At 44.0% G+C, this 57671-nt stretch carries 50 protein-coding genes and 1 pseudogene (1 of these 51 running past the window's edge); 30 read left to right on the top strand and 21 right to left on the bottom strand.

The window, feature by feature from the left end:
* Positions 1-453: the 3' end of an RNA polymerase sigma factor RpoS gene (gene rpoS / locus ACGF7G_RS03920; RefSeq protein WP_387463665.1), read on the top strand. Its footprint begins 546 nt before the window's first position; 453 of the gene's 999 nt are visible here — the last part of the coding sequence; its start codon lies beyond the left edge, outside the window; its stop codon occupies positions 451-453.
* 149 nt (positions 454-602) lie between these two features.
* Here rpoS and miaE read toward each other — a convergent pair whose 3' ends face one another.
* Entirely contained in the window at positions 603-1364 is a 762-nt protein-coding gene (gene miaE / locus ACGF7G_RS03915) for a tRNA isopentenyl-2-thiomethyl-A-37 hydroxylase MiaE (protein WP_133813439.1), read from the bottom strand.
* A 4-nt stretch (positions 1365-1368) separates the two neighbouring features.
* On the bottom strand, positions 1369-3924 hold the full coding sequence (mutS, locus tag ACGF7G_RS03910; RefSeq protein WP_387463664.1) for a DNA mismatch repair protein MutS: 2556 nt from the start codon (positions 3922-3924) through the stop codon (positions 1369-1371).
* A gap of 272 nt (positions 3925-4196) precedes the next feature.
* On the opposite strand from mutS, the pseudogene ACGF7G_RS03905 reads away from it, so the two are divergent.
* A pseudogene (locus ACGF7G_RS03905) lies at positions 4197-4316 on the top strand (AbiEi antitoxin N-terminal domain-containing protein); the annotation flags it as partial.
* Between the two features lie 153 nt (positions 4317-4469).
* Here the strand turns inward: ACGF7G_RS03905 and ACGF7G_RS03900 are convergent.
* The gene (locus tag ACGF7G_RS03900) at positions 4470-5384 is read right to left on the bottom strand and encodes a Fic family protein (RefSeq protein ID WP_387463662.1); all 915 of its coding nucleotides are present in this window, start codon (positions 5382-5384) and stop codon (positions 4470-4472) included.
* Positions 5359-5712: an antitoxin VbhA family protein gene (locus tag ACGF7G_RS03895; RefSeq protein WP_207627307.1), complete on the bottom strand. Its 354-nt coding sequence runs from the start codon at positions 5710-5712 to the stop codon at positions 5359-5361. The genes ACGF7G_RS03900 and ACGF7G_RS03895 overlap by 26 nt, the downstream gene beginning before the upstream one ends.
* A 202-nt stretch (positions 5713-5914) precedes the next feature.
* Here ACGF7G_RS03895 and ACGF7G_RS03890 point away from each other — a divergent pair, with 202 nt between their 5' ends.
* A complete protein-coding gene (locus tag ACGF7G_RS03890; RefSeq protein ID WP_387463660.1) occupies positions 5915-6448 on the top strand; it encodes a recombinase family protein in 534 nt (177 codons plus the stop codon).
* On the opposite strand, the gene ACGF7G_RS03885 is transcribed toward ACGF7G_RS03890, so the two are convergent.
* The 5 genes from ACGF7G_RS03885 to ACGF7G_RS03865 form a co-directional block, all read right to left on the bottom strand.
* The gene (locus tag ACGF7G_RS03885) at positions 6434-7552 is read right to left on the bottom strand and encodes a hypothetical protein (protein WP_387463658.1); all 1119 of its coding nucleotides are present in this window, start codon (positions 7550-7552) and stop codon (positions 6434-6436) included. The two genes, ACGF7G_RS03890 and ACGF7G_RS03885, sit on opposite strands and share 15 nt — an antisense overlap.
* Positions 7553-8148: 596 nt before the next feature.
* Complete coding sequence (locus ACGF7G_RS03880) at positions 8149-9234, bottom strand: hypothetical protein (RefSeq protein ID WP_387463657.1); 1086 nt, start codon at positions 9232-9234, stop codon at positions 8149-8151.
* A 748-nt stretch (positions 9235-9982) separates the two neighbouring features.
* Positions 9983-12565 carry a TonB-dependent receptor domain-containing protein gene (locus ACGF7G_RS03875; RefSeq protein ID WP_387463656.1) on the bottom strand — a complete coding sequence of 861 codons (2583 nt, stop codon included), beginning with the start codon at positions 12563-12565 and terminating at the stop codon, positions 9983-9985.
* 87 nt (positions 12566-12652) lie between these two features.
* Positions 12653-13630 carry a FecR domain-containing protein gene (locus tag ACGF7G_RS03870; RefSeq protein ID WP_387463655.1) on the bottom strand — a complete coding sequence of 326 codons (978 nt, stop codon included), beginning with the start codon at positions 13628-13630 and terminating at the stop codon, positions 12653-12655.
* A 12-nt stretch (positions 13631-13642) separates the two neighbouring features.
* Positions 13643-14146 (bottom strand): sigma-70 family RNA polymerase sigma factor, encoded by a 504-nt coding sequence (locus tag ACGF7G_RS03865; protein ID WP_387463653.1) that lies wholly within the window; start codon positions 14144-14146, stop codon positions 13643-13645.
* A 626-nt stretch (positions 14147-14772) separates the two neighbouring features.
* Between ACGF7G_RS03865 and ACGF7G_RS03860 the strand changes: the two genes are divergently transcribed.
* The 8 genes from ACGF7G_RS03860 to cas6e all read left to right on the top strand — a co-directional run bounded on the left by ACGF7G_RS03860 (position 14773) and on the right by cas6e (position 23230).
* Positions 14773-15033: a Fic family protein gene (locus ACGF7G_RS03860; RefSeq protein ID WP_387463651.1), complete on the top strand. Its 261-nt coding sequence runs from the start codon at positions 14773-14775 to the stop codon at positions 15031-15033.
* 27 nt (positions 15034-15060) lie between these two features.
* Complete coding sequence (locus ACGF7G_RS03855) at positions 15061-15333, top strand: hypothetical protein (RefSeq protein WP_387463650.1); 273 nt, start codon at positions 15061-15063, stop codon at positions 15331-15333.
* 506 nt (positions 15334-15839) lie between these two features.
* Entirely contained in the window at positions 15840-18557 is a 2718-nt protein-coding gene (cas3, locus tag ACGF7G_RS03850; protein ID WP_387463649.1) for a CRISPR-associated helicase Cas3', read from the top strand.
* 14 nt (positions 18558-18571) lie between these two features.
* Complete coding sequence (casA, locus tag ACGF7G_RS03845; protein WP_387463648.1) at positions 18572-20176, top strand: type I-E CRISPR-associated protein Cse1/CasA; 1605 nt, start codon at positions 18572-18574, stop codon at positions 20174-20176.
* A complete protein-coding gene (casB, locus tag ACGF7G_RS03840) occupies positions 20176-20757 on the top strand; it encodes a type I-E CRISPR-associated protein Cse2/CasB (protein ID WP_387463646.1) in 582 nt (193 codons plus the stop codon). The genes casA and casB overlap by 1 nt, the downstream gene beginning before the upstream one ends.
* A gap of 20 nt (positions 20758-20777) precedes the next feature.
* A complete protein-coding gene (gene cas7e / locus ACGF7G_RS03835; RefSeq protein ID WP_387463645.1) occupies positions 20778-21812 on the top strand; it encodes a type I-E CRISPR-associated protein Cas7/Cse4/CasC in 1035 nt (344 codons plus the stop codon).
* A gap of 10 nt (positions 21813-21822) precedes the next feature.
* On the top strand, positions 21823-22569 hold the full coding sequence (gene cas5e, locus ACGF7G_RS03830) for a type I-E CRISPR-associated protein Cas5/CasD (RefSeq protein ID WP_387463643.1): 747 nt from the start codon (positions 21823-21825) through the stop codon (positions 22567-22569).
* Positions 22556-23230 carry a type I-E CRISPR-associated protein Cas6/Cse3/CasE gene (gene cas6e, locus ACGF7G_RS03825; RefSeq protein ID WP_387463641.1) on the top strand — a complete coding sequence of 225 codons (675 nt, stop codon included), beginning with the start codon at positions 22556-22558 and terminating at the stop codon, positions 23228-23230. Before cas5e ends, cas6e begins: the two co-directional genes overlap by 14 nt.
* 1016 nt (positions 23231-24246) lie before the next feature.
* Here the strand turns inward: cas6e and ACGF7G_RS03820 are convergent.
* The 5 genes from ACGF7G_RS03820 to ACGF7G_RS03800 all read right to left on the bottom strand — a co-directional run bounded on the left by ACGF7G_RS03820 (position 24247) and on the right by ACGF7G_RS03800 (position 29811).
* Entirely contained in the window at positions 24247-25032 is a 786-nt protein-coding gene (locus tag ACGF7G_RS03820; RefSeq protein ID WP_387463639.1) for a DUF4123 domain-containing protein, read from the bottom strand.
* Positions 25029-27008 (bottom strand): type VI secretion system Vgr family protein, encoded by a 1980-nt coding sequence (locus ACGF7G_RS03815; protein WP_387463637.1) that lies wholly within the window; start codon positions 27006-27008, stop codon positions 25029-25031. The genes ACGF7G_RS03820 and ACGF7G_RS03815 overlap by 4 nt, the downstream gene beginning before the upstream one ends.
* Before the next feature lie 60 nt (positions 27009-27068).
* Positions 27069-27818: a hypothetical protein gene (locus tag ACGF7G_RS03810; protein WP_387463635.1), complete on the bottom strand. Its 750-nt coding sequence runs from the start codon at positions 27816-27818 to the stop codon at positions 27069-27071.
* 101 nt (positions 27819-27919) lie between these two features.
* Entirely contained in the window at positions 27920-28693 is a 774-nt protein-coding gene (locus ACGF7G_RS03805; RefSeq protein WP_387463633.1) for a hypothetical protein, read from the bottom strand.
* Positions 28690-29811, bottom strand: coding sequence for a PAAR domain-containing protein (locus ACGF7G_RS03800; RefSeq protein ID WP_387463632.1), 1122 nt, complete (start codon positions 29809-29811; stop codon positions 28690-28692). Before ACGF7G_RS03800 ends, ACGF7G_RS03805 begins: the two co-directional genes overlap by 4 nt.
* A 1096-nt stretch (positions 29812-30907) precedes the next feature.
* On the opposite strand from ACGF7G_RS03800, the gene ACGF7G_RS03795 reads away from it, so the two are divergent.
* Positions 30908-31507 (top strand): CDP-alcohol phosphatidyltransferase family protein, encoded by a 600-nt coding sequence (locus tag ACGF7G_RS03795; protein ID WP_387463631.1) that lies wholly within the window; start codon positions 30908-30910, stop codon positions 31505-31507.
* Between the two features lie 242 nt (positions 31508-31749).
* Here ACGF7G_RS03795 and ACGF7G_RS03790 read toward each other — a convergent pair whose 3' ends face one another.
* Positions 31750-32364: a plasmid pRiA4b ORF-3 family protein gene (locus ACGF7G_RS03790; RefSeq protein WP_387463629.1), complete on the bottom strand. Its 615-nt coding sequence runs from the start codon at positions 32362-32364 to the stop codon at positions 31750-31752.
* 501 nt (positions 32365-32865) lie between these two features.
* Between ACGF7G_RS03790 and ACGF7G_RS03785 the strand changes: the two genes are divergently transcribed.
* On the top strand, positions 32866-34446 hold the full coding sequence (locus ACGF7G_RS03785; RefSeq protein WP_387463628.1) for a phosphoethanolamine transferase: 1581 nt from the start codon (positions 32866-32868) through the stop codon (positions 34444-34446).
* Between the two features lie 537 nt (positions 34447-34983).
* On the opposite strand, the gene ACGF7G_RS03780 is transcribed toward ACGF7G_RS03785, so the two are convergent.
* The gene (locus ACGF7G_RS03780; protein ID WP_387463627.1) at positions 34984-35556 is read right to left on the bottom strand and encodes a tyrosine-type DNA invertase; all 573 of its coding nucleotides are present in this window, start codon (positions 35554-35556) and stop codon (positions 34984-34986) included.
* Positions 35557-36240: 684 nt separating this feature from the next.
* Between ACGF7G_RS03780 and ACGF7G_RS03775 the strand changes: the two genes are divergently transcribed.
* The 17 genes from ACGF7G_RS03775 (at position 36241) to ACGF7G_RS03695 (ending at position 52366) form a co-directional block, all read left to right on the top strand.
* Positions 36241-36780: a fimbrial protein gene (locus ACGF7G_RS03775; protein WP_133813412.1), complete on the top strand. Its 540-nt coding sequence runs from the start codon at positions 36241-36243 to the stop codon at positions 36778-36780.
* A gap of 82 nt (positions 36781-36862) precedes the next feature.
* Positions 36863-37414 carry a fimbrial protein gene (locus ACGF7G_RS03770; RefSeq protein ID WP_387463626.1) on the top strand — a complete coding sequence of 184 codons (552 nt, stop codon included), beginning with the start codon at positions 36863-36865 and terminating at the stop codon, positions 37412-37414.
* A gap of 19 nt (positions 37415-37433) precedes the next feature.
* Complete coding sequence (locus tag ACGF7G_RS03765) at positions 37434-39998, top strand: outer membrane usher protein (protein WP_387463625.1); 2565 nt, start codon at positions 37434-37436, stop codon at positions 39996-39998.
* A gap of 96 nt (positions 39999-40094) precedes the next feature.
* Positions 40095-40844, top strand: a complete 750-nt coding sequence (locus ACGF7G_RS03760) for a fimbria/pilus periplasmic chaperone (RefSeq protein WP_387463624.1) — start codon at positions 40095-40097, stop codon at positions 40842-40844.
* 24 nt (positions 40845-40868) lie between these two features.
* A complete protein-coding gene (locus tag ACGF7G_RS03755) occupies positions 40869-41387 on the top strand; it encodes a fimbrial protein (protein WP_387463623.1) in 519 nt (172 codons plus the stop codon).
* On the top strand, positions 41380-41946 hold the full coding sequence (locus tag ACGF7G_RS03750) for a fimbrial protein (protein ID WP_387463622.1): 567 nt from the start codon (positions 41380-41382) through the stop codon (positions 41944-41946). Before ACGF7G_RS03755 ends, ACGF7G_RS03750 begins: the two co-directional genes overlap by 8 nt.
* Before the next feature lie 13 nt (positions 41947-41959).
* Entirely contained in the window at positions 41960-42451 is a 492-nt protein-coding gene (locus ACGF7G_RS03745) for a fimbrial protein (RefSeq protein ID WP_387463621.1), read from the top strand.
* Positions 42452-42462: 11 nt separating this feature from the next.
* The gene (locus ACGF7G_RS03740) at positions 42463-43008 is read left to right on the top strand and encodes a fimbrial protein (protein ID WP_387463620.1); all 546 of its coding nucleotides are present in this window, start codon (positions 42463-42465) and stop codon (positions 43006-43008) included.
* Between the two features lie 36 nt (positions 43009-43044).
* A complete protein-coding gene (locus ACGF7G_RS03735) occupies positions 43045-43860 on the top strand; it encodes an adhesin (RefSeq protein WP_387463619.1) in 816 nt (271 codons plus the stop codon).
* Positions 43861-43891: 31 nt separating this feature from the next.
* Positions 43892-44197 (top strand): helix-turn-helix domain-containing protein, encoded by a 306-nt coding sequence (locus ACGF7G_RS03730; protein ID WP_133813403.1) that lies wholly within the window; start codon positions 43892-43894, stop codon positions 44195-44197.
* 649 nt (positions 44198-44846) lie between these two features.
* On the top strand, positions 44847-45407 hold the full coding sequence (locus ACGF7G_RS03725) for a fimbrial protein (protein ID WP_387463617.1): 561 nt from the start codon (positions 44847-44849) through the stop codon (positions 45405-45407).
* A gap of 101 nt (positions 45408-45508) precedes the next feature.
* Complete coding sequence (locus ACGF7G_RS03720; RefSeq protein ID WP_387463615.1) at positions 45509-46225, top strand: molecular chaperone; 717 nt, start codon at positions 45509-45511, stop codon at positions 46223-46225.
* Complete coding sequence (locus ACGF7G_RS03715) at positions 46225-46797, top strand: fimbrial protein (protein ID WP_387463613.1); 573 nt, start codon at positions 46225-46227, stop codon at positions 46795-46797. Before ACGF7G_RS03720 ends, ACGF7G_RS03715 begins: the two co-directional genes overlap by 1 nt.
* Before the next feature lie 33 nt (positions 46798-46830).
* The gene (locus ACGF7G_RS03710; RefSeq protein WP_387463611.1) at positions 46831-47565 is read left to right on the top strand and encodes a molecular chaperone; all 735 of its coding nucleotides are present in this window, start codon (positions 46831-46833) and stop codon (positions 47563-47565) included.
* A gap of 30 nt (positions 47566-47595) precedes the next feature.
* Entirely contained in the window at positions 47596-48402 is an 807-nt protein-coding gene (locus ACGF7G_RS03705; RefSeq protein ID WP_387463609.1) for a molecular chaperone, read from the top strand.
* 82 nt (positions 48403-48484) lie between these two features.
* The gene (locus tag ACGF7G_RS03700; protein WP_387463607.1) at positions 48485-51115 is read left to right on the top strand and encodes a fimbria/pilus outer membrane usher protein; all 2631 of its coding nucleotides are present in this window, start codon (positions 48485-48487) and stop codon (positions 51113-51115) included.
* A 90-nt stretch (positions 51116-51205) separates the two neighbouring features.
* Complete coding sequence (locus tag ACGF7G_RS03695; RefSeq protein ID WP_387463606.1) at positions 51206-52366, top strand: hypothetical protein; 1161 nt, start codon at positions 51206-51208, stop codon at positions 52364-52366.
* 116 nt (positions 52367-52482) lie between these two features.
* Here ACGF7G_RS03695 and ACGF7G_RS03690 read toward each other — a convergent pair whose 3' ends face one another.
* The 5 genes from ACGF7G_RS03690 to ACGF7G_RS03670 all read right to left on the bottom strand — a co-directional run bounded on the left by ACGF7G_RS03690 (position 52483) and on the right by ACGF7G_RS03670 (position 57050).
* Positions 52483-52911 (bottom strand): NUDIX domain-containing protein, encoded by a 429-nt coding sequence (locus ACGF7G_RS03690; protein WP_387463605.1) that lies wholly within the window; start codon positions 52909-52911, stop codon positions 52483-52485.
* A gap of 17 nt (positions 52912-52928) precedes the next feature.
* Positions 52929-54188, bottom strand: a complete 1260-nt coding sequence (locus ACGF7G_RS03685; RefSeq protein WP_387463603.1) for an adenylosuccinate synthase — start codon at positions 54186-54188, stop codon at positions 52929-52931.
* 209 nt (positions 54189-54397) lie between these two features.
* Positions 54398-55060, bottom strand: coding sequence for an HAD family hydrolase (locus ACGF7G_RS03680; RefSeq protein WP_387463601.1), 663 nt, complete (start codon positions 55058-55060; stop codon positions 54398-54400).
* A gap of 2 nt (positions 55061-55062) precedes the next feature.
* Positions 55063-56271, bottom strand: a complete 1209-nt coding sequence (locus tag ACGF7G_RS03675) for a phosphoribosyltransferase (protein ID WP_387463599.1) — start codon at positions 56269-56271, stop codon at positions 55063-55065.
* A gap of 2 nt (positions 56272-56273) precedes the next feature.
* Positions 56274-57050: a HisA/HisF-related TIM barrel protein gene (locus ACGF7G_RS03670; protein WP_387463597.1), complete on the bottom strand. Its 777-nt coding sequence runs from the start codon at positions 57048-57050 to the stop codon at positions 56274-56276.
* Positions 57051-57671: the final 621 nt, after the last annotated feature.

Raw genomic sequence — 57671 nt, 5'->3', positions numbered from 1 at the left:
ACAGCAAGGGAACTCGCCCATAAATTAGACCATGAACCTAGCCCGGAAGAGATAGCAGAACAACTGGATAAATCGGTTGATGATGTAAGCCGTATGTTGCGGTTAAATGAACGTATCATTTCGGTCGATACACCTATTAGCAGCGATTCCGATAAAGCATTATTGGACGTTCTATCTGATGAGAATGAAACAGGACCGGAGGGAACAACGCAGGAAGATGATATGAAGAAGAGTATCGTCAAGTGGTTGTTTGAGTTGAATTCGAAGCAACGTGAAGTATTAGCCCGTCGCTTTGGTCTTTTGGGGTATGAGGCTGAAACGCTGGAAGATGTAGGAAAAGAGATCGGTTTAACAAGGGAAAGAGTGCGTCAGATCCAAGTCGAAGGTTTGCGGCGTTTGAAAGATATTATGCAAACCCAGGGTTTGAATATTGAAGCGTTATTTCGTACTTAATCCTATTTTGATTAAATGATTTGCACTATAAACAGGGATATCAGCAGAACCACGCCATGAAAGGGGCTGTATGAAGCCCCAACAGTATGATTCTGCTGATGTCATATCTTTATCAAGCTGATAAGTTTACCTTTTTAATTTTCACCTGTTCAATCAACTGGAATGCCGCTATGGAATTTAAAATCGCTATCTGGATTTTGAATCAGTTCGGCTTCAACACGACCAAAATAGTTAACCCGCTCGGTAATATCTTCATTCGCAATAGATTGAGCCAGTACAAGATAATCCTGGTAATGGCGTGCTTCAGAGCGAAGTAGCGAGATATAAAATTTACTCAATTCTTCATCAAGATGAGGTGCCAGTTTGGCAAAACGCTCACAGGAGCGTGCCTCAATATAGGCACCGATAATCAATTTATCCACCAGTGTATAAGGTTCGTGGTTGATGATATGGCTAAACATTCCTTTGGCATAACGGCTGGCGCTGATACTTTCATAGCGAATATTACGTGCATCCATGATCTCCAGCACCTGATAGAAATGATGTAACTCTTCTTTGATCAGCAATACCATCTTATCAATCAGATCTTGACTGTATGGTGAATCAGCTTTGGCGGTGATCTGCTTGGTAGCCTGGTTTTGACTTCTTAATGAATGGAGATCGCCAATTTTTTTATAGGCAAAATCTTCATAGGGTTTAAACCATGCCAGCAGTGTATCCGCGCTTTGCTGATCCACAGCATACTTGCGGATCAAGTACATAGCGCTCTGTGCTGCTTTCAATTCACACAATAAATGATCGCGCAGAAGCACAGGTAAATTTTCCAGTTGTTTTGCTTTATCCACCCACAAATCAGGGGTTTCACATTGCAAAAAACGGGAGATCGGTTGTAAAAGGTTTTTGTCGAACACTTTCTTACACCATATCTTTCAACCGATAAATCCATTCCAATGCTTGGCGAGGCGTCAGGGAGTCTGGATTGAGATTTTCCAATGCTTCAACCGCCGGTGAGGTTTCTTCTGTTAACAGCGCAAGTTGCGGTGTATCCACATGACTTGCAGTTGCATTGTTGGACAGCGATTCGAGCTCTTTAAGTTTCTGGCGCGCCCGTTTAATCACTTCGCGTGGCACGCCTGCGAGAGAAGCCACTGCTAGCCCATAACTCTTACTGGCTGCGCCATCTTGTACGCTGTGCATAAATGCGATGGTATCCCCATGTTCCACCGCATCCAGATGAATATTAACCACACCCTCGAGTTTTTCCGGCAACGTGGTCAACTCAAAATAGTGAGTGGCAAACAGAGTCATTGCTTTAATGCGGTTTGCCAGATTTTCTGCACATGCCCATGCCAGAGAAAGACCATCGTAAGTTGATGTCCCTCTGCCAATTTCATCCATCAACACCAGGCTTTGTTCTGTTGCATTGTGCAGGATATTGGCAGTTTCTGTCATTTCCACCATAAAAGTTGAACGGCCCGATGCCAGATCATCGGAAGCACCCACACGGGTAAATATGCGGTCAACTGGGCCGATTACCGCTTTCTCGGCAGGCACAAAGCTGCCGATATAAGCCAGAAGTGTAATAAGGGCTGCCTGACGCATATAGGTACTTTTACCGCCCATATTTGGACCGGTAATAATTAGCAGACGTCGCTGTGAGGATAACGAGAGTGGGTTGGAGATAAATGGTTCACGCAGAACTTGCTCAACAACGGGATGACGACCGCCGGTGATTTGAATTCCCGGTTTATCGTTCAGTGTTGGGCAGACATAACTCAAGGTTTCTGCTCGTTCAGCCAGGTTTGCCAATACATCAAGTTCAGCCAGTGCTTCGGCGCTGGCTTGTAATTTGGCTAAGTGAGGCAGTAATAGATCGAATAATTCCTCGTACAGGGCTTTCTCTATTGCCAAAGACTTCCCTTTAGAAGTCAGAACCTTATCTTCATATTCTTTTAGTTCAGGAATGATATAGCGTTCAGCATTTTTCAGTGTCTGGCGGCGGACATAATGAATGGGCACCTGATGGCTCTGTCCACGACTGACTTGAATATAGTAGCCATGAACACCATTAAAGCCGACTTTCAGAGTATCAATGCCCAGTTTTTCACGTTCGCGGATTTCCAGTTGTTCCAAATAGTTACTGGCACCATCAGCCAATGCACGCCACTCATCCAACTCGCTGTTATAGCCGGGCGCGATCACGCCACCATCCCGAACCAATACCGGTGGTGTTTCTACAATCGCGTTTTCAAGCAATTCCTGTAGCTCATCAAATTGACCAATGTTTTTCTGTAATTGTTTGATATACGGTGAATCCGAAGAGTCCATAATCTGATGGATATCAGGCAATTGCTGGAATGCATGGCGCATTCTTGCCAGATCCCGTGGCCGGGCAGAGCGTAGAGCCAGGCGGGCCAACACACGTTCCAAATCACCGACTTGCAGTAAAAATGGCTGCAACTCCAACCCAATTTCCTGCAAGGTAGCAATGGCCTGCTGACGATTCGCCAATATCTGGCGATCCCTGACAGGAGCATGCAACCAGCGCTTCAACATTCGACTACCCATTGGAGTTACACACAGATCAAGAACGGAAGCGAGAGTATTATCTGTACTACCAGACAAATTTTGTGTCAGCTCCAGATTACGGCGGGTTGCTGCATCCATAATGACCGTATCTTGCTGACGTTCCACCGTGATGCCACGGATGTGAGGCAAAGCTGTGCGCTGAGTATCTTTGACGTATTGCAACAGGCAACCTGCGGCACGCAGAGCGAGAGTTGCTTTTTCCACACCAAAACCGACCAGATCACGGGTACCAAATTGCAGATTAAGTTGCTGCTTTGCTGTATCCAGTTCAAATTCCCATAAAGGACGGCGGCGCAGGCCATGATAATTTTCAATCAAAGCCATATGCTCAAAACTTTCAGGATAGAGCAATTCAACAGGACGGCTACGTTGCAATTCAGCTGACATTGTTTCCTGTTCTGCCGTTTCGGATATTTGGAAGCGACCAGATGTTAAATCCAGCGTGGCATAGCCAAATCCCTGATTATCGTGCCAGATGGCTGCGAGCAGGTTATCTTGCCGTTCCTGTAATAAAGCTTCATCTGTTACGGTACCGGGGGTAACGATGCGAACGACTTTACGCTCAACCGGGCCTTTGCTGGTGGCGGGATCACCAACTTGCTCACAGATAGCGACTGACTCGCCTAATTGAACCAGTTTAGCTAAATAGTTTTCTACTGCATGATGTGGCACACCCGCCATCGGAATAGGATTCCCGGCAGATTGACCTCGTTTGGTCAGCGAAATATCCAGCAATTTTGCGGCTTTTTTAGCATCGTCATAAAAGAGTTCATAGAAATCCCCCATTCTATAAAACAGCAGGATATCGGGATGCTGTGCTTTAAGACGGAGATATTGCTGCATCATGGGCGTGTGGGTGTCGAAAGTTTCTGTGTTAATCATGCAGTTGTCTTACGTTAAATTTGTGAATTAATTCTTTTGTTATGGTATCGCACCAAGCCTTAAACTTACACAAGTAAAATCTGGAAGTAATTCGCAAATTTAATTGTGATTGATCTGGCTAAATTGTAAGGATCTGAATGAATCGGAAAAAAGGGCAGATATTTTGCTACAGCGCAATAAAATTAAAAGCAAAAAATAACAGCTCAAAAAATTGACACTTCAGCAACCCAATAGTTTACTATTTGTCATATTGTTATCCCCAGGGTGAATCTATGTCATCAAAGTTAAACTGGCTTTTGCAAAATACTACGCCGGGCTCCTTGGTGTTGCAATCATGGTTGACAAAGCACAACATCAGCCCCTCTTTAGCGAATAAATACATGAATAAGGGTTGTAAGCCGGAATCGCCGAATATGTAGAGCACAGCATATTGGACGGTTCCGGCTTGGAACACCCATCTGCTGGCTTTTTTCTTTTCTGCGTCATCGCTCACGCTCCGGCCCTGCCTCGGGTCGCTGCTGCGAGGTCTGGCGCTCCTGCTTTTCCTACTCTCGGCCACGACTGAAATCGGCCGTCTCCCCGTCGTTCAAGCGGTTCTGAACATGGTTCATGACCGACTGAATGCCGGCCTCTTGCTCCTCGGGCTTGCCCGGCATCTTCGATGCGAAGTAGGCTGCTGCCGTGTGCATCGTCTTGTATGCCTCTTGCAACTCGGGATGCTCTTTCAACGCTTCGTGCTCAGTCATCTGCTCGAAGGCCACGGCGCGGCTTGGCCATACTGCATCGCGCAGCAAGTCGGGCAAGGCCCGATTGCCTTCTAGCCTGTCCTGCGTGTGTAGGATTTTCCGCATAGTGTTTTCATGCTGGACGTTCGGCTTCGCCAGCTCGTTCACGCTGCGGTCGCGGGCGATGTAAAGCAGATCGCGCCCGACATCGCTACGGCCGAATCGCTCCCAATCGACTTCATAGCCGGCTTCCTTGACAAGCTGCTTAATGAAGGTGCGAAGCGTGCGGCTGTTGCCGTCGCTGAACGGGTGTACATAGTCCAGCTCTGCGTAAATCTTGGCGAACCGTGCCGTGAATTCGGGCGTCTTCAAGCCGCGCAGCTCGTCGGGGTTGGCTGCTTCAAGCGCCTTGTCCAGTCGGGCCGTGGCGGCATCGTCCATCCGCGAATAGGCGACATAAAACAGGCCGTCCACGGTCGATAGGCCGCGCTGCTTCATCCAGTCCAAGCCATCGGGTACCGGCTTGCGGAATTCGCCCGGCGTCACGTCATCGAAGCCAGCCCCCAGCAAGTCCTGAAAGATGCGCCAGTTGACTTCCTTCAAGTGCGCGGCGTCGAAGTTGCCGCGCACCGGGTCTAGCTCAAGCTCTACAACCCGCTTGAACGTGTAATCGGCTTCGAGCCGCTGCCGCAGCTCGGCCGTCAACGCATTAGCGGCTGTGGGCTTGTTCTGCATCGGGCTTCACCTGGACGAAATCGGCAAGCTGGATGTCACCCTTGATGAACTGGCGTGCGCCCGTCTCGGCGGCCTTGGACGGCTTGAAGCCTTCCAGCCCTACGGACGAACGGGCGAAATTCACGGCGGCTTCGCGGCGGCGGCTCTCAGCCGGGGAAATGGCATCGTTGGCCGGGCTGTGGCCGCGCTCGCGCGACTGCTTGACATAGGCCCGCATGAATTCGCGCAGCACCTGAGCGGCCGGGCGATCTTCCAGCAAAGCGGCGTCGGCAAACTCGGCACGCAATTCCGGCTCAACCCGGAACGTCATTTGCACTTCTTTGGACATGGCGTGTACCTCTTTCAAAAAATGGCAATTTGGCGTATAAGCCAGTCTCTATTTTAATGTATGTACATTGCACAGTCAATGTACATACATGGCTATTTAGGGTGGCTAACAACAGGGTGGCCGATTTAGATCGGGCTTTGAATTCTTGGCCGGTCCACTTACAATTGGTCAAAATAGCTTTACTTATTTTAGCCACCTCCAAATGAAAATTGCTCGTATCTATGAAAGAGTCAGTACATCAGAACAGGATCTAACCCGCCAAGCTGATATCGAAAAGATGGCAGTAGCTAACGGTTTCTACATTGCAGGAATTTACCGGGAAAAAGCACCGGGTGCCCGGCCAGACAGGCCTGAGCTACTCCGAATGATCGCTGAAAAGATTGACCGCATCAGTCGTCTTCCTCTTCCTGAAGCAGAAAAACTTATCGCATCTATCAGGGGGAAAGGTGCCAGACTGACCATTCCCGGCATCGTGGACTTATCAGAACTGGCGGCTGAAAACGACGGTGTATCCCGCATAGTCCTAGAGTCTATACAGGAACTGTTGTTAAAAGTAGCTTTTCAGGTGGCTCGCGATGATTATGAACTTCGCCGTGAAAGGCAACGACAGGATGTACAACTTGCCAAAGCAGCCGGTAAGTATTCTGGCCCGATGCAGCGCATCCTTGTGCATCAGGCCAGAAGATTACATTCGTCTTGTGCGAAGCTGGTTTCCTCCAGATTATTTGATCACTGAAGCGTCGATCAAGGTAGTGCCGCCGATAAGAGCCCAAGTGGTCCACGATGAAGTGGTTTGCCAGAGATGCCAGAGTGCCTTATCAAGGCCAAGTACAAAGACTTCAATCCGGCCGTCTGAATTCTTCGCTACAGTTGGGGCACTGGCGATAATGCCTGTGAATGAGGTCCAGTTAGACCACGGGCCGTTATGGGAAGTTTGCCAGGTGCGCCAGAGTGTGTTATCAGCGCCGCGTGCAAAGACCTCAAGCCGACCAGAGATATTCTTCACCACCGCTGGGGCGCTAGTGATCACACCATCCAGGCACTGCCAGTTTGACCATGAAACGGAATCGGAGCTTATCTGTGAGATGTGCCGGAGTGTGCTATCGGCACCACGCGCAAAGACTTCGAGCCGACCATCGCAGGTGTCGATGACCACTGGGTCGCTAGTAATTACACCGTTTAGTGACTGCCAACTTGACCACTGATCAGTGTGTGGAACCGTTTGCCAAATGTGCCAAAGGGCATTATCGGCACCGCGCACAAAGACCTCAAGCCGGCCATCGGCGTTGATATGTGCTGCTGGGTTACTTGTGAGCGTACCACCCAGAGATTTCCAGCTTGACCACGAATTGGTATGGGCTACGGTTTGCCAGATGTGCCATAACGCGTTATCAGCACCGCGAGCAAAAACCTCAAGTCGACCGTCGGAGTTGATATATACCACCGGGTTGCTGGTGATCCCACCATACAGTGGTTGCCAACTCGACCAAGTATTGGTATCAGCGGCGGTCTGCCAGTTGTGCCATAGTGCATTATCTGTGCCGCGCACGAACACTTCTAATCGACCGTCCGAATTACGATGAACGGCGGGTTTGCTGGTCACTACTCCGTTAAATTTATTCCAGCCGAACCAAGAGGAGTTTGGGAGCGGTATTGTTTGCCAATTGTGCCACACTGAGCTGTCAGTGCTTACACCGAAAACCTCAAGTCGACTATCGGCATTGCTTTCCACTGAGACAATTCCAGATAACGCTATCGCAGAATTTTCAATTTCTATCTCACCTGCAACATATGATTCGATATTATCTGGATTTAATGTTTTAATAGATTCTTGTTTCATTACATATCCTCTTTAAAAATAACTTTTCAGATTAACCAAATGATAATTTAATAAGAGAGATACTTTATTTCGTATATTAGCGCTTTCACTGACCTCCTATTCTTTAAAAAATAAATAACAATATTTTTATTTTATGATGATTTTTTACCCATATAAGATCAAGGTAAATATGGTTTTACATTATGTCATTTCACGTAATCATTTAAAGCTGATTAATTGCATATAAATTATTTTAAAGTCTCTTGGGGTTTTTATTTTTAAAATATCTGATTTACCATTATTAAAGCACATAATTCATAGCCTGGCTATTGAGAAACACAGTTCCTGATTTAATTGTGTTCCCTAAAACGGTTATTCTGTTTAAAGTTGCTTTCCAAGCATATCCAACCAAAAGCCTATTTGGGATAGGCAAAAATATATCCTTGCTATCAATAATAATATGCGAGTTCGAACTTATGCTGGATTTATGTATTGCACGTTGGGCTAACGTTAGCAAATTAGGTACTATTAGCCCGATGCAGCACAGTAAATATTTTCCTTAAATGCATCGGGCTAGAAGATTACATGCGTATGGCGCGAAGCTGGTTCCTTCCAGATTATTTGATCGCGGAAGCGTCGATCAAGGTGCCGCCGAGGGATGCCCAAGCGGACCACGATGATGTGGCTTGTTTAATATGCCAGAGTGCGTTATCACCGCCGCGTGCAAAGACTTCAAGCCGGCCGTCAGCGTTTTTCGCCACCACTGGGGCGCTGGTAATCACGCCTTTTAATGAATCCCAGTTTGACCACGGGCCAGCATGGGAAACCGTTTGCCAGATATGCCAGAGTGCATTATCGGCACCACGTGCAAAGACCTCAAGCCGACCATCAGAGTTGATATGTACTGTAGGGTTGCTGGTGATCACGCCTTTTAATGACTCCCAGCTCGACCACGGACCTGCATGGGGAACCGTTTGCCAGATATGCCAGAGTGCGTTATCGGTGCCGCGTGCAAAAACCTCAAGCCGACCATCGGAGTTGCCGAATACCACTGGATCGCTCGTGATCACGCCTTTTAATGACTCCCAGTTTGACCACGGGCCAGCATGGGAAACTGTTTGCCAGATATGCCAGAGTGCATTATCGGCACCACGTGCAAAGACCTCAAGCCGACCATCGGAGTTAATGCAGACCGCAGGATTGCTCGTGATCACGCCACCTAGCGAATCCCAGCTCGACCACGGACCTGCATGGGGAACCGTTTGCCAGATGTGCCAAAGTGCGTTATCGGTGCCGCGTGCAAAGACCTCAAGCCGCCCATCGGAATTAATATATATCTCCGGGTTACTGGTAATACTGCCACCTAAAGATTGCCAGCCTGACCAACCTGAATTGGGAGCGGTTTGCCAGTTATGCCATAGTGCATTATCTGTGCCACGTACAAATACTTCCAATCGGCCGTCCGAATTGATGTAAACGGCGGGTTTGCTGGTGACTCCTCCACTGAGTGATCTCCAGCCAGACCAGGAAGAGCTGGTGTTTGGTATTGTTTGCCAATCGTGCCACACTGCGTTGTCAGTACCCACACCGAAAGCTTCGAGCCGACCATCGGCGTTATTTGTCACCGAGACAATTCCAGATAACGCGGTGATAGAATTCTGGGTATTATCTAAATTTAATATTTCAACAGAATCTTTTTGCATATGTATTTTCCTATTTTAAAAAATCTTTATGACTTACCAAATAGTAATTTAGTAAGCAAGATATTTAATTTCTTACATTCATATTACCACTTATCCCCTTTCTTACTTTCTTAAGAAGAGAAATAATAAATATTTTACTTGAAGCTAACCTCTGATTTATTAAGCATTAAACAAACGTGATTCTATTTTATAAAACCCCATGTGTTAATATGTATTTTTGCATACGAGCACCTAAGAATTATTAATTACACACAAACTATTTATTATTTAAAAATCACCCTGTATTTCTATTAAAAATAGATTTATACCATGGCTACCCTATTTTTATTAGAAATAAAACCCGTCAGGTACAGTAAATTGTTAATGGCGCAACGGAATGATTTAGTGAGTTTATTTGAAACTATGTTTACTAGTAATTAAATCATAACAACTTAAATAAACCAATTGCTTGTGCATTCTATAAACTTATATGGGTAGAATCTAGCATTAATTTGTAAGTTTGGTTTTGATTTTCAAATTTATTACTATTTAGTCCTTTAAAAACTGAGTAAAACCTTTATTCTATTAAAATACTTAAAAATAAATTAACCACTTTGTGTGTGTTTTCCGTATTTTCGGGAATGAACCTTATCTTTTATGTATTAAAGACAGAATCAAAAAGCGTTCCCTGTGTTCACGGGGATAAATGGCGTGCTGTCAAAAAAAGGCATATCAGCTCAGTGATATGCCTTTAGTTTAATTAATTGATTTAAAAGTAAGTCGTGATCCCGGCACGGAATGTCCTTCCCGGCGATGGAAGATAACCCAGGCTGAGAGGCTGGATATAATATTTGTCGAAGACATTATCCACACCAAACTCAAACTCGACATGTTTATTCGCCCTTGCGGTCAGGGAGACATCTGCCACTGTAGCGGGTCGCCAAATAATGGGTGACAGCAGGAGAGCGGAACCTTGCCCCGGTTTTGCTGCAGGGACAGATCTTTGACCATAATGTGAAACTCTTGCATTGATGGACATTTTGTCATCAAAGAATTTTCGTGTCAGATCGAGTGATACAGCATATTTAGGAGGAATATGATTAGTGGCGTAATCTGAAGGGAGACTGCGTGCGACACAGCCTTCATTTTCAGTACAGAATCTGACTTTCGTGTAGTAATTCATAGATAAACGAGCATCAAAATGATCACTGTGGTAAACACTCGCCAATTCCAATCCTGCGAATTTCGCGGCTTTAATATTGCTGATGTACATACTCCAATAATCATCCATCCATGACCGATTGATATAATCTTTTACCCGGTTATCAAAGTAGGATATTTTGATATCGAAACTGTCATTGTCGGCAATCACATCCAGGAAGCGTGATGTCAGCCCTAATTCTATATTTTTTGAAATTTCAGGTTTTATATGGTCATCAACACTCATCAGATAACCACGAATACCTTCAACCATTGATGGAAAGCGTGGTGCATAGGCATATTTGGCATGTAGTGCGGTTGTATTATTAAGTTCAAGCTTAGTACCTACCCAATAACCGTGGGCATGATCTTGTTTGTTGTTTACCTTTCCTGATGTCAGTTGTGGTAACCAGGCGTTACCTAGATGGGATGGGCTATAATCTTCTACTTGATAGGATTTGAAATCCCATCCACCCATTAAGGTAAAGCGTTCGGCAGGCATATAGCTGCCGTTCAGGAAAAGATGGCCTTCCTTACGCTCTCCTTCCCGATTAACGGCATACTCCCATTTTCCTTTGCTTGGGCCAGTGCGTTCACGGATAAAACTGGCACCGTAGTTCAGTTCAATATCTTGCATTGAAAGCTCAAATAATGAGGTGTTACTCAGATTTATCCCTACTGTACGCATGAATTTTTTATCACCGAGGGTATTATTTGAAGTTCGGGGACGATCGTTAACCCGTGTTTGCCACACGCCTATGTCCAAATTAACCCAAGGATTCGATGCTGGCTCCCATTTATAATTGAGGCTGTGCCTGTTCATGTTGAGCCGTGTCAGTGGACCCTGATCCAAGATCATGAAAGTTTGGCTCAAGTTTGCCATGTCCGCGACATAAGATTCCCCGTAGAGATTTTGATAATGGCTAACGATAGCGGAAATTTCATGACCATCACCAAAACGAATTTTTCCTTTCCCCAGTAACGATTGGCTATCTTCAGAAGTGTTAGGTACGGCATCACCCATAGCGTACAGCGAATAGCCAGCCATCTGTTCACTGAATTGTGGAATGTGGCAATCTTGCGGATCGCTTTGACACAGGTAACCCGGCATTCCTCGTTCTTTGGCCCCTGGCCCGTGTTTACCCGAATGGTAATTGCCCCGTTTGCGCTGAGAAATGCCAAATAGCAATTCATAGGAAGGTTCGGCCACAGCAAAGACGACACTTCCGGTTCTATTCTTGGCATCAAGGAAAGCGGTTTTTGATGGGGAAGGCCAGTCATTGCGTTGATAATCGTCAGGATTAGAATGATTGTTTAACAAGCTTCCTTTCAGGCGCCACCCAATGTTTTGCCCATCAAGCAAGATATCACTGGCTTCAATCGTTTTTATCTCCACAACACCACCAATGGCTGCCATGCCGCCTTTTCCTGTAGGACCTTTGCTGATATCTACCCGGCCAATGAAATCGGGATCGATAAAAGAACGATTCGAGACACCTTGGTAACCGCGGTACAGGGCCGTCTGGTTAGATGCGCCATCAACGGTGGTTAAAACTCGGCCTTGTCCTTGCAGGCCTCGTATATTTACATCCAGACTGCCTGAACTGCGGGCTTCACCAGACAATATGCCTGGGGTCGTTTTAAATATATCAACAGGATGGATCACGCCAAATTTTTCGATATCTTTGCCTCTGATGGTGGTGCTATTGAAACGCAATGGCTCATTACCTGAATACCCGCGACTGCCTGTTACCGCAAGGGGACTCAGTATTATTGCACCATTGTTGGTCATATTTTTTACTATTTTTACTAACGTATAGCTGCCATCGGTGCGTTGGGAAAGTCGTAAATGGCTGCCTGTGAGCAGTCGTACTAAGCCTTCATGGGCGGTAAAACTGCCGCTTAGTGAAGGTGCTGTCAGTCCATTGGTTAACTTTGGGTCGAAGGAGAACGCTGTGCCTGTTTGAGCTGCAAAACGGGACAAAGAACTCCCCAATGTGCCCGCAGGAATATCGACAGAATAAATGGTCTCAGTTTGTGTGGTTGCATAAATGGGCTGTGCCGACAATAGAATCAATGGAAGTAACAATGCGGTTAAGGATTTTTTCTGCCAGCGTGGTTGTGACCTCTGGCAGTTAGCATGATATGGCATAGGCAATTTCTCCATCGCTTTTTAAGCTTCTTTTATCTCTATGCCGTATGAGATTGGAAAAAGTGTCAGTAAAAATAATTATTTTTACTAATGGGGTGGATAGAGGGTAATCCAGAAGCGAGTCAGGCTGCGCATTGAGAGCGGATAGGTTTGTAATAACATACGCAGTGCCAGATCCGTATCCCGTATAGGAAAAGCACCAGAAACCCGCAGATTTGCTACTGCATCATCACAGCGGATCACACCGGAGCGATAGCGATTCAGTTCAGCAATCATCGTTGCCAGAGGCAAATTATCCGCCACTATCATCCCCTGTAACCAGCTCAACGATGTCACTGATCTGAGATATTGTGGCGCAACTGCAAACTGAGTGAAATGGGTTGCTTCTCCGGCATACAGTATTTGTGGTGAACCATTATCTGGGATAATACGAACCGCCCCTTCTACTATTTCCACCTGAATATGGGAGGCGTGTTGGCGGACGCTGAATTTTGTACCCAACGCTACAATGGAGCCTTGTTTAGTTCGTACTTTAAATGGGCGTACTGGCTGATGGCTGTCTTTATGGGTTTCAATATAAATTTCCCCCAATTTTAAATGAACAAGCCGCTGGGTATCGTCGTAATGAACATCCGCTGAACTTTGTGTGTTTAACGTTAGCTGACCGCTGTCTGGTAATGACCAGTGCTGTATTTGTCCTGTAGCGGTGTGATAATCGCCAGCCAGAAGCTTAAATTGGTCGGATTGCCAAAAGAACGATGCTCCAGTGGGTATTAACAACATAAGAGTGAGTTTTCTGATGGCTTCGCGGCGGACAAGGGGACGTTTATTGTTCAACAAAGGTGATGCAATATGAGGTGGCAGATGATGTAACCGTGCTAACAGGCATTGTGCCCGCTCCCAGGCTTGAGCATGTTCTGGGCTTTGCGCACACCAGGCGGCACAGGCATTCCGGTCAGCTTCGCTGACATGACTGTCATTCAGAATAGTCAGCCATTCTGCGGCTTCTGCAAGTATCGTTTCAGAGGTTGTACTTGATGAATGATATGTATTGGTGGAAACCATATATCAATCTCTCTATGCCATAGCTATCAGGCACTGATAAAAACCTTGTTTCATATAACGTTTTACCGTAGATAGTGAAATATTCATGTGATTTGCAATATCTTCATATTTCATTCCCTCTATCTGGGAGAGCAAAAAGGCAGTCTGTACCGGCGTGGGGAGTTGACTGAGCATCATATCAATTTCTTGAAGCGTTTCGAGAATAATAAGTTTCTGCTCTGGTGCAGGAATAAGCTGCTCTGGCAGGCTGGCGAGCAGATCCAGATAAGACTGTTCAAGTGATCGACGGCGATACCAGTTAACCATCAACCCTTTAGCGATAGTGACGATATAGGCACGAGGTTCATTTAACTGCGGAGGCAGGGGCGAGCGAAGTAATTTGACAAAAGTATCCTGAGCCAGGTCTGCGGCGGCTTCATCACAGTTAAGACGATGCTTAAGCCAACGAAATAGCCAATCATGATTGTGGACATACATCCACTGGATCTTTTGAGTGTCTAAAGCATTAACGGTCATTTTCATGCCATTTTACGATGTAAATGCAAATCATTATCATTTTTGGCATGTTACAGGTAATTACTCTCCGTTACCAATAAATAATTTAGTGTGAAATATTTTTCACAAAGGAAATGAATTATACCGAAGGGTAAAATAAATTTAACTTTTAATAAAGTATAAGGAGGGTAAGGATGATTTTTAAATCTAGTTAAGAAAGATTAAATCGGGTGTAATATGGAAGGAATCACCGTGTTAAATACATTTTTAGCCCTAGATTATTAGGAAAATATTCTAATGTCTTGGTTGGATATTAATATTTATGTTTAGTAATACATTTTACTTGTTTTTTTAAGCCGCATCCTACAAATAAGAAAGCTGCCGTAAGAAAGAGTGAAGTTCTTATCGCGCCATATTGATGGCACAAAAGTGGCGCAATTATCTGAATTGCGCCATAATCGCGCCATGTTGTTACTGAAATTTGTCGTTTACTATGAGTTCAATTACTAATATTCATAAGACCTTGTGTGTTGCATTACAGCCTATGTCTGTTTCGGATTTATTAGTGGCGTATCCGTCAGCATCAGGTTGAAATAGGAAAAAGTGTTTTCAGACCATTATCGGGAGAGGTTCATATTAGTGAGGTTTTGGATTCGTTGCTTGCGAAAACACAAGTTATTTCAGATCCGTTTGAGCAATCGTTTTTTATAATGGTTCACTTGCCATATTTACAACCTTTTGCAGATATAAATAAACGAACTTCCCGCTTGGCTGCTAATTTGCCGTTGCTCCGTTCAAACCTATGCCCGTCGACCTTTCTGGATGTATCAGAAGAGACATATAGCCGTGCAATGCTCGGTATTTATGAAATGACCAGAGTTGAATTGCGACGAGATCTCTACCTATGAGCTTACGAGCGTTCTACCCAAGAATATTTGGCTCTTAGGCAAGAAATAGCAGAACCAGACCCATTAAGATTGCAATATCGAAATACCGTCAAACAAATTGTTTATCAGGTTATTGTGACTCTGGAAATGGATTCGATTGAGGTTATAGATAAATTAATTTCCAATCAATTAAGTCCATCTGAACGTGACACGTTAAAGGCATTGGTTATTGAGGAGTTACGACGATTACATGAAGGTGTTCTGGCAAGGTATGGTCTCCGGCCTTCACAATTTGAAGAATGGAAGGGAAAACACAGATAATCTTTTCGTTAACTTAATTAAATTAGTCGTTCATCTGTAAAAATATCTATATTAATCATTATATTAAGTTATTTTCGTTAGTAAATTAATCCTTTCACTATGTTATCGCATCAGGATTTCAGCTTGTACCGCTAAAGACTGAATACAATTCTCATATGATTGTATTGACATCGCTAAACACCCATCAGTATTTTCATCTCAACTTGGTCAGACATTATATGCAGGGTTGCTGGCATAAATGAATCCTTGATGAAACGGCACACATTTTTAACTTATTTATCAAAAAGATGGATAAGATTGGTCACGTTATCAAGTTGTTCCTTGCAATACGATGTCGCTTTAATTCTGGTTTGTGCTTAAACAGATAAACCGGAAGTTTATCTGTTTAAGTAGGGCATATTTATACAGGATTATCCTAAAAAAACAGAAAGTAGTATTTTTTTGATCTAAATTTTCGCATTATGTTCTAAAAGCAGGCAAAAAAAATGTTTAAGTAAGGATTTTAAATGGAAATACCAATTTATTTTCAATACTGGGGTAAGGCGAAGCGAACATCAGAAGCTGAGAGTATAGATTATCATCTACTTCCTTATCATTGCTTGGATGTCGCGGCTGTCGGCATACAGTTACTTTCTTTAGAAAGATCGCTGACTAAAGATCTCACTAATTTTTTAGCGTTATCGACAAAGCAGTTACAAAGTATTGTCTCTTTTGTACTGGCGTTGCACGATATTGGTAAATTCGCATCTGCTTTTCAAAAATTATTTCCTGGTCAGTCAGCCGGTCTGTATCGACCTTATTGCTGCAAAGGCTATGATGGAAGTTATTTTTGTCATGACCGTATGGGGCTGTATTTTTGGGAAAATATCAAACCGAAGTTGCTTGAAAAGCTGATTAATATTGAGGATATTAAACGGAGAGAACAGCAAGAGATTTTCGATACCTTAATGGTGCTGATGGACTGTGTATTAGGACATCATGGTCAGCCAATAGATAAAACAGACTATAAAGCTATCGAATATTTTACCGAACCTCATAATCTCGATGCCGCCACACTCTTTGTTCATCATTTAATAGAATTACTCCAACCTGAGTTTCCTATTGAAAAATTACAATCCAAAGAATGGCGACGGCGATTAGAGCAAGTGAGCTGGCAGTTTGCTGGTATTGCGATATTGGCGGATTGGATTGGTTCTGATAGTCACTATTTTGTATATCAATCTGAACCTATGCCATTAACAGATTATTGGCAACGTGCTAAAACCGTGGCAAAAAAAGCGGTGATGGCAACAGATTTAGGCAAAGCGCCGGTAGTAAAGCCATTTATTTCTATTCAGGACTACTACGGTTTTGCGGCAACGCCATTGCAGCAGTGGGCTGAATCAATACCTGTAGATGATTCTCCTCAACTCTTTATTTTAGAAGATGTTACCGGTGCAGGAAAAACAGAGGCGGCATTAGCGCTGACACATCGTTTAATGCGAATAAAAGCAGCCGATGGTTTTTATTTCGGTTTGCCTGATATGGCGTCTTCCAATGCAATGTTTAACCGGATTGCTGAACATTATCAGCAAATGCTATCAACAGACGATGGCAGTAAACCAGGTATTATTTTGGCTCATGGTGCACGAGAGATAAATGATCAATTTCGTGAAGCCATTCTGGCGTTAGGTCATTCAGACAGAAATTATGGTGAAACAGATATCACCACTTCAGCGCAGTGCAATCAATGGCTAGCGGATCCACGCAAGAAAGCATTGTTAACGCCTATTGGAATAGGCGCTATTGATCAGGCTTTATTGGCTGTATTACCCAGGCGTTATCAGGCACTGAGATTATTTGGGCTTAATCGTAAGGTATTAATCGTTGATGAAGTTTATGCCGCTGATGAATTTATGTTTAATTTATTGGAAAATTTATTAGCTCTGCATCTTTATCAAGGGGGTTCGGCTATTTTACTGACAGCGACACTGACCCTGAAACAGCGTCAACGTTTAACAGATATTTGGTTGAACGCCGGTGGATTGAGCTCACAACTATTGCAAAAAACGGATTTTCCTTTAGCGACAAAAATAAGCTTGAATGCCATATCACCCATTATTGAACAACCGTTATCAAGTCGAAAAGATGTTAGCCGGGAAGTCAAGGTTGATTTCTTAAATAGCTTTGTCTGTTGTGTTGAAAAAGTATTGTCTGCGATTGTACAAGGGCAATGTGTTGTTTGGATCCGAAATACAGTAGACGATGCTATTGAAGCTTATCAGACATTGCGAAGCTTGCTCACTGAACCTGAACGTTGTCTGTTATTTCATAGCCGGTTTGTATTGCAACACCGGAAAGAAATTGAAAATCATGTAATGACTATTTTTGGTAAAAATAGCCATAGTGAGATACGCCGCGGTAAAGCGTTAATTGCTACACAAGTATTCCAGCAAAGTTTGGATGCTGATGCCGATGTGATGATTTCAGATATTTGTCCTATTGATGATCTGATTCAACGAGCAGGGCGTTTACAACGCCATACTCGTGATAGTGATGGCGTTTATCAACATGGAATTAAAGATTCACGTCCTGCGCCAATACTCTTTATCCTCGCGCCTGAGTGGAAGGAGCAACCCGAATCAGATTGGTTAAGCCATAATTTCCGTAGCACACAATATGTTTATCGCTCGCCTGCACGTTTGTGGTTAAGCATGCGTGTGTTGAGAACGCTGGGTGCAATACGTATGCCTGCGGAAACCCGTGAGTTAATTGATGCGGTTTATGGTCATGCTTATGAGCAAGCGCCTGAAAAGTTAAAGCGCCAGGAAAATGTATTAATTGGTGAGGAAAGAAGTCAGGAAGCCAAAGCGAAATCTTATTGGTTGCAGTGGCAATTATATGGTTATTGTGATCGAAGTGCTGATAATTGGTATGAAGATGATGCCGATATTCATACCCGCTACAGTGATATTGAAACCGTTGAGGTGTTATTACTGAAAAAGACTGATTCAGGACAACTTGTACCCTGGGTAAATTCCGCTGAATTTTCAGTGTCATTGAGTACAGTTACATTATCTAAAAATAAGTATGCGGATAAATTAGCGCCAATTCCAAGGAAATTAATTCCCGCTCTCAATGCATTACAACAGAGATATCACCAAATTAGATACTTGCAACCTTGGTTGCCAGAACAGGACCCAAACTTTACTTATTCTTCAACAATGGGCTTTTGTGAAAAATAAAAGCAGGAGGTGTTATGAACTTAGTTCAGGACCCGTGGTTGCCTTTCCGATTACGTGATGGTAGTGAAAAAATACTGTCCATTAATGCAATATGTGACCATGATGTTATGGACTTTGCTTTACCAAGAGCTGATTTTCAGGGGGCGGCTTGTCAATTTGCTATTGGCTTATTGCAAACGGTTTTTGCGCCGGAAGATCAATATCAATGGCATTCTCTGTATGAAACATCGCCTGATAAGAAAACATTACAACAAGCTTTTGCTAAAGCTGAACATGCTTTCAATATTACCGGTACAGGGCCCCTTTTTATGCAGGATTTTGATCCTCTGCAAAAGGTAAAATCAACCACTGTCGCTGGACTGTTAATTGAAGCACCAGGAGCCAATGGTTTAAGGCTGAATACGGATCATTTCATTAAACGAGGCATTGGTGATGTGATGTCTCTTGAAATGGCCGCTTTGGCGCTTTTTACTTTACAAATTAACGCGCCATCAGGTGGTGTGGGGCACCGGGTCGGGTTGCGGGGGGGAGGGCCACTAACCACATTAGTGCTGCCGGGCCAGGCTGACGCGACACTATGGCAAAAACTGTGGTTAAACGTCATTAACCGAAATGAATGGCGTTATTCAGAACCTGATTTAACCAGTGCTCAGGTTTTTCCCTGGTTAGCGCCAACAAAAGCAAGTGTTAAGGAAGGGACAGAAATTTATTTTTCAGATGTTCATCCTTTGCATATGTATTGGGCAATGCCAAGACGTATACGTCTTGTGATGGAAGAGAAGGAACAAATTTGTAAAATTTTAGGCAAGCATTCTGCATTAACTGTTTCTGAATATCGCACACAGAATTATGGTGGCAATTATTCAGGTGATTGGTTTCATCCATTAACGCCCTATAAATGGGACCCCAAGAAATCAGCAGAACATTTATCTGTTAAAGGTCAGCCAGGAGGCGTGACCTACAAAACGTGGGATACTTTGGTATTTAGCAATCATGAAAAAGGGCAACGCTGTGCGCCGGTAGTGAGCCATTTTTATTCTTTATGTCGTGATTTTGCTGAACTTCAAAGTGCCATGCCTTATTTGTGGGTGTTTGGCTACGATATGGATAATATGAAAGCACGTTGCTGGTATTCCGTTATCATGCCGCTGTTTTTTGTCTTACCTGAGCAGCAGGAAGATATTCTGTGTCAAGTTAAAGATCTACAAAAGCTGGCAACCACGATAATTTGGTTATGCCGAAACCAAATAAAAGCGGCCTGGTTTGAAAAGCCCGCAGAGGTGAAAGGAGATACTTCTTTTATTGACCTTGCTTTTTGGCAACAAAGTGAATCATTATTTTTTTCAGTGGTTCATCAACTTATCGACAATGCACGTTCAAATGATCCTTTTCTTACCCCGGAACAGGCCAAACATTGGCTCAATACCTTGCGTCATCTCTGTCTGGATTTATTTGATGAACATGCTGCTTTATCTGAACTTGGTAATGAGCGTTCAATGGCGAAACGTATAAAAGCGCGTCAGCACTTAATCATGGGGTTATATGGGCAAAAAGCCTTAAGAGAGATCAAAACATTTATTACCAATAATCACATTAATTCTGGCAAAGAGGAGGTGTAATGAACAGTAAAACTGAAATTATATTATTGCGTTGGTGGCAAAGTATGTCTCTGTCACCAAAACAGTTAAAAGAGAAGGATATTATTCCATATCCCTCTACTTATAAAGCCCAGTTAAAGCGCTGTGAAAATGTTGAGATGGCGATGTTAACTGAAGGTTTTCGGGCTTTATGGCTCAGTTTACCTGACGAAATTAGCTTATCTGATAATCCGGTAAAAATAGAATATTGGGCCACGATGGCAGCGGTATTAGTTTATATCAGAAACAACAATGGTATTAAATTGGCAGTAGCGGCGGGTAAGAAAGGAGGTGGGAATAAACCGATTGTCAGTGAATTGCGCTTTTCACAATTACAAAATGCGAAAACACCGAACGAGTTATTACATCGATTACGTCGGATCCTACAGCAAGTAAAAGGCAATGTTTCTGTTCTGGCTTTAGCTCAGGATATTGAAGAGTGGTTTGCTGAATATGGACAATTACGACCGTGTAAAGCAGATAAGCGTATCAATGTAAAGTGGGTGATGGAATATTACTGTGCGGCCAGTAGTAAATGGGTTGATTTATCAGATTCTTATTAATTAAATTTAGGAGAATGACTATGAGTCAGTTTATTCAGTTACACCTATTAACCTCCTATGCACCATCCAATCTTAATCGTGATGATTTAGGCCGGCCTAAAACAGCGAAAATGGGTGGTTTTGAACGTTTACGTGTGAGTTCTCAAAGTTTGAAACGCCACTGGCGTACTTCTGAATTATTTGAACAAGCGTTATCAGAGAATATTGGTATTCGCACAAAGCGCTTTGGTATCAAGGTATTTGAAGCTTTGATCAGTGCCGGCGTGAAAGAAAAATCAGCTAAGGCATTGGCGGCAAATATTGCCGGTGTTTTTGGCAAAACTAAAAAAGATGCTTTAGAGACTGAACAATTAGCACATATCAGCCCGGCAGAGCAGCGGTCTGTCATGTCGCTGGTCGCGGTGCTGGCAGAAGAAGGCCGGGCACCAACATCGGAAGAGCTTAATTTATTAAAAGCTGAACAAACCGCTGTGGATATTGCGTTGTTTGGTCGAATGTTAGCTTCAAGCCCTGCATTTAACGTCGAAGCCGCTTGCCAGGTTGCTCATGCGATTAGTGTGCACAGTGTTGTCGTTGAAGATGATTATTTTACGGCGGTGGATGATTTAAATGATGGTAAGGAAGACACCGGTTCGGCCCATATAGGAGAATCGGGTTTTGCGGCAGCGTTGTTCTACAGTTATATCTGCATTAATAAAACGCAATTAATAGAGAATTTGGATGGTAATAAAGCGCTTGCTAATAAAGCAATTAAAGCATTGACAGAAGCGGCGGTGAAAGTCTCACCGACGGGTAAACAAAGTAGTTTTGCTTCTCGTGCTTATGCCAGTTTTGCTCTCGCTGAAAAAGGCGAACAACAACCACGTTCTTTATCTGTCGCATTTTTAAAACCGATTCATGACCGTGACCAAGGCCCATCGGCAATTCATGCATTAGAAAACCAAATGCACAATATTGATCAGGTTTACGGTGCATGTGCCGATGCCCGCTATAAATTCAACACATTCACAGGGGAAGGAAGTTTGACAGAGCTGCTTGAGTTTATTACGCAGTAATGGGGGCAGAATGAAAGCATATTTAGTCTTTCGATTATATGGCCCAATGGCAAGTTGGGGCCAACCTGCGGTTGGCGGGGAAAGGCCAACGGGATCATATCCTGGCCGATCTGCGATTTTGGGGTTATTAGGGGCCGCGTTAGGCATTCGACGAGATAATGAGTCTGAATTAGCAAAATTACAAAAAAGTGTGTTGATTGCAATTAAGCAAATTGTTCCCAGTTCTTTAATGCGTGATTACCATACGACGCAGGTACCAACGCACGAGAATAATGTGATTCACCAGAGCCGTAAAAGTGAATTAAGTTCAGATAAACTGAATACCATATTATCTAATCGTGACTATCGCTGTGATGGTATTTGGATCGTTGCCATTGCATTAACCCGGCGAGCTGCTTTTACGCTGGAACAATTACGGGATGCTTTACTTAAACCGGTATTTGTCTTGCATCTTGGACGTAAATCTTGTCCACCTGCTTTACCTCTCTGCCCTAAATTAACAGGGAGATCGACATTAAAATCGGCGTTGGATATCTCTTTTCCACCACTGATTCATTCTGACAAGGAAGATAAGTTATGGCTGGGAGCAAATGGTCTTGTTACTTATTTTTGGGAAGGAAAAAAAGATGAAATTATCGCTTCAAATATCTTAATAAGCCATCCTTGGGATGAACCGATCAACCGGGGGCGTTGGCAATTCAGGCAACGTACCATGTATCAACTTTCTATCGGGGAGGATGTTAATGTATTTGTCTAAAATTACACTTCGGCAATCAGGACAGACAGCAAATATATTGGCGAAACTTGGTGCAAATGGAGTTTATACCTCTCATCAATTGCTATGGAAATTATTTTCTGAAGACGTACAGCGTCAATTTCTATTCCGGCAAGAAATCGGAATAATGGGATTACCTGTATTCTATGCTTTATCTAAAACATCACCTCAAACGCAGTCACCGTTATTTGATGTTGAAACGAAATCATTTTACCCTCTATTGTATGAGGGACAGCGTTTAGCTTTCAAATTACGTGTTAATCCAACAATCTGTGTTACCGATCCTTCTGGAAAACGCCGGCGTCATGACGTCTTAATGCATGCCAAGTTTCAGGCAAGACGGCAAGGTGAAACTGAACAGGGAAAAATAAAGACCATGATGGAGGATGCTGCCCGTAATTGGCTCTTGGATAATCGTCGTATGCAGCAATGGGGTATTCAGTTTGATGATTTACTGAATATTGAAGGTTATACTCAGCATCGAAGCGTAAAAAGGAAGGGACAAAAAATCCAATTCTCCAGTGTCGATTTCCAGGGACTTCTGACGATTACCAATGGTGATTTATTCTTGGCACAATATATAAAAGGTTTTGGTCGTTCTAAGGCTATGGGGTGCGGATTGATGTTAATCAGAACAGTATAATGGCATTGACTTCATTTAAATTTATTTCTGTTGGGGATCGATATAGTCGCCTTAAGGGTATTTTGATTGTTGAAGATGGTTCATTTGTGTTATTAGGAGTTCGAGTTAGCAGAGTAAAAGGCAAGATGACTAACTAATGTATTCGTGCTGCGATATCCTATCGCGTTGGGTGCAGTCGCTACTCTAAAAAGTACTGATAAAATAATTACTGTGTTCCTCACATCTGTGGGGATAAACCCGGATTTTGGTATACATTTGCACCAGGAAGAATATACTCCCTTTGCTTTATGGGATAAAACGCTATAATTAACCAATAAGAGACCGTGTTGGTGAATGTTCCTTGTCTCTACGGGGATGAACCAAACTCGATAAATCTTATCAATGAGCGAATTTACATGTTCCCTATATTGGCGGGGATAAACCGCGTCATGAGTGATGCCTTAGTAAATTTACTAAAAGTTCCCTGTAATTACGGGGATGAACCTAGCAGTGCTCCTAATAGCATAAAGCCAGGAATGAGTTCCCTGTACCATCGGGGATAACCCGTATAAGAATGGCACTGATGGTTAGCTTTACCTGTGTTCCCTGTCTCTGCGGGGATAAATTGCTTTAACATGTAAAAAGCAGTTAAAAAAATTCTCCCTGTGTACGGGGATGAACCGAACTGATACTGTTGTATATCTGGCTTGGAAAAAGGTTCCCTGTATTTACTGGGATAAACCGAACAGTTAGCGATTGAGTTAGCGGAAACATACGTGTTCCCTGTTTATATGGGGATAAACCGCTAAATACAGAGCCCTCTTCGTCTGTTGTAACTGTGTTCCCCCGTAACTTGAGGGGATGGACCGTCATCGGGGAGGAAAATTCCCGCAATAGTACCAGAATTCCCCGTGTCTACGGGGATTAACCAGATTCAGGTTTTGTGGTAGTAACAGAGTGAAACGGTTCCCCGTACTTACGGGGATAAACCGATAATAGAAAAGATACAGATAATCAATATGAAGTATTCCCCGTGCTTACGGGGATAGAGTGGCTGTATGTTGTTCATTGAGTACCTGCAAATAATCCTCACAGGTCAGGCTGCTGATGTCATCGCCGTTTTCTAAATGTGTTTTCAGCCAATGAGTAATCTGTTCCTGTAATTTCCCTCGTGGCTTATCCAGCTTTATTGCCAGCTTACCGTGGTTTTCCCATAAATCACTACTGATCACAAATACCTTCCCTTTCAGGGCATAATCGGAATGATGCCAGGCATGCAGTAAATGACTACCCAGAACGAAGGGTTGTTCACTGCCACCGTGACCACAATTTTCAGGACGGGAATAAATCTGTGGCTCAGGTGCGTCGATCATTAATTCACTCACTGGTGTCAGAAATCCTGACCAATCGCTAATTATCATTGCCGGTAATAACTGACTGAAAATACGCGCATCCATACTGCGCAAAATCACTTGCCTCTCTTGCAATATCACCTGTTGGCGTGAACGCCAGTGATTAAGCTGTTGGGGCCATAAATCCTCACTGCGATAAGCCCAGCCCCAACTGTTATCGCTCAGGGTTTTGCTATCAAGCAGATGACCGATGACTGACAGACAGCTTGACTTAGGCTGAACCAGCCAGGGGCTTTGCGCCAGCAGGTGATCCATCGGTGTCCCGCTGTATAGCGGAAAAGCCTGTTCTACCCAGTCGTTTTTGTAAAAGAGAGTGACAGGATCCGGCTTTGCCAGTGAATTGAGTATAAAGAAAACGGGTGGCCTATTAGGCGCTGTCAGCCACTGTTGCCAATTAATAGAAATGTTCATGCATCCTCCTGATTATCGATAATCAAACTAGCTTCCAGTTGAGCCTGCACAGCACAAAGCGGTTTGGCTGGAAATTTAACACCCGGCAGAGGCGCAACACCCTCTGGCAATTGCAGAGACAAGCCACGCCCGGCACCGGCAGAGCCTTGCCCGACGGATAAATTTGGGGAAGTCAGAATACCGCCAGGAGTTAACCGAATAAAATGGCCGCCGACTTTTAAGGTGATTTCTGACGCCGCTTCCAGTACGATTTTACCGCCGCTTTTCAGGTGCGTTTCCTGACCGCTTTCAGCGACCAACGCTTCCCCGGCCTGTAAATGCTGACTGCCGGTGATACGGTGCGATACATCCCCATCGGTACTGTATTTACCGGAGCCGGCGATTTTCCGGTGGTCATCAGCGCGGATTTCACTGTAACGGTTATTGTCGATCCGCTGTTTATGGTCGTGTTTAATATGCCCGTAAGCATCATGCTGAATATGGGCGGTCAGATCTCTCTGCCCGTGCAGGTAAATCTCTTCCTGGTCTTTGGCATCCTCAAACCGCAATTCATTAAAACCGTCACCTTTGTGGGTCCGAGTTTTAAACGTGGTGCGGGTTTTCTCGGCGGGTAAATCCAGCGGTGGCCGGTTCAAGCCGTTGTAGGTGCAACCGGTGACAATCGGCCGATCGATATCGCCGTTCAGATAAGAGACGATCACTTCCTGACCGATACGGGGAACCGCCATAAAACCGTAACCGCTGCCATTCCAGCCTTGTGCGAACCGTACCCAACAAGAGGCGTTTTCATCGGCCTTATCATAACGATCCCAGTGAAAATGGATGCGGATACAGCCGTCTTCATTGACATAAATCTCTTCCCCTGCCGGGCCCACCACGGTAGCCACTTCATCACCATCTGCCAGTGGTTTGTAGCGATATAGCGCTCGCCAGTCCTTATAACCGGAAATAAAACTGAATTCATTATGCAGATAACTTCCTGATCCGACACGGGTTTCTTCCAGCGCCTGCGGGCACTTGCCGTAATGATGAATGGTCACGATTTGCCAGCGGGTGTTCATGGTATCAACCGGATGTTCACTGAGGTCAAAGATTTTACCGGGCATCAGTTTAAAACAGTTGCTTTGCCCGCTGCCTTCCTGACGTTGATTCTGAACGGCCTGCTGACGACGCTGGACAAACGGTTTCGCCTCCGCGTCTTTCTGAAAACGGCCGTAGCTTTCAAAGATCGCGAACAGGGTTTCTTGCCCCTCTACACGGGGATCGACATTGGCCCGGTGTGTCAGGCGGTAAGCGGGGTTTTGCGGATTTCGGTCTTTATAGATCACCCGTTGCGGGGTCATAGAGACGCCCAGACGCACTTGGTTGATCACATTCATTTCAGTGGCGACTTGTACCTGAGGATTGTAAACCAGCGGTAAATTGGCCGTCATGCCTAAATGGCAGTCACTGAAAAACAGTTTGTCGTCTTCAAACCAGAAATTCAGTCCTTCTTCGGCGACTAACCGGGCGAAAAAGTCATAATCGGACTCGCGTTTTTGCGTCACATATTCGCGTGTGTAATGAAACTCATTGAGTTGGGAATCGGCCAGAATAAAGTGTTTTTTCAGCAAGCTTTTTAGGATTTCCGGCACGCTTTGCCGATGATAAATCCGGCTGTCCTGATTCAGGGTCATCCGCCAGAGCGCAGGCCGGACGGTGAGGTGATAAATTGTGCGGTGAGTATGGGTGTCACCCAGTACCGCCTGGGCGATAATGCCGCTGACCTGACGTTGTTCAACGCCGTTGAAAATCACCCGGAACTTCACCGATTGTAATAACAGTGACTCCAGATCAATATCGGCCCGTTTACTGACCAGGACTAAAGAGAGAGTAAACAGTTCGGATAATTCTTCCTGTAAAGAGAATTCAGCGACCGCAAAAGTTTTCTCCGGCAAATCGGTAATCTGACAGAGAAAGTGTAATCCATCGTTCATAGGGACTCCTTATTTCTGGTGTTGGTGTTTAGGTAAATGAGTAATATGGCTTTGGTGATGTCATTTTATGTATCGAAAATCGACTGTTTGGGTACCGGTTTCAATTCGCCCGTCAGGATATTCAACCCACTCACCTTTCCCGTTCGTAATAGTGATTTTGGGTATTTTAGTTTCATCCAGCCTGGGCTTATAAATAATTCGCCATTCTGCTCCCGGCGTTAATCTCAATTGAAAAAAACGCGTGCCTACTTCACCCCGAACAAATAGGCGTTTAGGAAAACCCTCAGACATTTCTAAAATAGGGTAAATAACCGGTCTATAATCCAAGGTATTCAATGTTACCGTTTCTTTATCGTCTGTTTTAGCTGCATTGGTGATAAATGCAGTTAAACCGGTTCCATCTCCTCCCTCATTAACAGCATCTTTCACCAAATGGCTGACATCGGTATAACTTACTGATACAAAGGCTTGGTTAATTTTCCATTTACACCAGCCTCCACCATTGAAAGGTAATTTCGCCTGAAAATGTCCGGTTTTGGGATCAGCTTTTACATCCAGACTCAATCCGTGATAGGTCGGTACCTTATGAGGGGACATCTGCGAATCAACCTCATAATCAAGACAAGTTTTTGATTTATACATAGCCGACACATACGGCTCGGTGTATTTCGGAGCAACACCCTCCACCGTTATCCACGGCCCCTTTCCAGTAGATGAAAAGGGGAAAAGCCAGTTAAAAAAGGTATCACTAAACGCCCAATAAATAAAAAACAGCAATAACAATAACAACGAGACCTTTAGTATTTTCATACTGGGAGTTCCTGACTATCGCATTTCATATTTATCATGGTCAGTTTTCCTTAATACTTACAGTATTATCCGTATAGCGTGTTAAGGCTATATTTCCCCGTTTATTTTTCTGGAAGCTTTGATGATGTTATTTTCCAGTAATCTATTGATTGTCGATTGAGGTCAATTCGGCCATTTGGATATTCAACCCATTCTCCCTTCCCGTCAGTCACCGTGATCTTTGGCATTTTGGTTTCATCCAGTTTAGGTTTAAAGGTGATTTTCCATTCCGCCCCTGGAATTAATTTCAGCCTAAAAGGATATGAATCCACTATACCCTGTAAGAAAATTCTGTTTGGGCGTCCCTCAACCACTTTCAAAACAGGGTAAATAGTTGGGCTGAAATCTATCGTATTCAATGCACGAGTCTCAGAGGCTTCAGAATAATTTGTTCGCGCTGCATCGTTGATAAAGGCGGTTAAACCTGTCCCCACATACGGCTCGGCATTTTTCATCAAATGGCTAACATCGGTATAACTTACTAATACAAAGGCCCGATTAATTTTCCATTTGCACCAGCCTCCACCATTGGAAGGTAATTTTGCTTGGAAATAACCGGTTTGCGGATCGGTTTTTACATCCAGTCGCAGCCCATTATAGGTCGGCACTTTATGAGGTGACATACCTGCATCAAGTTCATATTCAAGACAATCTTTTGAAATATATTCTGCCGACACATGCGGTTTTGTGTATTTCGGTGCGACACCTTCCACTGTTATCCACGGCCCTTTTCCAGCAGATGAAAAAGGAAAAAGCCAGTTGAAAAAGGTATCGCCTAACGCCCAGTAAATAAAATAAAAAAATAATAATAACAGCGTGGTTTTCACTATTTTCATACTGAAAGTTCCTTTCCATCGCAGTAATGTTGTAAGGCCAGTGTTCCTTGTTCTTCCTGCTGGCTTACGATCAGTGATTTTATTAACTGTTTGTCCATATCTAGGAAATAGAGATTACGACAGTAAATGTTGTCAGGGATAAGCATCTTATCACTATCCATTTTCGCCTTAAATTGACACTGACTGTCCTGATAGACCGTAATCTTATCCGGTTCACATAACTCTCTGAGACGCTTATCAATATAACCGGCATATTTATACGAGCTATGATTAGAAAAGCCAAATCCCCCTTTTAAATCAGCGCCTCTATTTTCAACAAACAGTTTATCTTTTTCTTGTTGACTGAGCTGATTAAACAACGCATTTTGCTGCTCACCGGCCAGAGAAAAATCCTTTTCTGTTTCCGGGTTTAATTCAGGAATTAAATAGAGCTTTGTGGTGTTATTCAAGATTTCTTTAGCCACGCCTGTTATAGGAGAGAGATTCCTGGCGGAAATCAGCCATTCCGGGCAACTGTTGGCTTGAAAAAAATGAACAACTTTACCATGATGCCAATAGATTTCTTGACTGGCAGTCGCTTGTTTAATAGCTTTAACAATCGGTGACGGAGACACCAGCTTCATTACTTCCCACTCGTACCCCGCTGGCACCCAGTAATGGAAAAAACCATTATCCATATCCTGCTCAAAGGGCACAGCAGGAATGACGTCATCTTCATTAACATGGCGATAGTGAATAATGGAAGACAATTCCTCTACCGCACTACGGGTTAATGTTCTCGGCATCCCATAGCTGTAAAGGCAAGGATTGTGTTCTTTCAGTTGTGCACTGTGCAGTAATGCTAATGCTCCTCCCAAGCTATGGCCGCAAATAAATAACCGTTTGTTTTTTACCAACTCTAAGATATCACTGAATATTTCTTTGGTTGTCTCACTGGGGACTGTTAACCGTTCAACCAATTTGAATGCCTGCCAGAATCCTCCGCCGCACTTTGGGCAGGACACCGGATCGTTAATCCGTGCCACCCCCTTACCCAAAATCTGGAAACTGTCATCACCCGCTAAAACAGCGCCGCCATGAGAGGTTTTATCCCCTTGTCGTATGATATTTTTCAGCATAAATATTCCGCCAGGAATGGAAATAATTGAGCTCGCCACCCTAAAAATAAGGTAGCAAAAATCCTATTACCACAGACAAAAGCACAGCGCTATGCAGTGAGTAATAACAAATTGAACGACAGGAAAACAGCAATGTATCCCAGTCGATTAATCCCTTTGAATAGAGGGAACAGAAGTTGAAATTCCCTTCATGCTGCTCGTATGACGGAACTTAAAGTAATAATTATTAAACTTTCATCAGATAGCAAGCGTTTTTTATAAATTTACAAAAATATAAATTTGTCAGAAAGTGTTAACAAACTCAATATGCATTGAATTATCGTCAATCATATGAAGTGTAAAAATGATAAGAATAATCCCTTTTCCTGAGAGGTATCCTCGATATATAAAGCAGTCTGACATTCACTTGCTTTTCAAAAAAACCATCAAGTAAAATATTCAATATATTGATTTTTAATTAAAAAATATCTTTATCACAACTTGTTTTGGTGGCAAATAAAATAGCCCTGTTGTGATAAGCCGTCAGTCTGAATTCAATATCGGGGATATTATTCTACCGGGGAACGCCAACAAGCGTGAAAGTCATCCCATCGGTAATAAGTATTAATCCGCCTGAGGTTATCTTATTTTTGCATTCATCCCCGTAGACACGAGGAACAGTATTTGAAGTCAATTGAATTATCGCTTCATTTATGGTTCATCTCTACTGATTCAGAGAACATATCATCCACCGTTCATATGGGTTCCTTTATCGTAAATCTGATGAAGTATGAAAATGACAATAATAACCTATACAGAAAAAATAATCCACGAGATATAAAATCATCTGTAATTCAATTGCTTTTCACACAATTAATACCAAGATAAATATTTAACATATTAATTTTTAATTAAAAAATATATTTTCACAGCTATCGACTGTACTTCATTGTTAACAGGTTTCCTGTTAGAAATAAAAATTTCTTGTTGATCTAATGACACCTCTTTCATTGTATTTTGATAAATCTGATTTATCTTTAATGATGATAGCAAAAACAATGAAAGCTATCGGCGATTTATACACTATTATTTAAGAAATTTTAACCATAGGTGAATTATGACGTTATATGACATAAAACCGAAATTTCAAAACTTATTAAGACCTTGGGTGATACGTCTTTATCAACGTGGTGTTACTGCCAATCAGGTGACGTTGTGTGCAATGATAACCTCGGTGATTGTAGGTGGAATTCTGGCATTTTTTCCTTATCCACATCTTTTTCTTCTCTTACCTCTTTTTCTATTTTTCCGTATGGCACTTAATGCTATTGATGGCATGTTGGCAAGAGAATTTAATCAGCAATCCCGATTGGGGGCCGTATTAAATGAAATAGGCGATATCGTGTCTGATTTTGCGTTATATTTACCTTTTGCTCTTTTAGCAAATACATCGCTTTGGTTAGTTATTTTTACTGTGATATTGGCCATATCTACTGAGTTTTGTGGTGTTATTGCGCAGACCCTGACAGGCGTACGAAGTTATAAAGGGCCTTTAGGGAAAAGCGATCGGGCTTTCTTGTTAGGTGTTTATGGTCTGTGTATCGCACTTTGGCCGCAATCATTGGTTTATTCCAATTATATTTTCATTGCAGCAATATTATTATTGTTCTGGACATGCATTAATCGTTCTCGGGATGCGATTGTGGGGCCTAAATAAGAGGAATGACGATATCTATTTCTTTCTGATTGCGATGGAAGGCATGATGATTAGCGGTGTAAAGTACCAGTGCAGTTTGACCGGGGTTGATCTGAAAACACCACTGAAACTGCACTTGATACTGAATTTACATATCACCTATTCCGTGAGAAAAATGAACTCAAATCAAGCACCAGTGTCCATGGTAGTGATTCATCTGAAACTTTTCTCATTGGTGATAGCGTTATCCTATATTTAGTCGGCTAATCCAGGTCCCATAGCTGATGGTAGCGGTCTCGTGACCAGCGATAATAGAGCGCTAAAAAGGCATTAATATTGTTTGGATGAAATTGCTCAGGGTTGAAGTGTTCATTTTCAGGCAAATCAAGCGATCCATTTATCCATTGCAGTGTTTCTTTATATTCCTCATGGTCAGGATCATTCAGTATTGTGATTAAATTTTCATAACCATAAACGCCACCGGTATCTTCCGGGGGACATGCGCGGGCACCATCCAGACAGTAAAAAGGAAGCGGAAGATTATTTTCAGGATAATGACTGTTTTCTAGAGTAATTTCGTGTTCCCAGCTATCGCCGAAGTCATAGATATAGCTAAAAGATCTCCCTTTTTGTTTAATTAAATCAATCAGACGGTATAAGCACTCTTCCTTTCCATCAGACGAGCTTTCTGGCATTTCGGTTAGTCGCAGTTTGCCAATATGAAATTCATGCAGATGACTATCTTGCCATCCCATCACAATTTGTATGACATCATGCAGCCTATCGAGTGAGATAGAGGCTGGAACAACAAATTGCCGCCAGATAGCAGGTTGTGAGTCCGTGAGAGTAATTTTTAACTGATAGAATTTTTCGTTCACTACTGATCTCCTAATAGTTGTCGGATTATTCTTTCAACGTGTTCCATCTGTTGTCAATATTTTGTTGAATTTCTTTAGCTATGTTCATTATAGCATGATGGACTAGACATGATGTCGTAAAGTGAACTGCCGTACAGGCAGTTATGTTTTGGTTCTTCGATGACTAATGATGTAATAAAAGGAGCCAAGAATTTTTTAGCTTTTTTATGATGAATACGCTGCAATTTTTTCTTTTTTATTTCACCAAGATATATGAAAATCCATTTGAAAGAATGGCATATTCTTTACCAGTCCTGTCTGGTATTAATTTTTTGATCAATTACTGAAAATATTATATCCTAACTCTCAATGTTCTGAACAAGATATTAGCACAACTGATTGTATTCAGGATGTAGATTGATCAATTACCAATACTTTGATTTTATAAAATCATCCGTATTGGTAAGAGAAAATTATAAGTTTTGGTATATTTTCTTTATAGATTAAGGAAACGAGTTAGTTATGTTGTTAAGTAAAAAAAATCGAGAAATTTTCACTTTAGTGTGCTTATTTAGCTTTCTCACTTTAGCCCATTTAAGCCTTGGGTATCAGTTAAAGTTTATATATGTATTCAGTGCTTTTTCAATTCTAATTTTGTTATCTAATTTTAGTTGTTCCATATATTATATCTTCATATTTGCTATTGGGTTAACTGGTGTGGTTTATTCTCCAGTAGGATTGACTTATGGTTACCCTGATATTAACTCAGTAGGATCTTTAATTTATACTAATAAGAATGAGGCTATTGAATTCATCAGCGGGCTTCCTTTGTTTACCTATTTAGTTGCGTTGGCAACCATTATCCTAATGTTTTTGTCTCTTAAACTAAAAGTGACTTTGAAGCGAAACAATATAATACCTCTATCTCTGTTTTTTGTACTGTCATCTTTTTGGTCACCGGTAAGAGGATATATAAAATCTGATTTCAGTCCTGACTTTAATATATTGGCATCCGGTTTACCTGAAGTCAGATTTTTTAGCGATCTGGTGGAGAGCTATAATGAAGTTAATTCAGAAAGGGTGAAATTTGCTGAAATAATAAAACAAAAGGATTCATGGCAGCCGGTGGTGGAAGAGGATAAATATGAAACATATATAATGGTAATTGGTGAAAGTGTTAGAAAAGATTTTATGAATGCGTATGGCTTTCCTTATAATAATACGCCGTGGCTGGACAAAGCCAATGGCAAAATATTTACAAATTATATCTCATCATCGGCATCTACCCAGCTGTCTTTGACGAACTCACTTGCTCTGAAAGACGACAATGCTATCAATTTAAACAACAGTGTCATCACGTTAGCCAAAAAAGCGGGATTTTATACTTATTGGATATCTAACCAAGGGATGAAGAGTGCTTTTGATTCTCCGGTTGCTTTAATTGGGCAGCAGGCAGATAGTTTTAATTTTCTGAAAAGAGGCAGTTCTGATGACAGGCTTTATTTACCTGATGATAAATTGATGCCTTATATTAAAAAGGCGTTAATGTCAGAAAAGAAGAAAAAGCTTATTGTTATTCATTTGATGGGGTCTCATCCACAAGCGTGCGTCAGAACTAATGGAAAATATGATCTGTTTTTACAATCGAAAGAAATTTCCTGTTATATAAAAAGTATCGCCAATACAGATAAGCTTCTTTCTAAAATTACGTCTGAGGCGAATAATAATCATTTAAAATGGACTATGATATATTTTTCAGATCACGGTCTTTCTCATATTAATGAAGGAACCGATCAGGAAAATCTGACACATAATGACAAGAATAAACAGAGTTTTCAGGTGCCTTTTTTTATTACCGGAAGCGATTATTTTCATCGTGAAGAAATAACGGCAAAAAGAAGTGGATTACATTTTCTAACTTTATTTTCTCAATGGCTTGGAATAAAAGAAAAAAATATTCCCGATGACTGCAATATGATATCTAATAGCCAATGTAGTGGGCAAGATAAGATTATTACATTTAAAAATGAAGTTAAAGATTATGATGAATTGAATGAAGATTTTGCCGATACCCAACTCGTTTCGACGAAAAATAGTCATTAGTCTATTTGTTAATTATGTTAAATAATCATTAATGTGATAATTATTCTATTGATTATTTTATTGTTGTGTAAAATTGAATGGGCGAGAGGATTTTCTCTTTGAAGAAAATTCAGGGAGAAAAATCCTCTTACCCTCATCCATATTTTGTTATTACCATGACTTGAGCCGATTTTTCTGCGTTATCGGTGTGTGGCAATTCCTAAGCTCAGTTTAATACAGTAGCTCATCTCCTTGGGTTCGTTTGTTGGGAGTTGTTACTATTGCAATTGATGAGTTATCCACGCTTCAAATGATTGAAGCAGATTATATATCTAAATATATATGCTAACTTTATATTTTTATTTAATAACACAATATATTTATTTCTGAAAAATTTAATTTAAACGTAATTGTAAGAAATAAGAAGCTGTATCTTATGATATTAATAATTATTCTATCGAATGAAAAACCCTCATCAATACATAGACAAGGGATTTTTATTGCTAAGAAAAATAATTCCTTATACTACAGTGTTTTTTATAAAAAGAGATATTAAGATTAGTCGAGACCTTTTGACGGTGTTTCCCATATTCTGGAGAACCGTTTTACATTGCTTGCCGTGTAAATAACGGTATGGGATATATTGCGGTGGCCGAGATAATCCTGAATAAGGCGTGTATCTCTTCCGAGATCAGCGAGAGCATAACCGCAGGCATGTCTTAACATATGTGGGTAAGGTGAAATATTAACTAATGCTTGTCTGCCATAACGCTTTAATAAACCATAAACTTGCTGACGTGAAATAGCGCCTGATTTTTGTGATAAAAAGACCCACGATGAATCTGATTCTCTCCACTGCCTTCTTATATTAAGCCATTGATTTAAAGCAATTATTTCTTCTGTAAGCAGTGGGTGTGTTGTTGATAATCCCCCTTTTAGTCGCCTTACATGAATAATTTCCGAGTTAAGATCAAGATCGGATAGGGTTAGATTACATAGCTCACTGACTCGAAACCCATGAATGAAGCACATGAGTATCATGCAGTAATCTCTCTCAGCATGACGACCTTGACGTGCTTTTTCTAAAATCGCATTAATTTCATGTCTTGTTAAGAATTTACGCTTCTTCATGAAAATAGTTCCTGTGAAATCTGAGCAGATAGTTATCGGCAGAAAATAATATTAATCTACCGGAATATATCAATTAATAGAACTTCTATAAAATTATTAGCTGATAATTCTATTTATTTGTAACGAAATCTATAAATACCGTTTTCAGATAGTCACAAATAGTTATTTTTTAATAGAAAATATCAGCTTGTAAACTTTGTAATTATATATTTAGAAATCATTAGACAATAAAAAGAAACTAAACAGAATGCACCAAACTGTAAATATATTCCTACAAAACCACCGCTTAAGTCAAATTTAGTGTAATTCCAGATTGCCAATATTTAACTATTTATAATATATAGATTTTCTTGGATAATTTTTACTATTTCTCGTAACTAATATTAATTAGATTGTAAAAACTCAGTCAATTCATCTGAATTCAATCAGATATTAATTAATCACTCAGATTATTAATTTAAAGTTATATGAAATTTTGAATTTTTACTCCGAATTATTATTTGTTACCAGTGTTTTTAACCAAAAAAAACAGTTTGGTGCATTTTGTTTGGTTTTAAAAAATATTAATCCGAAATTTTGAAACCCTATTTTGTGCCGGATATCGGGTGCATGGATCGGGGATCCTGCGCTGCTATTTTTTTATGGTTATGGGTATTTATCCTTAAATTCAAGGAATTAATTCACATGAAATTGAATAAATTGGTTATGGCTCTAGGATTAGGCATGGCTTTAGTTGCAGGTTCTGTCAATGCAGCTAATCCTAGCCAAGGTCATGGAACGGTAACTTTTACGGGGTCTATCATTGATGCACCTTGTTCTATCACCCCAGAAACGGTTGATCAGGTTGTACCATTGGGTTCTATCTCTAACGTTTCTTTGAAAAACGGCGGTCGTTCTTCTTCTAAGTCGTTCAAAATTTCTTTAGAAAACTGCACGACTGAAACGATAAATACAGTGACGACGACGTTTACCGGTGCCAAATCCAGTATCACTGGCGGTGAGGGTCTGCTGGGTATTGAAGGATCGGCTAAAGGCGCAGGCATTGCGATCACCGATGGGGGTGGCAATAAGATTAAACTGGGTACCCCTTCTCCCGCAGTAGCACTGCATGATGGTAGTAATGATCTGAACTTCGCTGCTTATCTTCAAGGTGATACAGGGCCTGATGCCGTTGTTCCGGGTGATTTCACCGGTATTGCCAATTTCCAACTAACTTATCAATAACCCTTTCATGCATGGAAACGCTTACAGGGAAGCGAGCGTTTCTTAATTAAAAGTCTTGAATGAGTTTAGCCGGAGAGAAGTCATGAGCCGATATTCTGCCGTTGTTGTGGTGCCCTGCCTGCTAATGTTTTCCTGCATTGCTGTCGGTGCTCAAGCAACTGCTACACGAGGAACACAAGGGCATGGTCGCGTTAGCATGCAAGGCGTCATTATTAATTCGGCCTGTGCGATTAACGCAGGTAGCCGTGACCAGACGATTGAGTTAGCCACGACTCCAGTAAGCCGGATGGTCCATGATGGACAGGGACCTGTGCGTCCCTTTTCCATTCGCTTGACTAATTGCGTACTGACTTCTGCCACATTGGGTAAGCCTGACCGGCGTCACTTTCAGATGATGTTTGACGGCGTACCAGATGGGAACAATTTGCGATTGTATGGTGTGGCGCGAGGTGTCGCGTTGCAAATTACTGACATAGACGGCAATCAGGCCTATCCGGGAACGCCATTACCTGTGAAGGAGTTACAGGAAGGGCATATGACGCTTAATTATGCGATGCGATTGGTGGGTAATGACCAGTTATTACAGGTGGGGCAGTATCGAACCACTGTCCGGTTCAGGCTGGATTATCATTAATCATCGATCAGAGAATGTTATGGCTTTGTTTTTTGGTTTGACCGCTGAACATGACAGGGTGGTTTCAGTTCGGCGTGTCCTGAAATCTTTTACTGTTTTGGCCCTGTTTGCCTTGATGGGTACTCATGTTGCGTATGCGGAAGAAGAAATTGAATTTAATACGGATGTATTGGATGTTCAGGATCGCTCGCGGATTGATTTAAAAGAGTTTTCCCGTGCTGGTTATATTATGCCGGGGGATTACCAGATGATGATACGTCTGAATAAAAATGAATTATCGGAGATGCCGGTGACTTTTATGGTGCCACCGGATGATCCCAAGGGCAGTGTAGCCTGTCTGCCGCCAGAGATGGTGAAGCAGCTAGGACTGCGGGCGGAATGGGAATCAAAGATTACCTGGTGGAATAACAAACAGTGCCTAGAGATTAAAACGCTGCCAGGAATGATGGTGCGCGGCGATTTGGGCAGCAATACGTTATATCTGAGTGTGCCGCAGGCTTATCTTGAATACAGCTCATCAGACTGGGACCCGCCATCACGTTGGGATGAAGGGATTTTGGGAATGATGTTTGATTATAACGTCAACGCTCAGGTATCTAAGCCGGCTAAGGGAAATGAGAATCATAATATCAGCGCCAACGGCACAACCGGGATAAATTTTGGGGCGTGGCGTCTGCGAGCAGATTGGCAGTCACAGTATAACCACACCACTGGTCGGGCAGGGAGTACAGAAAGAAATTGGGATTGGAGCCGTTACTACATGTACCGGGCAATACCGCATTGGCAGGCCAAACTGACACTGGGTGAGGATTATCTCAATTCAGGTATTTTTGACAGCTTTCGCTTTACCGGAGCGAGTCTGGTGACGGATGACAATATGTTGCCGCCAAACCTGCGTGGTTATGCGCCGGAGGTGACTGGCGTAGCGAAAACCAATGCCAGAGTGACCATCCGTCAGCAGGGCCGGGTGTTATATGAGACCCAGGTTGCGCCCGGCCCATTCCGTATTCAGGACATCAATGATGCGGTCAGCGGCAAACTGGATGTACGGGTGGAAGAACACGATGGTGGTATACAGGAATTTCAGGTCGATACCGCGAGTATTCCTTACCTGACCCGTCCGGGCCGGGTGCAGTACAAACTGGCGGCGGGTAAGCCAACCAATTGGCAGCACCATAGTGAGGGGAACAGCTTTGGGCTGGGCGAATTTTCCTGGGGGATAAACAACGGTTGGTCGCTGTATGGTGGGTTATTGGGGGCTGGAGATTATAACGCCCTGTCGTTGGGGGTAGGCCGTGATCTGATGGCCTTCGGCGCATTGTCATTTGATGTGACTGAATCCCGTGCCCGTTTACCGGATGAGGGCCAAACCTTGACCGGCGGCTCTTATCGTCTGAACTATTCCAAGCGTTTTGAGCAATATGACAGTCAAGTGACGTTTGCAGGTTATCGTTTCTCGGAACGTGACTTCATGAGCATGAGCCAGTATTTGGATCGCCGTTATCACGACGGGGATGCGGAGAGCAATAAAGAACTTTATACCATTATGTTGAATAAACAGTTCACAGATTTGGGAGTCAGTACTTATCTGAACTACAGCCACCAAACTTACTGGAACCGGTCGAACAATGATCGCTACAACATATCGGTATCACGCTATTTCGGTATTGGAACTATTAAGAATATCAACCTGAACCTGTCCGCTTATCGTAATAAATATGAAGGTAAAAATGACGATGGTATGTATCTGACGTTATCCCTGCCGTGGGGGAATTCAGGAACGATCAGTTATAACGCGATGGTTAACCGCAAAGGTAATTCCAATACAGTAGGTTATTACGACCGGATTACTGAAAACAGCAGCTATCGTTTAGCGGCGGGCACCAGTATTGACGGCAAGGCAGCGGCTAACGGCTATTTAACCCATTACGGTGATCTTGTCCAACTGACGACCAGTGCGAGTTATCAGGATGGGCGTTATACCTCGGCGGCGCTTGCTGTCCAGGGTGGGGTGACTGTCACATCAGAAGGTGCGGCACTGCATCGCATCAATACCCCGGGTACGACGCGTCTGATGGTGGATACCGATGGTGTAGGGAACGTCCCGGTGAAAGGCTTCGGTGCGATTACCCATACCAATATGTTCGGTAAGGCAGTGATCTCTGATGTAAACAACTACTACCGCAACAGTGCGAGTATTGATTTGAATAAACTGCCGGACAATGTGGAGGCAATACGGTCGGTACAACAAGCGACGCTGACGGAAGGGGCAATTGGTTACCGTAAATTTCAGGTGATATCCGGTGAGAAAGCGATGAGCATGATCCGTTTGCCAGACGGTAGTACGCCACCGTTTGGGGCCACTGTGTTGAATAAAGATAAACGGGAGATCGGTATCGTCAATGATGGTGGGAATACCTATCTGAGCGGGATAAATCCGGGGGAAAAACTGGATGTACGCTGGGATGGGAAGTTGCAGTGTGTGATTGAACTACCACATGAATTACCCATAGTTGAAGAGATGGCCTCGTTATTACTGCTCTGCCAGTTGGCCAGCGGTAATAGCAGCCATAGCTTCAACTGACAGGCAGCGTGGAAACCTTGTTGCTGTCACCGGAACTTATCGCGGTGACCTGTAATGACGCTGAAATGACATATTCTGAGAAATGAGTAATTGAGCATGAAATTGAAGAAAACAGTGAACGCAGTAACGATCGCCGCCCTGAGTTTGTCAGTGGTCAGTGAGTCAATGGCGGCCATTGCACTGGATCGTACCCGGATAGTGTTTAACGGTGAGGATAAATCCACCAGCATGGATATCAGCAACCAGAACAAAGAGTTGCCATATTTGGCTCAGGGCTGGATAGAAGATGAGCAGGGTAACAAAATCAATGGTCCGTTAGTGGTGACACCTCCAGTGCAGCGAGTGGAGCCCGGGGCAAAGAGCCAGGTGAAAATACAGTCACTGCCAGCAATAGCACAGCTGCCACAGGACCGGGAAAGCCTGTTCTATTTTAATTTGCGTGAAATTCCACCGCGCAGTAAGAAGCCGAATACATTGCAAATTGCGTTGCAAACCCGAATAAAGCTGTTCTACCGGCCGAAAGCGATTTTTGCCAGTCGTACTGATCTGGATAACCCTTGGCAGGAGAAGATGACACTGACACGTCAGGGGGATCAATATCAGGTGAACAATCCGACACCGTATTACATCACTGTGGTGGATGCGTCGAGTCAGCTTAAGGGAAAAACGGTGGAGGACTTTAAGCCATTGATGGTGGCACCCAAAAGCAGTGCCACGCTGAGTGGGAGTGCCGGGGCTTTGGGAAATGCGCCAGTACTGACCTATATCAATGATTATGGTGGCCGGCCGCAACTGACATTTAACTGTGCAGGAAACCAGTGTCAGATGGCTAAACGTTCGTCGTGACGGACGAAGCCGGGAGAAGCGACGATGAACATAGAACGGACAGGTTGCGTACTGGCACTGGCGATCTTACTGATACCGGTGACGGTGAGTCAGGCGGTGGAGAGCCGGGTTGCGGATATAGCGGATATAGATGGTCACCACGGTGAACTGCATGTGTTTGGTATGTTAACTGAGGCGGCGTGCCGTCTGGATATGACTTCCCTGATATTCCGCGACTGTTTGCGGGCCAAAGGAGCGGTGCGTGATACCCGGACAGGCAATCTGACGTGGGGTAATTTGCAGCCGGTGGTGACTATCAGTTTTGTGGCTGCGGCGGATCGGGATTATCCCCATCTGGTACGGGTGGCGGGTGTCACCGGGTTGGGGTTACAGATCACAGATTCCGCTAACAATGATATCCGGCTGGGAGACCGGGGACGCCCGCGTTTTGTGGCAGCCGGGCAGGATAGTCTGACGTATTACGTAACACCGGTGCGGACGTCGGGAGCATTGGGGATCGGGCATTACTGGGACGTGGTGGATTTTAGGGTGAATTATGACTAAACCTCTGCGAATAAAAAAACTGTACCGCAGGCAAAAAAAATGGGTTGTATTACTGCTGGGTTGTTTGCTGAGTGCCAGTGCTCAGGCTGATTTACCGACAAAAAGGGTAAACGTTGCAGTAACGCCGTTTAGCAGCCTTTCGGGTAAAACGCCGGTCAATATATATGGTGTTGTTATCGCGCCTCCACCTTGTGTGATTAATAATGGTAATACTATTGATGTGGATTTTGGTGAAGTGCTGATTACTCGTATTGATGGAGTTAATTACATGAAGCCGGTTAAGTACACGGTGAAATGTGAAAAAATGCCGGCCAATGCGATGAAAATGATGATATCGGGTAACACCGCCAGTTTTGACCGGGCAGTGTTACAAACCAATCACTCTGGGCTTGGTATCGCGGTTATTCATAACGGACAGAAATTACCCGTCAATGATTGGATGAAATTTACCTACCCGGATTTTCCTGAATTACATGCGGTGCCGGTAAAAAATATGACCGCAGTATTGAAAGGCGGTGATTTTGGCGCAGCTGCCACGATGATGGTTGAATACCAATGAACAGGAGGCACTGATGAAGCATTTGATTTATCGTGCTTTCTGGACGGTTTGCCTGGGTTTGAACAGTGTAATGCCGGGGCAGGCGGCAGATAATATGTGGTTTCATGGCACACTACTTGAACCGCCCCCTTGCATTATTAATGACGGCAATATGATTGACATCTATTTCGGTCATAACGTTGGAATACATAAGGTGGATGGGGTGAATTATACCCAGCAGGTGAATTATCAATTGGTGTGTGCGCCTAATGTTTCAGGCTGGAGTTTAGGATTGACAGTGATTGGCCCACAGACTTCATTTGATGCTGCTGCTTTGAAAACAAATATCACCAATTTGGGTATTCGTCTGACTTTGGATGGTAAAGCATTCACCCTTAACAAGCGTATTCCGGTGACATCACAGAAACTGCCGGTGATACAGGCTGTGCCGGTGAAGAAACCGGGGAGCATGTTACCAGAAGGGGCGTTTGAAGTGACGGCGACATTACTGGCGGAATACCAGTGAAAGGAAAGCCAATGAATTATTTCAAGTTATTCGTGTTGCGCGTTGGTTTTATGATTGTGGCTACTGCGGTTTATTGCCATCAGGTGGTACAGGCTGCGGATAATATGCGTTTTTACGGCGCATTGGTTGAAGAACCCTGCACGATTCAACCGGGTGATGAAGATATCCGGCTTGATTTGGGCACGATTGCTGAAAAATATTTGTATCAGCATGGCCGGACCAATAGTGAGCCTTTTCAGCTAAGGCTGTCTGGCTGTGATATGAGTGTGGGGAAATCTATTAAACTGACATTCAGTGGGGTAGAAAACACACAATTACCGGGTTTATTAGCATTAGGCGCGGGTAGTCAGGCTTCCGGGATTGCCATTGGTATCGAAACGGCGGAAGGCAAACGGTTACCGTTGAATAAAAATGGGGATGCCTATTTGCTAAAAGAGGGTGAAAACGTGATTATCCTGAAAGCGTATGTACAGGCTGAACCAACGGCGCTGGCTAACCAGACGATTAAACGGGGCGTGTTTCATGCTATTGCGACATTTAATCTCAACTATGACTAATCGCACAGTTTTGGTTTTATTTTATTAGGTAAGTAAATGAAAAAATTATTCTCTGCTTGTCTGGTATTTTTATCGCTGTTTTCATCAGGTGCTGCGGCATCAATATTTTCATATATCACTAAATCTGAAGGTGTTCCCACAAATGCCTATTATACTTTTGTGATTGAACGCTGGGACGAAGAGAACGATTTTACGCCAAATCCTTGTTATGGTTATTCTGCGTGTTGGGTGTCTGTTAACCATCGTCATAGTGTAGACGGTTATTCAGGGCAGCCATATAAACTATTCAATATCCGTGTAGAAAGATACAGGACGATGAAACAAGTTCAGGCTCAGATATTGAAACAAACCAGTTTTCCCATTACCGGAATTGCAAAGCATTTTGGCCCGGCTATTCAGTCTCACCAGGAATGTGTGGGGTTGTTTTATGAAACCGATCGAAATGGTTTTAGAGGAAGACTATTACCGGGATCTTTATGTGGTATTGCCCCCCCTCCGATAGGTTTTTGTCAGGTCAGTGAGGGTTCAGTTGAACTTAATTACGGCAACATTGATGAAGAAAAATTGGAAGGTGCAACCAGAGCCGAGAATATTAATGTGACCTGTAATAGAGATATGGAGATTATTGTGACAGCGACTGGCCCTGACAGGGGATTCGTGCCGTTGAGAAGTGATGGTAGTTTGAAAGCCCAGTTATTATTAAATGATAGAAAAGGCGAAGAGGGTGTTTCTGTTTTTGTACCGGCGGGAGGAAGTGTACCGGTTACGGTGAAATCAGTTTTACAGAAAAATGGCAGAGTAGAAGCAGGCCCTTTTTCTGGCTCAGGGGCAATAATTTTGGCAATGCCATAAAATAGGGTGTTTTTTTAAGCTAAAGGCTGGGATGAAAATGAAACAAGATCATCTATTAGTAGGGAAGCGTATTCAGAAAAGAAGGAAAGAATTAGGTATGACCGCAGTAAAATTGTCGGAACAAATAGGTATCAGCCAACAACAACTTTCACGCTATGAAAGAGGGATAAACCGCATTAATTTATCCCATCTGGTGCAGATCGCGTCAATATTGGATACACCGATAAACTGGTTTTTCCTTGATTGTAGCTACCCTGCAACCAATAACAACGTCAGTAAATTAACGGACCAGTATATTCCTATTGCGGAAGCGACATTGGGTAAATTTGGGTGTTAACTGATTATGGTTTAAAAGGGGGGAAGATATAAACTGGTCGATGGCTGAATTTCGTGACCGACGGAACGGTCACTTTAATGATTTCGTTGTTAGCGATATTTTTACCACAAATAATATAGTCGATTCTTATCTATTTCACCTTTTGAAAAAATTATTAAAATTTAGATAGTAATTCAATTATGTAACCGTCAGGTCGTCCATTGAAGCAGGAATCCCTTTCAAAGCCTAATATATCCTACCGATGCTGAAAAATTTATAAAAATGGCTAATCTACTTTTCCGTGATTCAGGGAGATGCTGTTTTTGAACACCTGTTTCTTAGGCGTCGTTTCCTCAGTTTTAGGGCCTCTTTTCAGTTATTTGATGCACGGATAGAACACTCACGACACCGTTGCGTTCAGGGATTAACGTTGAATGTGTCGGGGGAGGTTAATCACTGATTGTCTCAAGAAGAGAACAAACTGCCACTCAATATTTCCCGCTCAGAAATAGATATGTTAGCGACGGTTTAACCAAGATTAAGGTTGGTTAATAAGCAACAAAATAACTCAAATGACAAGTAAACGCACCATGTTAGCGATCTGACTGTTTAACCTGTCGTGATGTTGTTTTAGGCAAAATGTATCGAATAGATAAAAGGAGTAGATGAAATGAAAAAACAAATTTTGAAGACTTGTGCGATAGCGGCGCTGTGTCTGGGCGGGATGTCGCAGGCTATGGCGGAGGAGGTTAGTGCCGGTACCCTGACGGTGAGCTCTTCAGTGACCGCAGAGACTTGTAAGTTTGCAGCAATAGAGCCTGTTAGTCTCGCCGCTTTGGTATCTGATTTTACTGGGAAGGGAGATGGCGTAATCTTAGCTAACACGCAAAAATTCGTTACGATTAAAACGGAAAAATGCCCTCTGTGGAGTTCCGCGAAAAGCGCTAAATTGACGGTCTCCGGCACCGCAGCAGGACCAGGAGCCAATTACTTTCAGCTTCTAAACTCCACCGGTAATACTGCAATCACCGACCATGCGGCTGGCCTGACGATAAATGATAAGCTCATGGCACCAGGTGCAGCAGTTAACCTAAAAGATCCCCAATACAGTCCCGCAGTAGCCGGTGATAATGCCATCACGCTTAAGGTAGGGCTGGCTAAACTTGGTGTGGCGGCGGTAAAAGCAGCAGACTCCAAAGCGAACCTGACCGTGAAAATAGCGTATGACTAATTCAACTCCGCTAGGCGTTAGGAACATATAGCTGTGGAATTGGACAGGGAGGTCCAATTCTTACTTACGCAATACCAATCCAGACATTTTCAGGTGAGTCAGTGAAAAGATTGATTAGAGCAATGATAGTGACCGGTCTGTTAGGTGGCTCGGTCACTTCCGCGCAGGCGGAAGGAGTGGGGATCAATACTACCCGCATTATCTATCCAGCAGATAGCCACGCGACAACCGCCTCAGTGAGCAATACCAGTAAAGAGGCGGTCTATTTGATGCAGGTGACAGTTAGTTCTACTTTTGAGGGAGATAAAACCGCCCCATTTTTGGTGACGCCGCCCCTGTTTCGTATAGAACCAGACAGCCAAAATCAGGTACGCATCATCAAAACTGGCCCGTCACTGCCTGCCGATCGGGAATCCCTGTTCTGGTTTACGGCGAAGGCCATTCCGTTAAGCTCTGAATCCGATAATCGCTCCCGGAAGAATGTCTCCGGCGGAATACAGTTTGCTATCGCTAACACGATTAAGCTGATGTATCGCCCGTCGGGGTTGTCGGTTTCGCCGGAGCAAGGATTTGGTTCACTGCGTTTCAAACCGACAGCCGCGGGAATCACGGTCACCAATCCGTCACCTTATTACATCACCTTAACTTCCCTAAAGGTGGGTGGACAGGAGGTGATGATGCAGCAGAAAGCGAACATGGTCTCCCCATTCTCTGACCTCTCTCTACTACTTAAAGGAGGGCATTATCCAGCCAAAGTAAGCTGGACGGTGATTAATGATCTCGGCGGAGAATCCACTTATCAAGGAGAGATACCGTAATGCAAAAACCGTGGCCCCTTATCAGACAGACAACACTGGCTGCTCTGCTCTGTACTGCCCCCCTGCCCGGGGGAACGAGCCCAAACACGGCAGAACTGACATTGGCGCTGACGTTGGAGCAGCCAACCTGTGAACTCAATATGCAGACATTCCATGTCGAGTTTTCATCTGTGCCTCTCACTGAGGTGCGGCACAGCACGCAACATATTGATGCGGCGGGCAGCAAACCCATTACGTTGACGTTGTCAGGCTGTGCGGGATCAGCCAGAGCGGGCCGTACCCCGGCCATTAAAATAGCCGGCACCACGCCAGAAAGCCACCCAACGCTATTTCGGGATAAAGCTTCCACGGTGGAGGGAAATGTGGGATTTGGCCTGCGCTATCAATTGCCGGGAGGCGGGTTGGGGAGCTACCTGAAAAATGGCGATTATGTGAATTTGGCGCCACCGGGTAATGCTGCCAAAGACAGTCAAATTACCTTCCTGATGGATATGCGGCATGAGTCCGGCGCGGCGGTACCGACCCCCGGTGAACTGACTGCGCACATTCAATTCCAATTTGACTATCACTGAGTGCAGCTCAGGTAACAGGTTTCAGGAGGAGTGGTGGAAACAGGTCGGGTACGCCCAGCGCGGTACCGGTTGGTACCATTGGTGTTCTGGCTAGGGTTAGGGATAACCGGCACAGAATCCTGTCAAGCAGCCGGTATCAGCCTGAATAAAACTCGCGTCATTTTTACCCAAGGCGAGCGGGCACAAATGCTGACAGTGGTCAATACCACACCTCAGGCGTGGCTGGTGCAGGTAAGGATAACGGAAGATCAGGAGAAAACCACGCCGGTGTTTGTGGTGACACCGCCGCTGTTCAGGCTGGAGGCCAACAGTCAGAACAGCTTGCGTATTTTGCCAACGTTTCATCAATCCCCTTTTCCGGTGGATCGGGAATCGCTCGGGTATGTACAGATGAACGCTATCCCCGCGACTCAGCGGATGACGGATGAGCATATTCGGGAGCAAGCGTCGATGAGCGTGGGGATGCGGATCAAGTTTTTCTGGCGGCCGCGTAGCCTGTCTCTGTTGCCGGAAGAGGCGTATGGACAGCTTCGCTTTCAGTCGCAACCCGAAGGCATCAAGGCGTGCAATCCCACCCCGTATTTCCTGTCGCTGGACAGCCTCACGATGGACGGACAAACGCTCGATCTAAACCGCTATCCCTCAATGATAGAGCCGCAGAATTGTGTGACCTATGTCGGGCAGGTGGGTAAAAAATCGGTGAGCTGGTCGATGATTAATGATTACGGCGGGGCTTCAAAAATATTTACGGCTAAAGTGGCGAGTTAAATCCGCCATTGTTTTCTACGGAGGTGGGGAATGAAAAGAGTCAGTAACAGGCATGGGCGGACATACTGGGGGTTAATGCTTTACCCCCTCGGTTTCGCCCTACTGTTAGGGAATATATTCAAGGCGCAATCGGCTGATAATCAAGGGCTATCGTTCTCTCCCATGCAGCTGTCTTATGTAGCTAAAGATAGCCCGGGTGGTGTAACACTTAGCATAACTAATCACACTGCGCAGGGTTATTTGGTACAGGGATTTGTCAGCCCGATGGATCCGGATACGGGTCGTTTTGACACCAAAGCTGGGCAAGTCCCTCCTTTTGTCGTGCTGCCGCCGTTAAAACGGGTCGAAGCCGGCGGGAAATTTTCATTCCGTATTCGCCAGCTTGGAGGACAGTTACCACAGGATCGGGAATCGGCCTTTGTGGTCTCGCTGCGGGCTATCCCGGGAATTGCCATACCGGATACCACGGATGCACCGGCATTAAGCCACTGGACAGGTAAAGCTTCGCAGGTGCAGGTTGCCTTACAGATGAATATTCGACTGTTTTATCGTCCTCAAGGAGTGCCTGCCCGGGATAACGCCACGGTGGCTAAACAGGTGAAATTTTCCCTTCTGAGAACGCAGTTGCGGGTGGAAAATCCCACGCCCTATTTTCTGACCTTTTCTGTCCTGAAAGTGGGCACCCAACAGGCAGATGATCATATACGTCAGGCGATGGTGCCCCCGAAAGGCATACAAACCTATTCGTTTCAAACTTATTCGTTTACCGCTGGGATACCGAGGCCATTGGTCTGGCGTTTTCCCGGCGACGGTCAGGATCGCCATGTTCCGTTATAACCCACCCTCATCTGCGGGCAATGACCGGCAAAGTGACCTCAAGATTAACAGCATAGGCTTAAGTTAGAAGCAGAGATGGGCTATGGCAATAAACATTTTATTTTCGTCTGCGCGGCTGGCGGGTAGCCAATGTGCGCCCGGTCAGCCGGTCAGTTTCCGGCTCCGTCCTGTATATGTATGTCTGCTATGCTCACTGACGGCGACAACCTTGCCCATCTCCGCGCGGGAATACTTTAATCCCGCGTTCCTGATGGGGGCAACGGGGGAGCAGGAGCATATCGATCTTTCGGCGTATGAAAACGAGGGGTATGTCGCACCGGGACGCTATTTGGTGGATGTCTACATGAACCAGAATAAGGCGGATAACCGTGAGATTGAATTTAGATTGGTGAATGGGCATCTCCAACCGGTATTCACCGTTGCACAGTTGGAAGAATATGGGGTCAATACCCGCGGGTTACCGGCTTTTCAGGGAAAAGCGAGCGACAGTACTATCATGGATCTGGCAAAACAGATCCCGCATTCCCGCTCGACATTAGATTTTGCCCGTTTGCGTCTGGATCTGAGTGTCCCTCAGGTAGACATGCAGCCCCACCATTCTGGGATGGTCGATCCGTCACTGTGGGATAACGGGATCCCAGCCTTTTTGATGAATTACACCATCAACGGTTCGGAAGGACGTTATGACGGCCGAGGAACTGAAGGTGGATCACGCTCCCGTAACCTGTTTGCCTCTTTTCGTAATGGGTTGAATCTGGGGCCGTGGCGTCTGCGCAGTACACAAACTTACAGTTACAATCGCCAGCGCAACGAAGGACCTCCCTCTACGCAGACTCAATGGCAGGTGAGTAATACCTATTTGCAACGTAATGTGCAGTCACTGCGCAGTGAGTTTACGGCCGGTGAAACGTATACCGGTGGCGATATTTTTGACAGTATCCCGTTGCGTGGCATGAAGTTGGTTTCTGAGGAGGCCATGTTGCCTGACAGTCAGCGCGGTTTTGCCCCAGAGATAACTGGTGTAGCGAACTCCAATGCGCAGGTGACCGTGTCCCAAAATGGCTATACCGTATATCAAACCACGGTGGCACCGGGGCCATTTCGTTTCACCGACCTGTACACCATCGGGGACTCTGGCGACCTGACGGTCACGATCAAAGAGGAAGATGGCAGTACCCGTGTCTCCACTATCGCCTCTTCGTCTGTCCCGATGATGCAGCGTCCCGGTGGCATTAAATATGAGTTGACAGCCGGTCAATATCACGGCGGCAGCCTCACCGATGGCAGCCGTTCCCCGATATTTGCTCTGGGCACTCTGGTCTATGGCTTGCCACACAATATTACCCTGTACGGTGGGGGATTGGTTGCAGGCAACTACCAGTCGAGTGTATTAGGCACGGGAGTGTCATTAGGGACATTTGGCGCACTGTCTGCGGATGTGACATTTGCCCGTGCTCAGTTGCCAGAGGATAAGGGGCAGGAAAATAACCGGCAACAGGGCCAATCTTATCGGGTGAAATATACCAAGAACTTGATCAGTACCGGCACCGGCATTGATCTGGCAGCCTATCGCTATTCCAATCAGCATTACTACAGTTTCAGCGATGTTAATAGCATGGGGTACAACCTGAATGAATATCAGGTCCCGTGGGCGCTTGACCGACGTCAAAGCACCTGGCAGGTGAACCTGCATCAAACGCTAGGGCGTTGGGGTAGTCTTTACGCCACTGGGACGCGCAACGATTATTGGAATGGCCGTACCGACAACAATCTGAATTTGGGTTATAACGCGATGCTGATGGGGATCTCTTATAACCTGAGTTATAACATTTATCGTATAGAAGGGGCAGGCCAATGGTCAGAGAATCGCCAGGTGTCATTTAATACGCAGGTCCCGCTCAGTCTCTTTGGGCCATCGCCTGCGTTACGGGGTGCTTACACCCGTTATACGGTCTCGCGCGACTCGCAGGGTAACCTCACTCAGCAGACTGGGATCAGTGGCATGTTATGGGATAACCGCTTGAATTATAACCTCCAGCAAGGTTGGGGGAACAAGGGCCAGCAAAACAGCCGGGCCTTGTCTCTGAGTTATCAGGGCAGTCAGGGAAGCCTTAATTTGGGCTACAACGACAGCGCCAATAGCTATCACTTTACCTACGGTGCTTCCGGTGCCCTCCTAACCCATCCTTACGGCATGACGCTATCACGCTCACTGGGAGATGAAGCGGTATTGGTTCGCGCGCCCGGGGCGAAAGGGGTGACGGTCGGTGACGGCAACGTGCAAACCGACTGGCGTGGCTACGCCGTACTGCCTGGCGGATCGGTCTACCACAAAAACACCATCAATCTGGATCCGTCCACCCTGCCGGAAGGGGTCGATATTGACCAGACCAGCAAAAACGTTTATCCGACCAGAGGAGCAGTGACGTTGGCAAATTATCAGGTTCGTTCAGGCAGTCAGTTACTGTTGACTTTGACACATCATGGCAAGCCCGTGCCCTTTGGGGCCACCGCGACGCTGGAGGGGAATGCAACTCAAGCCGGCGGCGGCATTGTGGGTGACAACGGCCGGGTTTATCTGAGTGGTATGCCCCCCGCTGGCCGCGTAAAAGTCAAATGGGGAAACAGGGCAACGCAACAATGTACCACCCGTTATCAGGTGCCGTCCGATACACCAGGGCAACTGGTGCAGGCAGATGCGATGTGTCTATAGCGTTACCCTCATGTGGACACCGCCAAAAGTGAGGTTATCTCGGCGGTTCAAAGTAAGCGATTTGAACAGATGAGTAATTTGGAGAGAAGAATGTTAAACACTGAACGTTTGTGGCGCGGTAATGTAGCAAATCCGATCTTAACTCTTATGGCCCTGAGGACATCATTGCTCTTTTTATTGACCACTTTGCCACTCCAAGCGGCAGGGATTTATCAGGACTGTGAGATTGAACTGGTGAATAAGGTGAGCAATGTCACCGTAACCGGCTATGCCATGAGGCCGAACAACAAAGATAAGCGTAATTATTCACGGGATGAGATAGTGGGTTATACCACCAGTGGCCTCCTTGACTGGTCGACAACCTGTCGTGTCCCAACAGGGACGCAGTTTATGGCCTACACGATAGAGTCTGGGACTGATCCATTGATTTCCTCGTCGTCACCCAGTAGCGTCCGGATCGGACGAGCCGGCGACTTTATGGTTGATATCGGGCAATCTTCACTCTCTTGCCGGACACACGGTTCACCCGGTACGTATCACTCTGCCAATCTGGCGGGTGGGAATACCGGGGTTAACATTCCCTGCGTCCCAGATACCAACGGCTTAGTTGATATCAGTGTCCGCATCGTGACCGGGGCGATTTACCCGGACAGTGACGGCAATTTCAATGCGAAGGCAGGAGGCAGCCCCCTGTCAGTTGGTGCGATCGGCTGGACTCCCGTAACCATATCGGGTTTTAACGGGAGGCTGAAACCACTGTGGACCACGGTCATCCTCTCACCGGTCAAAAAGCCATCCACCTGTGCGGTTGTCCTGACGCCGTCATCGGTAGATTGGGGCACCGTGAAAAGAGCCGGTAAACAGCAAGGAGACTCACTGGCGTCAGCAAGACAGATAGGGATAAGAAGTTCGTGTTCCGGCGATGACGGGGTATTTCAAAATTCACGTCTGCTCTATCGGATCGATGGACCATTTGTCCCGGGAAAACCCAATGCACTAGCCTCCTCAATAGAGGATGTTGCCTTCATATTCACCGATTCCGCTAACCGGCCCTTATCACTCAGTACCGGGCACAGAGGTGAGGGGGAGAACGCAAGATACGTTAAGCAGGGGGATGATAACTATACGGCATCAACGCAAGTGTCTGTTGTACCCGTTCTGTTGAAGACTGACGGCACCGGAGGGCAAGCCACAGCCGTTGCAGTCATTTCAGTGTGGTCGGATATTAACTTTGTCGAACCGTCTGCTTGATTGTTGCTATCGTTGCAGCGCCTCCCGGCGCTGCTGTTTTCTGCTTAACAAAAACACCTATTTCAAGCACAGGTGCTTTTGTATTTAAATTATATACAGCATTTGCTATACCACATCTAACCCCGCATTTCTGTTATTTCAATTTCTTTATCGAAACGTAAATGCTCATCGGCAGCCATCGGAATTAACCAGCGTAAGTTATAGATAACATTATCGGGTAATGCATTTGTTTCATAGATATTGACGATCTCTTTTTCAATAGATTTTGCAGAATAAACCCGATCATCACACATATAGAGAAAATTTACCCGGTAAACGTCAGGGCGAGTTAAGACGGTAAATAGTCTCCATTCTTCAGGGCGTGTTTCAATTCCTGCTTCTTCAGCGAATTCTCTTGCCATTGCCTGTTGAGGGCTTTCACCTGTCTCTATTTTACCGCCAATCCCGTTAAGTTTCCCTGCTTGCCAACTGGGTTGTAATTTTGAGATTAAAGAGACATGTTTTTTATCTTTAGAAAACATAAATCCAGTTACATAATGAATCATTATCTTTCCCGCTCTTATTATTGAATGACTAATGTCTGATTTCTATCTGGTCCATATGAGATATACTTGATAGGAACTCCAGCATAGTCTTGAATAAAAGACAAGAAGTTAATCAATTCGGTGGGAAGCTCTGTCAGGTGTGTATATGATCCGTTAAGCTCTCCCCAGCATTTAAACGTTTTATAGATAGGTTTTGCTCTGTCTAACTGTAATAATGCGTTATCACAACTCACGATTTCATCGTCAATTTCATATGCAATAGCCGCTTTTATTTCGTGTAAACCAGCAAGAACATCAACATTCGTAATTGCCAGTTCTGTTACCCCATTAAGTTTTACCGCATGTTTAATCAGAGATAAATCCAACCAGCCACAACGTCTTGGCCTTTTTGAAACGGTACCATATTCATTTCCACGTTCCCGAATATAGTCAGCTTTCTCGTCAGATAACTCTGTGGGGAATGGTCCGTTGCCTACGCGGATCATATAGGATTTCATCACACCGACAATATGTATTTTCTGCGCCGGGATACCTATCATAGCAAAACAAGTTTGAACTAATGTCTGATATGCTACGGTATAAGGGTAAGTACCAAAACTATTATCTAAGAAAGTGGCTTGTGATGTTTCAAGTAAGACATCTTCTCCAGAGTTCAGCAAGTCACCGATGACCTCATTAGTAAATGTGAAATAAGGCTCTATTCTCTTGCCATATTGATGCGTTTTCTCTAGCATCTCTTCAAAATCTAATGTGGCTTCTTCATTAAAAACATGATTAATCTGTTTTTCCCTGATCCCCCAAAGAAACTCTAATTTTGTTCTTAATTTCTCTTTATCTAAGGTATCAATAAGCCGGATACCATGACGATTAGATTTATCTTCAACGCAGGCACCGACGCCTACACCAACCGATCCTATTTTATTTTTACCTTTATATTTCTCTGATGCTTTATTTAACTCGGCATGTAATGGCAAAACGATATGGCATCGGGGATCGATAAATATATTAGAGTTAATGTTCTCTTTTTGTATGAAATCAATCTCTCTAATGAGTATCGGCAGGCTGATTAAAGCTCCCTGGCATATATACAAATTTTTTTCATTCAGTGATGAGGGCAATTGAGAAAAGGAGCCTCTTATATTCCCACATTGTACACTATGACCGGCATTTGCTCCGCCATTAAATCTGGCGACGTTATTAATATTAACGGACAAATAGTCAACAAATTTCCCTTTTCCTTCATCTCCAAATTGGAGCCCAACGACAGAAATTAACATAAATTTATTCCTTTTATTTATGGAGTGAACATAGATAATAGTTAAATTTTATCTTTAATCATTTATTTGAAAAATAAAAAGCAACCCATTTTAACCTGGTGTGTTAAATGGCTATTCACATGTTGTTATTAATCATTTATTTTAAAATGACCAAACAGATTTCTTATTATTATGGTTATTTTGGGCAGTTATTTTTAATAAATTCCTTTTTATTGTTTATATACCAGAGAATCTGCTATTAATAACGCTTCGCTTAAGGTATCAACAACGGGAACACCTGCGGTTTCAAGACTTATACGGCTGTGGGTTCCCCCGGTATAAAGAATGGCATGGGTACCTGTTGCTAATGCCGCAATTGCGTCATCAGTAGCGTCACCAATAACCACACTTTGTTCAGGAGAAACATTGAGTTTTTTTAGATGACCTGCCAATTGTTCTGATTTGCCGGTTGTTAATAGTGGCGTATTTCTGCCATCTACCTGGGTAAAGAATTTGCCGATACCATGATTATCGAGCATAGGTACTAACTCATCATGTTGCATCAGTGAACATAATGATTGAGTAGCCCCTGTTTGATATCGGGAAGCAAGGAGTTGACTCACGCCTTCAGTTAAACTGGCTTTCTGAATACCTGGCCGATAATGAAAATTAAACGTTTTCCCGATCACTGACCATTCAGAAGATGAGGGTTCACGTCCAATCACTTGTTTATAGAAAATTTGCACCGGAACACAATAATATTCCCGATATTGTTCTAAGGTCAGCGATTCAATGCCAATTTCTGCAAGCGCAAAATTGGTTGCACTTAATGAAACATTGACATCATTAAGCAATGTTCCATTCCAATCCCAAATAATATGTGCTGTTGCCATAATCAATTATTTCCCTTTTCTAAACTAATTTTCCGGGCAGAACATTCAGGGCATTGATGTGCCAGAGTCTTAAATGCATCTATTGGTTGCTCACAATTCAGCGGTGTTTGTGATTTCAGATTCGATAGAAAACACAATAATTTTGTTGCCCATGTTGAGTCTGCCAGGGTGTCATGAAGGACAGATAACAAACTGTATGAATAGGCGACCCAATCCGCAGTAGTTGTATGAGCATATTTACCATCAGTTAAGAGCTGGGTAACCAAACTGTTTAGTACCCGATGATGCCTGAAACACCAAGGTGTCAATACATCTAAAGTTTCAGGGCTGAATACACAATCAGGATGCCCATAAGTACGAGTACGTAATAGTTTTTCCCAGTGCAGTTCGACGGCTCGTGCTTTCGGATGTTGCCCGGTTTCCGCGATCACCAGGTCGATCGCCTGACGTAAGGTATCGCCTGTTCCACAATTATCATCAATAATCGTCACTGTTTGCCCAGACGGAATGTCAGGTCCCCACAGACGATTGCTCTTACTAGATGCATCATCGTAGCGTGAAACTTTCACTAAATTGAGATCGCTGCCCCATGCCGCCGCGGTTACTGCCGCCGCCGCTGATCCTCCCAACATAATGCCAACAACCGAGGAGTTTGGGCATGCATCAATTTGTGCCGCGGCTAACGTTAACAGGTGATTATCCCCTTCAATATACGGTCTGGGCACTTTGTGTTCCGAAGAAAACGGCAATTTCAAGTCACGGATCGAAGAGGATGAAAAACTGAATGCCGTGCCTGTCAGTGTTGAGCTGACGACTTTAGCGCACTCTTTGACCCCATCGATAAACGGCACGATATCTTCGTTAACAATTTGCGGAGAGCTTAATAAGCTATCAATCACTCTGAGCAACTTTGCCAAGATATGATCGGCTAATATATATTTTGATGGGGTGGCGCACAGCGCATCTGCACACTGGAGTTGAGTGATGTGCTCCGCGTAATCTTTCGCTGTAGCCAATAGCTCCCGGCAAGATTTTTGTTCGTAATAGGCAACGCCGCGGGAACCGACGAATTCCGATGTCTCTGTGAGTAAACCCGGAAGCGACGCCACTTCTTTCGCTAAATAGCCTGCTTCGGGTATGCCGCGTAATTCCCCCAATAAACCAATAGCGCGAAGATCCAAATCAGGAGATAAAGAGAACGTCCCGGACATATTCAACTCCTCGGCGATTGCGTTGCGGCAAGGGCATCTTCAAGAGAAACTTTACCGATATGTAAAGCCTGACCAAGAATTGCACCTTCAACACCCAGAGTATACATGTCCGCTAAAGCACGCAGATCATCTATGCTTGATACCCCGCCGCCGGCAATCACTGGTGATGAAGTTTGCGCACAGACTTCACGTAATAGAGTGAAGTTTGGTGAACTCATCATGCCGCCCCGCTCAACATCGGTCACGACGTAGCGCTGACAACCTTGTCTATCAAGGCGTTCAAGTACATCCCAGAGATTGCCATTGTTTACATTCCATCCGTGGGTTGCCAGTTGATAACCTTCTGATGTGCTTCTTACATCCAGAGCGATTGCGATTTTATCGCCATGTTCTGCAATCGCCCGGGCACACCAATCTGGTTTTTCTAGTGCGGCGGTTCCCAAATTAACCCTCTGGCATCCGGTTGCTAATACTTTGCTCAAAATCGCCTCATCTCTGATCCCGCCACAGACCTGAACATGAATATCAACTGCGGCGATAACATCAGCAATCAAATGGCTGTTTGAGCCTCGCCCTGATGCAGCATCAAGATCAACAACATGTATCCATTTCGCCCCCGCATTTTGCCAAGCCAGCGCGACCTCTACCGGGGTACCTAAAGGTCTCCGTAATGTTGAACTTTCACCACGAGTTAATCGAATCGCAGAATTCGATGTCATAGCAATGCCGTCAACAATATCAACCGAGGGGAAGACCTCAAATGTTTCCTTACTTATCATTGGATGCACCTAAATAATCCCAAATATATAATTTATAAACTAATAACAATATGTGATTAATTCAATTATAGGTTGTAACTTAATTAATGGAAATTTTTCTTGGTTCTTCGAAAATGAACGGATTAATTTAATGGTTTAAGTTAATCGCTCATAAGCTCAATAGTAATGAAAAGAAAAAATTTCTCAATATAGTTATAACGAATTTAATAACTTTGATGGTTTTATTCAGTTGCTGGATCTCATATTTAATTAATAAGTTACTTAATAAGGGGTGGTTTATCAATGGGGAAGTTCGGATTCAGTAGAAATATGAGGAAGCAATTCTGCCATTATCACCAACAAGGGAGTTAATTATGTTCGACTGATATGCCAACCACTGAAAAAATAGGTAATTCTGTTTTTTTAGGAAATGGTTGTAATAAATAACATTTCAAAATAGTGATACACCTTACACGGCAAGGGTTGCGCAAAAAATTTTATCGCAAGCTCTATGGTCGCTTATTATGTGAATCTACCAACTATTTATATTATCGTTATACTTTTTACCCAAGTAACACTCGACTTCTCATTATTGATATAAGTTCCTTATTACTCTATCTGATAATTCTTCCACCTTTCGTA

This window comes from Photorhabdus sp. RM323S (assembly GCF_042879375.1).
GTDB classification, from domain to species: Bacteria; Pseudomonadota; Gammaproteobacteria; order Enterobacterales; family Enterobacteriaceae; genus Photorhabdus; species Photorhabdus tasmaniensis.
This window is presented reverse-complemented; position numbering and strand designations above follow the sequence as displayed.

Excerpts from the sequence above, each read along its gene's own strand:
- ACGF7G_RS03820 (WP_387463639.1), bottom strand. The coding sequence starts at position 25,032 with ATGAACATTTCTATTAATTGGCAACAGTGGCTGACAGCGCCTAATAGG.
- ACGF7G_RS03775 (WP_133813412.1), top strand. The coding sequence starts at position 36,241 with ATGAAATTGAATAAATTGGTTATGGCTCTAGGATTAGGCATGGCTTTA.
- ACGF7G_RS03675 (WP_387463599.1), bottom strand. The coding sequence starts at position 56,271 with ATGTCCGGGACGTTCTCTTTATCTCCTGATTTGGATCTTCGCGCTATT.
- ACGF7G_RS03765 (WP_387463625.1), top strand. The coding sequence starts at position 37,434 with ATGGCTTTGTTTTTTGGTTTGACCGCTGAACATGACAGGGTGGTTTCA.
- ACGF7G_RS03740 (WP_387463620.1), top strand. The coding sequence starts at position 42,463 with ATGAATTATTTCAAGTTATTCGTGTTGCGCGTTGGTTTTATGATTGTG.
- ACGF7G_RS03880 (WP_387463657.1), bottom strand. The coding sequence starts at position 9,234 with ATGCAAAAAGATTCTGTTGAAATATTAAATTTAGATAATACCCAGAAT.
- mutS (WP_387463664.1), bottom strand. The coding sequence starts at position 3,924 with ATGATTAACACAGAAACTTTCGACACCCACACGCCCATGATGCAGCAA.
- ACGF7G_RS03705 (WP_387463609.1), top strand. The coding sequence starts at position 47,596 with ATGAAAAGAGTCAGTAACAGGCATGGGCGGACATACTGGGGGTTAATG.
- ACGF7G_RS03770 (WP_387463626.1), top strand. The coding sequence starts at position 36,863 with ATGAGCCGATATTCTGCCGTTGTTGTGGTGCCCTGCCTGCTAATGTTT.
- ACGF7G_RS03865 (WP_387463653.1), bottom strand. The coding sequence starts at position 14,146 with ATGACCGTTAATGCTTTAGACACTCAAAAGATCCAGTGGATGTATGTC.
- ACGF7G_RS03695 (WP_387463606.1), top strand. The coding sequence starts at position 51,206 with ATGTTAAACACTGAACGTTTGTGGCGCGGTAATGTAGCAAATCCGATC.
- ACGF7G_RS03815 (WP_387463637.1), bottom strand. The coding sequence starts at position 27,008 with ATGAACGATGGATTACACTTTCTCTGTCAGATTACCGATTTGCCGGAG.
- ACGF7G_RS03805 (WP_387463633.1), bottom strand. The coding sequence starts at position 28,693 with ATGAAAATAGTGAAAACCACGCTGTTATTATTATTTTTTTATTTTATT.
- ACGF7G_RS03725 (WP_387463617.1), top strand. The coding sequence starts at position 44,847 with ATGAAAAAACAAATTTTGAAGACTTGTGCGATAGCGGCGCTGTGTCTG.
- ACGF7G_RS03890 (WP_387463660.1), top strand. The coding sequence starts at position 5,915 with ATGAAAATTGCTCGTATCTATGAAAGAGTCAGTACATCAGAACAGGAT.
- ACGF7G_RS03785 (WP_387463628.1), top strand. The coding sequence starts at position 32,866 with ATGTTGTTAAGTAAAAAAAATCGAGAAATTTTCACTTTAGTGTGCTTA.
- cas5e (WP_387463643.1), top strand. The coding sequence starts at position 21,823 with ATGAAAGCATATTTAGTCTTTCGATTATATGGCCCAATGGCAAGTTGG.
- cas6e (WP_387463641.1), top strand. The coding sequence starts at position 22,556 with ATGTATTTGTCTAAAATTACACTTCGGCAATCAGGACAGACAGCAAAT.
- ACGF7G_RS03670 (WP_387463597.1), bottom strand. The coding sequence starts at position 57,050 with ATGATAAGTAAGGAAACATTTGAGGTCTTCCCCTCGGTTGATATTGTT.
- ACGF7G_RS03735 (WP_387463619.1), top strand. The coding sequence starts at position 43,045 with ATGAAAAAATTATTCTCTGCTTGTCTGGTATTTTTATCGCTGTTTTCA.
- ACGF7G_RS03750 (WP_387463622.1), top strand. The coding sequence starts at position 41,380 with ATGACTAAACCTCTGCGAATAAAAAAACTGTACCGCAGGCAAAAAAAA.
- ACGF7G_RS03700 (WP_387463607.1), top strand. The coding sequence starts at position 48,485 with ATGGCAATAAACATTTTATTTTCGTCTGCGCGGCTGGCGGGTAGCCAA.
- ACGF7G_RS03755 (WP_387463623.1), top strand. The coding sequence starts at position 40,869 with ATGAACATAGAACGGACAGGTTGCGTACTGGCACTGGCGATCTTACTG.
- ACGF7G_RS03680 (WP_387463601.1), bottom strand. The coding sequence starts at position 55,060 with ATGGCAACAGCACATATTATTTGGGATTGGAATGGAACATTGCTTAAT.
- cas7e (WP_387463645.1), top strand. The coding sequence starts at position 20,778 with ATGAGTCAGTTTATTCAGTTACACCTATTAACCTCCTATGCACCATCC.
- ACGF7G_RS03900 (WP_387463662.1), bottom strand. The coding sequence starts at position 5,384 with ATGCAGAACAAGCCCACAGCCGCTAATGCGTTGACGGCCGAGCTGCGG.
- ACGF7G_RS03800 (WP_387463632.1), bottom strand. The coding sequence starts at position 29,811 with ATGCTGAAAAATATCATACGACAAGGGGATAAAACCTCTCATGGCGGC.
- ACGF7G_RS03690 (WP_387463605.1), bottom strand. The coding sequence starts at position 52,911 with ATGATTCATTATGTAACTGGATTTATGTTTTCTAAAGATAAAAAACAT.
- ACGF7G_RS03780 (WP_387463627.1), bottom strand. The coding sequence starts at position 35,556 with ATGAAGAAGCGTAAATTCTTAACAAGACATGAAATTAATGCGATTTTA.
- ACGF7G_RS03810 (WP_387463635.1), bottom strand. The coding sequence starts at position 27,818 with ATGAAAATACTAAAGGTCTCGTTGTTATTGTTATTGCTGTTTTTTATT.
- casA (WP_387463648.1), top strand. The coding sequence starts at position 18,572 with ATGAACTTAGTTCAGGACCCGTGGTTGCCTTTCCGATTACGTGATGGT.
- ACGF7G_RS03870 (WP_387463655.1), bottom strand. The coding sequence starts at position 13,630 with ATGGTTTCCACCAATACATATCATTCATCAAGTACAACCTCTGAAACG.
- ACGF7G_RS03895 (WP_207627307.1), bottom strand. The coding sequence starts at position 5,712 with ATGTCCAAAGAAGTGCAAATGACGTTCCGGGTTGAGCCGGAATTGCGT.
- ACGF7G_RS03885 (WP_387463658.1), bottom strand. The coding sequence starts at position 7,552 with ATGAAACAAGAATCTATTAAAACATTAAATCCAGATAATATCGAATCA.
- ACGF7G_RS03715 (WP_387463613.1), top strand. The coding sequence starts at position 46,225 with ATGCAAAAACCGTGGCCCCTTATCAGACAGACAACACTGGCTGCTCTG.
- ACGF7G_RS03795 (WP_387463631.1), top strand. The coding sequence starts at position 30,908 with ATGACGTTATATGACATAAAACCGAAATTTCAAAACTTATTAAGACCT.
- ACGF7G_RS03745 (WP_387463621.1), top strand. The coding sequence starts at position 41,960 with ATGAAGCATTTGATTTATCGTGCTTTCTGGACGGTTTGCCTGGGTTTG.
- ACGF7G_RS03685 (WP_387463603.1), bottom strand. The coding sequence starts at position 54,188 with ATGTTAATTTCTGTCGTTGGGCTCCAATTTGGAGATGAAGGAAAAGGG.
- ACGF7G_RS03875 (WP_387463656.1), bottom strand. The coding sequence starts at position 12,565 with ATGCCATATCATGCTAACTGCCAGAGGTCACAACCACGCTGGCAGAAA.
- ACGF7G_RS03760 (WP_387463624.1), top strand. The coding sequence starts at position 40,095 with ATGAAATTGAAGAAAACAGTGAACGCAGTAACGATCGCCGCCCTGAGT.
- casB (WP_387463646.1), top strand. The coding sequence starts at position 20,176 with ATGAACAGTAAAACTGAAATTATATTATTGCGTTGGTGGCAAAGTATG.
- ACGF7G_RS03730 (WP_133813403.1), top strand. The coding sequence starts at position 43,892 with ATGAAAATGAAACAAGATCATCTATTAGTAGGGAAGCGTATTCAGAAA.
- cas3 (WP_387463649.1), top strand. The coding sequence starts at position 15,840 with ATGGAAATACCAATTTATTTTCAATACTGGGGTAAGGCGAAGCGAACA.